The sequence below is a fragment of the Lysinibacillus sp. BPa_S21 genome, from assembly GCF_023337795.1.
In the GTDB taxonomy this organism is placed as follows: domain Bacteria; phylum Bacillota; class Bacilli; order Bacillales_A; family Planococcaceae; genus Lysinibacillus.
Map to the genome: position 1 here is coordinate 57672 of NZ_JALIRS010000011.1, position 57671 is coordinate 115342.

General features: G+C 37.3%; 58 protein-coding genes and 1 riboswitch (2 of these 59 cut by a window edge). Of the genes, 38 read left to right on the forward strand and 20 right to left on the reverse strand.

The window, feature by feature from the left end; translation table 11 throughout:
* From MOK21_RS18805 to MOK21_RS18815, 3 genes are all read right to left on the reverse strand, one after another.
* Positions 1–785, reverse strand: partial view of a methyl-accepting chemotaxis protein gene (locus MOK21_RS18805; RefSeq protein ID WP_249075487.1) — the 5' portion only. 910 nt of this gene lie to the left of the window's left edge; the window shows 785 of its 1695 coding nt (coding positions 1–785); its start codon is at positions 783–785; its stop codon lies beyond the left edge, outside the window.
* Between the two features lie 265 nt (positions 786–1050).
* Positions 1051–2046 (reverse strand): M23 family metallopeptidase, encoded by a 996-nt coding sequence (locus MOK21_RS18810; RefSeq protein WP_249075488.1) that lies wholly within the window; start codon positions 2044–2046, stop codon positions 1051–1053.
* Positions 2043–2294 carry a hypothetical protein gene (locus MOK21_RS18815; protein WP_249075489.1) on the reverse strand — a complete coding sequence of 84 codons (252 nt, stop codon included), beginning with the start codon at positions 2292–2294 and terminating at the stop codon, positions 2043–2045. The genes MOK21_RS18810 and MOK21_RS18815 overlap by 4 nt, the downstream gene beginning before the upstream one ends.
* Positions 2295–2775: 481 nt before the next feature.
* Between MOK21_RS18815 and MOK21_RS18820 the strand changes: the two genes are divergently transcribed.
* The 3 genes from MOK21_RS18820 to MOK21_RS18830 all read left to right on the forward strand — a co-directional run bounded on the left by MOK21_RS18820 (position 2776) and on the right by MOK21_RS18830 (position 7500).
* Complete coding sequence (locus tag MOK21_RS18820) at positions 2776–4671, forward strand: PrkA family serine protein kinase (RefSeq protein WP_249075548.1); 1896 nt, start codon at positions 2776–2778, stop codon at positions 4669–4671.
* 240 nt (positions 4672–4911) lie between these two features.
* On the forward strand, positions 4912–6069 hold the full coding sequence (gene yhbH / locus MOK21_RS18825; protein ID WP_249075490.1) for a sporulation protein YhbH: 1158 nt from the start codon (positions 4912–4914) through the stop codon (positions 6067–6069).
* A gap of 33 nt (positions 6070–6102) precedes the next feature.
* On the forward strand, positions 6103–7500 hold the full coding sequence (locus MOK21_RS18830) for a SpoVR family protein (protein ID WP_249075549.1): 1398 nt from the start codon (positions 6103–6105) through the stop codon (positions 7498–7500).
* 204 nt (positions 7501–7704) lie between these two features.
* On the opposite strand, the gene MOK21_RS18835 is transcribed toward MOK21_RS18830, so the two are convergent.
* Entirely contained in the window at positions 7705–8031 is a 327-nt protein-coding gene (locus tag MOK21_RS18835; protein WP_249075491.1) for a hypothetical protein, read from the reverse strand.
* A 187-nt stretch (positions 8032–8218) separates the two neighbouring features.
* On the opposite strand from MOK21_RS18835, the gene MOK21_RS18840 reads away from it, so the two are divergent.
* Complete coding sequence (locus MOK21_RS18840; RefSeq protein WP_249075492.1) at positions 8219–9094, forward strand: radical SAM/SPASM domain-containing protein; 876 nt, start codon at positions 8219–8221, stop codon at positions 9092–9094.
* A 76-nt stretch (positions 9095–9170) separates the two neighbouring features.
* Here the strand turns inward: MOK21_RS18840 and MOK21_RS18845 are convergent, their stop codons facing one another.
* The gene (locus MOK21_RS18845; protein WP_249075493.1) at positions 9171–9560 is read right to left on the reverse strand and encodes a helix-turn-helix domain-containing protein; all 390 of its coding nucleotides are present in this window, start codon (positions 9558–9560) and stop codon (positions 9171–9173) included.
* Between the two features lie 201 nt (positions 9561–9761).
* Here MOK21_RS18845 and MOK21_RS18850 point away from each other — a divergent pair, with 201 nt between their 5' ends.
* Positions 9762–10397 carry a restriction endonuclease subunit S gene (locus MOK21_RS18850; protein ID WP_249075494.1) on the forward strand — a complete coding sequence of 212 codons (636 nt, stop codon included), beginning with the start codon at positions 9762–9764 and terminating at the stop codon, positions 10395–10397.
* Positions 10398–10442: 45 nt separating this feature from the next.
* On the opposite strand, the gene MOK21_RS18855 is transcribed toward MOK21_RS18850, so the two are convergent.
* A complete protein-coding gene (locus tag MOK21_RS18855) occupies positions 10443–12116 on the reverse strand; it encodes a ribonuclease J (RefSeq protein ID WP_249075495.1) in 1674 nt (557 codons plus the stop codon).
* Positions 12117–12376: 260 nt separating this feature from the next.
* Here MOK21_RS18855 and MOK21_RS18860 point away from each other — a divergent pair, with 260 nt between their 5' ends.
* Positions 12377–13141 (forward strand): DUF2935 domain-containing protein, encoded by a 765-nt coding sequence (locus MOK21_RS18860; RefSeq protein WP_249075496.1) that lies wholly within the window; start codon positions 12377–12379, stop codon positions 13139–13141.
* Between the two features lie 140 nt (positions 13142–13281).
* Here MOK21_RS18860 and MOK21_RS18865 read toward each other — a convergent pair whose 3' ends face one another.
* The gene (locus MOK21_RS18865; RefSeq protein WP_249075497.1) at positions 13282–13776 is read right to left on the reverse strand and encodes a L,D-transpeptidase family protein; all 495 of its coding nucleotides are present in this window, start codon (positions 13774–13776) and stop codon (positions 13282–13284) included.
* 298 nt (positions 13777–14074) lie between these two features.
* Between MOK21_RS18865 and MOK21_RS18870 the strand changes: the two genes are divergently transcribed.
* The 5 genes from MOK21_RS18870 to MOK21_RS18890 all read left to right on the forward strand — a co-directional run bounded on the left by MOK21_RS18870 (position 14075) and on the right by MOK21_RS18890 (position 15728).
* Positions 14075–14308 carry a hypothetical protein gene (locus tag MOK21_RS18870; protein ID WP_249075498.1) on the forward strand — a complete coding sequence of 78 codons (234 nt, stop codon included), beginning with the start codon at positions 14075–14077 and terminating at the stop codon, positions 14306–14308.
* Between the two features lie 41 nt (positions 14309–14349).
* Positions 14350–14562, forward strand: a complete 213-nt coding sequence (locus MOK21_RS18875) for a hypothetical protein (RefSeq protein WP_249075499.1) — start codon at positions 14350–14352, stop codon at positions 14560–14562.
* Positions 14563–14577: 15 nt separating this feature from the next.
* Positions 14578–14775, forward strand: coding sequence for a gamma-type small acid-soluble spore protein (locus MOK21_RS18880; RefSeq protein WP_249075500.1), 198 nt, complete (start codon positions 14578–14580; stop codon positions 14773–14775).
* Between the two features lie 82 nt (positions 14776–14857).
* Positions 14858–15028, forward strand: a complete 171-nt coding sequence (locus MOK21_RS18885) for a cysteine-rich CWC family protein (protein WP_249075501.1) — start codon at positions 14858–14860, stop codon at positions 15026–15028.
* 118 nt (positions 15029–15146) lie between these two features.
* Positions 15147–15728 carry a DUF305 domain-containing protein gene (locus tag MOK21_RS18890; RefSeq protein ID WP_249075502.1) on the forward strand — a complete coding sequence of 194 codons (582 nt, stop codon included), beginning with the start codon at positions 15147–15149 and terminating at the stop codon, positions 15726–15728.
* Positions 15729–15812: 84 nt separating this feature from the next.
* Here MOK21_RS18890 and MOK21_RS18895 read toward each other — a convergent pair whose 3' ends face one another.
* Positions 15813–16409, reverse strand: a complete 597-nt coding sequence (locus MOK21_RS18895) for a metallophosphoesterase family protein (RefSeq protein ID WP_249075550.1) — start codon at positions 16407–16409, stop codon at positions 15813–15815.
* A gap of 424 nt (positions 16410–16833) precedes the next feature.
* Here MOK21_RS18895 and MOK21_RS18900 point away from each other — a divergent pair, with 424 nt between their 5' ends.
* The 9 genes from MOK21_RS18900 (at position 16834) to MOK21_RS18940 (ending at position 29719) form a co-directional block, all read left to right on the forward strand.
* On the forward strand, positions 16834–18330 hold the full coding sequence (locus MOK21_RS18900) for a class I adenylate-forming enzyme family protein (protein ID WP_249075503.1): 1497 nt from the start codon (positions 16834–16836) through the stop codon (positions 18328–18330).
* 250 nt (positions 18331–18580) lie between these two features.
* Positions 18581–19567 carry a C39 family peptidase gene (locus MOK21_RS18905; RefSeq protein WP_249075504.1) on the forward strand — a complete coding sequence of 329 codons (987 nt, stop codon included), beginning with the start codon at positions 18581–18583 and terminating at the stop codon, positions 19565–19567.
* A 126-nt stretch (positions 19568–19693) separates the two neighbouring features.
* Positions 19694–20923: a carboxylate--amine ligase gene (locus MOK21_RS18910; protein ID WP_249075505.1), complete on the forward strand. Its 1230-nt coding sequence runs from the start codon at positions 19694–19696 to the stop codon at positions 20921–20923.
* A complete protein-coding gene (gene cuyB, locus MOK21_RS18915) occupies positions 20923–21621 on the forward strand; it encodes a cysteate racemase (protein WP_249075506.1) in 699 nt (232 codons plus the stop codon). Before MOK21_RS18910 ends, cuyB begins: the two co-directional genes overlap by 1 nt.
* A 273-nt stretch (positions 21622–21894) precedes the next feature.
* Positions 21895–23043: a DEAD/DEAH box helicase gene (locus MOK21_RS18920; RefSeq protein ID WP_249075507.1), complete on the forward strand. Its 1149-nt coding sequence runs from the start codon at positions 21895–21897 to the stop codon at positions 23041–23043.
* 1 nt (position 23044) lies between these two features.
* A complete protein-coding gene (locus tag MOK21_RS18925) occupies positions 23045–24274 on the forward strand; it encodes an aminopeptidase (RefSeq protein WP_249075508.1) in 1230 nt (409 codons plus the stop codon).
* Positions 24275–24301: 27 nt separating this feature from the next.
* Positions 24302–25225 carry an SGNH/GDSL hydrolase family protein gene (locus tag MOK21_RS18930; RefSeq protein ID WP_249075509.1) on the forward strand — a complete coding sequence of 308 codons (924 nt, stop codon included), beginning with the start codon at positions 24302–24304 and terminating at the stop codon, positions 25223–25225.
* A gap of 259 nt (positions 25226–25484) precedes the next feature.
* Positions 25485–26642, forward strand: coding sequence for an exonuclease SbcCD subunit D (locus MOK21_RS18935; protein WP_249075510.1), 1158 nt, complete (start codon positions 25485–25487; stop codon positions 26640–26642).
* Positions 26639–29719 (forward strand): AAA family ATPase, encoded by a 3081-nt coding sequence (locus tag MOK21_RS18940; RefSeq protein ID WP_249075511.1) that lies wholly within the window; start codon positions 26639–26641, stop codon positions 29717–29719. Before MOK21_RS18935 ends, MOK21_RS18940 begins: the two co-directional genes overlap by 4 nt.
* 210 nt (positions 29720–29929) lie before the next feature.
* Here the strand turns inward: MOK21_RS18940 and MOK21_RS18945 are convergent, their stop codons facing one another.
* Positions 29930–30262 (reverse strand): magnetosome magnetite crystal formation protein family, encoded by a 333-nt coding sequence (locus tag MOK21_RS18945; protein ID WP_249075512.1) that lies wholly within the window; start codon positions 30260–30262, stop codon positions 29930–29932.
* Between the two features lie 124 nt (positions 30263–30386).
* A riboswitch (TPP riboswitch) is annotated at positions 30387–30494 on the forward strand.
* A gap of 130 nt (positions 30495–30624) precedes the next feature.
* On the opposite strand from MOK21_RS18945, the gene thiT reads away from it, so the two are divergent.
* The 3 genes from thiT to map all read left to right on the forward strand — a co-directional run bounded on the left by thiT (position 30625) and on the right by map (position 32418).
* Positions 30625–31185 carry an energy-coupled thiamine transporter ThiT gene (thiT, locus tag MOK21_RS18950; RefSeq protein WP_249075513.1) on the forward strand — a complete coding sequence of 187 codons (561 nt, stop codon included), beginning with the start codon at positions 30625–30627 and terminating at the stop codon, positions 31183–31185.
* 252 nt (positions 31186–31437) lie between these two features.
* Positions 31438–31590: a hypothetical protein gene (locus MOK21_RS18955; RefSeq protein WP_249075514.1), complete on the forward strand. Its 153-nt coding sequence runs from the start codon at positions 31438–31440 to the stop codon at positions 31588–31590.
* A 72-nt stretch (positions 31591–31662) separates the two neighbouring features.
* The gene (map, locus tag MOK21_RS18960) at positions 31663–32418 is read left to right on the forward strand and encodes a type I methionyl aminopeptidase (protein ID WP_249075551.1); all 756 of its coding nucleotides are present in this window, start codon (positions 31663–31665) and stop codon (positions 32416–32418) included.
* Positions 32419–32443: 25 nt separating this feature from the next.
* Here the strand turns inward: map and MOK21_RS18965 are convergent, their stop codons facing one another.
* Positions 32444–33157: a hypothetical protein gene (locus MOK21_RS18965; protein ID WP_249075515.1), complete on the reverse strand. Its 714-nt coding sequence runs from the start codon at positions 33155–33157 to the stop codon at positions 32444–32446.
* Between the two features lie 202 nt (positions 33158–33359).
* Here MOK21_RS18965 and MOK21_RS18970 point away from each other — a divergent pair, with 202 nt between their 5' ends.
* The gene (locus MOK21_RS18970) at positions 33360–34202 is read left to right on the forward strand and encodes a polyphosphate kinase 2 family protein (protein ID WP_249075516.1); all 843 of its coding nucleotides are present in this window, start codon (positions 33360–33362) and stop codon (positions 34200–34202) included.
* A 662-nt stretch (positions 34203–34864) separates the two neighbouring features.
* On the forward strand, positions 34865–35452 hold the full coding sequence (locus MOK21_RS18975) for a GNAT family N-acetyltransferase (RefSeq protein ID WP_249075517.1): 588 nt from the start codon (positions 34865–34867) through the stop codon (positions 35450–35452).
* A gap of 50 nt (positions 35453–35502) precedes the next feature.
* On the opposite strand, the gene MOK21_RS18980 is transcribed toward MOK21_RS18975, so the two are convergent.
* Positions 35503–36066: a beta-class carbonic anhydrase gene (locus MOK21_RS18980; protein WP_249075518.1), complete on the reverse strand. Its 564-nt coding sequence runs from the start codon at positions 36064–36066 to the stop codon at positions 35503–35505.
* Between the two features lie 327 nt (positions 36067–36393).
* The gene (locus MOK21_RS23825; RefSeq protein ID WP_283164800.1) at positions 36394–36528 is read right to left on the reverse strand and encodes a hypothetical protein; all 135 of its coding nucleotides are present in this window, start codon (positions 36526–36528) and stop codon (positions 36394–36396) included.
* A gap of 979 nt (positions 36529–37507) precedes the next feature.
* Between MOK21_RS23825 and motA the strand changes: the two genes are divergently transcribed.
* Together motA and motB are read left to right on the forward strand one after the other, a co-directional pair.
* Positions 37508–38311 (forward strand): flagellar motor stator protein MotA, encoded by an 804-nt coding sequence (gene motA, locus MOK21_RS18985; RefSeq protein WP_249075519.1) that lies wholly within the window; start codon positions 37508–37510, stop codon positions 38309–38311.
* Entirely contained in the window at positions 38295–39065 is a 771-nt protein-coding gene (gene motB, locus MOK21_RS18990; RefSeq protein ID WP_249075520.1) for a flagellar motor protein MotB, read from the forward strand. Before motA ends, motB begins: the two co-directional genes overlap by 17 nt.
* A gap of 67 nt (positions 39066–39132) precedes the next feature.
* Here the strand turns inward: motB and MOK21_RS18995 are convergent, their stop codons facing one another.
* Complete coding sequence (locus MOK21_RS18995; RefSeq protein ID WP_249075521.1) at positions 39133–39354, reverse strand: DUF1128 domain-containing protein; 222 nt, start codon at positions 39352–39354, stop codon at positions 39133–39135.
* A 318-nt stretch (positions 39355–39672) separates the two neighbouring features.
* Between MOK21_RS18995 and MOK21_RS19000 the strand changes: the two genes are divergently transcribed.
* Together MOK21_RS19000 and MOK21_RS19005 are read left to right on the forward strand one after the other, a co-directional pair.
* Positions 39673–39999, forward strand: a complete 327-nt coding sequence (locus tag MOK21_RS19000) for a YtxH domain-containing protein (RefSeq protein WP_249075522.1) — start codon at positions 39673–39675, stop codon at positions 39997–39999.
* A gap of 23 nt (positions 40000–40022) precedes the next feature.
* Positions 40023–40949, forward strand: a complete 927-nt coding sequence (locus tag MOK21_RS19005) for a YihY/virulence factor BrkB family protein (RefSeq protein ID WP_249075523.1) — start codon at positions 40023–40025, stop codon at positions 40947–40949.
* Positions 40950–41015: 66 nt separating this feature from the next.
* Here the strand turns inward: MOK21_RS19005 and MOK21_RS19010 are convergent, their stop codons facing one another.
* Together MOK21_RS19010 and MOK21_RS19015 are read right to left on the reverse strand one after the other, a co-directional pair.
* Positions 41016–42920 (reverse strand): heavy metal translocating P-type ATPase, encoded by a 1905-nt coding sequence (locus MOK21_RS19010; protein WP_249075524.1) that lies wholly within the window; start codon positions 42918–42920, stop codon positions 41016–41018.
* A 396-nt stretch (positions 42921–43316) separates the two neighbouring features.
* Positions 43317–44855 (reverse strand): fumarate hydratase, encoded by a 1539-nt coding sequence (locus tag MOK21_RS19015; RefSeq protein ID WP_283164802.1) that lies wholly within the window; start codon positions 44853–44855, stop codon positions 43317–43319.
* 509 nt (positions 44856–45364) lie between these two features.
* On the opposite strand from MOK21_RS19015, the gene MOK21_RS19020 reads away from it, so the two are divergent.
* Positions 45365–46156 carry a YwqG family protein gene (locus MOK21_RS19020; RefSeq protein ID WP_249075525.1) on the forward strand — a complete coding sequence of 264 codons (792 nt, stop codon included), beginning with the start codon at positions 45365–45367 and terminating at the stop codon, positions 46154–46156.
* Positions 46157–46210: 54 nt separating this feature from the next.
* Here the strand turns inward: MOK21_RS19020 and MOK21_RS19025 are convergent, their stop codons facing one another.
* Complete coding sequence (locus MOK21_RS19025) at positions 46211–46396, reverse strand: SE1561 family protein (protein ID WP_049668848.1); 186 nt, start codon at positions 46394–46396, stop codon at positions 46211–46213.
* Between the two features lie 368 nt (positions 46397–46764).
* Between MOK21_RS19025 and MOK21_RS19030 the strand changes: the two genes are divergently transcribed.
* The 4 genes from MOK21_RS19030 to MOK21_RS19045 all read left to right on the forward strand — a co-directional run bounded on the left by MOK21_RS19030 (position 46765) and on the right by MOK21_RS19045 (position 50991).
* Positions 46765–47943 (forward strand): MFS transporter, encoded by a 1179-nt coding sequence (locus tag MOK21_RS19030; RefSeq protein WP_249075526.1) that lies wholly within the window; start codon positions 46765–46767, stop codon positions 47941–47943.
* A gap of 361 nt (positions 47944–48304) precedes the next feature.
* Positions 48305–48940, forward strand: a complete 636-nt coding sequence (locus MOK21_RS19035; protein WP_249075527.1) for a hypothetical protein — start codon at positions 48305–48307, stop codon at positions 48938–48940.
* 889 nt (positions 48941–49829) lie between these two features.
* Positions 49830–50114 (forward strand): DUF3221 domain-containing protein, encoded by a 285-nt coding sequence (locus tag MOK21_RS19040; protein ID WP_249075528.1) that lies wholly within the window; start codon positions 49830–49832, stop codon positions 50112–50114.
* Between the two features lie 487 nt (positions 50115–50601).
* Complete coding sequence (locus MOK21_RS19045) at positions 50602–50991, forward strand: RidA family protein (protein ID WP_249075529.1); 390 nt, start codon at positions 50602–50604, stop codon at positions 50989–50991.
* 279 nt (positions 50992–51270) lie between these two features.
* On the opposite strand, the gene MOK21_RS19050 is transcribed toward MOK21_RS19045, so the two are convergent.
* The 3 genes from MOK21_RS19050 to MOK21_RS19060 form a co-directional block, all read right to left on the reverse strand.
* The gene (locus tag MOK21_RS19050) at positions 51271–51699 is read right to left on the reverse strand and encodes a HEAT repeat domain-containing protein (protein WP_249075530.1); all 429 of its coding nucleotides are present in this window, start codon (positions 51697–51699) and stop codon (positions 51271–51273) included.
* A gap of 209 nt (positions 51700–51908) precedes the next feature.
* The gene (gene rlmD / locus MOK21_RS19055) at positions 51909–53291 is read right to left on the reverse strand and encodes a 23S rRNA (uracil(1939)-C(5))-methyltransferase RlmD (RefSeq protein ID WP_249075531.1); all 1383 of its coding nucleotides are present in this window, start codon (positions 53289–53291) and stop codon (positions 51909–51911) included.
* Between the two features lie 44 nt (positions 53292–53335).
* Positions 53336–54154, reverse strand: coding sequence for a polysaccharide deacetylase family protein (locus MOK21_RS19060; protein WP_249075532.1), 819 nt, complete (start codon positions 54152–54154; stop codon positions 53336–53338).
* A 284-nt stretch (positions 54155–54438) separates the two neighbouring features.
* On the opposite strand from MOK21_RS19060, the gene recX reads away from it, so the two are divergent.
* From recX to MOK21_RS19075, 3 genes are read left to right on the forward strand one after another with little or no spacing between them, the layout of a single operon-like run.
* On the forward strand, positions 54439–55242 hold the full coding sequence (recX, locus tag MOK21_RS19065) for a recombination regulator RecX (protein WP_249075533.1): 804 nt from the start codon (positions 54439–54441) through the stop codon (positions 55240–55242).
* On the forward strand, positions 55239–55568 hold the full coding sequence (locus tag MOK21_RS19070; protein ID WP_249075534.1) for a YfhH family protein: 330 nt from the start codon (positions 55239–55241) through the stop codon (positions 55566–55568). The genes recX and MOK21_RS19070 overlap by 4 nt, the downstream gene beginning before the upstream one ends.
* Entirely contained in the window at positions 55569–55838 is a 270-nt protein-coding gene (locus MOK21_RS19075) for a YfhJ family protein (RefSeq protein WP_249075535.1), read from the forward strand.
* Positions 55839–55878: 40 nt separating this feature from the next.
* Here MOK21_RS19075 and MOK21_RS19080 read toward each other — a convergent pair whose 3' ends face one another.
* Positions 55879–56865, reverse strand: a complete 987-nt coding sequence (locus MOK21_RS19080) for a metal-dependent hydrolase (RefSeq protein ID WP_249075536.1) — start codon at positions 56863–56865, stop codon at positions 55879–55881.
* Positions 56866–57073: 208 nt separating this feature from the next.
* Here MOK21_RS19080 and mutY point away from each other — a divergent pair, with 208 nt between their 5' ends.
* Positions 57074–57671: the 5' portion of an A/G-specific adenine glycosylase gene (gene mutY / locus MOK21_RS19085; protein WP_249075537.1), read on the forward strand. It continues 437 nt past the right edge of the window; 598 of the gene's 1035 nt are visible here — the first part of the coding sequence; it begins with the start codon at positions 57074–57076; its stop codon lies off the right edge, out of view.

Sequence of the window (57671 nt, forward strand, 5' to 3'; positions counted from 1 at the left end):
TGGATGGAGCTTATGGTTTGCTTTAATTTTTCATTCATTTCATTGGCGGAACGCATTAATTGACCAATCTCATCACGATGAGTTATTGGAAGTAGTTCATGTTGCAAATTACCGTCCGCTAATTCATTCATACGCGTTGAAACGATGGTAATAGGCTTAGAAATATCTCTAGCAGTGACAATAGCGATTAAGACACCTGCGATTGTCAATACAATGCTAACAATCAGTCCAACTATTTTATTGTTTAAACTTGTTGATACTACGTCATCTCCTACTTGAGTAATGGCATCTGAGCGTTTATTGGCTAATTCTTCATAACCAACACGCACGTCGGTTACAAGATTATTGATAGCTGTTAAATTTTTTAATGCTAATTGTTTATCCCCTTTTTTATAAACATCGAATACTTCGGTATTCACGCGATTACTCCATGTGCGTGCCATTTCTACTAGCGCCGCACGCTCAGGTGTATTTTCGTATTTCTCCACAATACTATTGTTTTCCTCAGCAACTTGACGATATTCATTAAACGTTTCTATGTATTTTTCTTCACCAGATACGACATAACTTAAAGCTGCAGAGAGACGAACACTCATTGACATAGCTAAATTTTTACTAGCAGTTAAGACAAGTAAATCTTCTTGCACTAAACTTTCTGCTTGTTTTTCCATCTTATTATTAGAAATGTAAGTAAAGGTTGTAAAACAAACAACTAATACTAATAAAAGAATAAATGCACTTAATATTCGAGCTTTAAGTGTTTTAAACTGAAAAAAACCTTTCATCTTTTCCCACCCTTTGCTAAATGGTTTTTGCAAAATAAATTGTTATAGTACAAATATTATTTTATAACTAAATCTTTATATAAATAAGCCCTTTTAATGGAAAAATGAAAAATGGTTTTTTTTAGTACAATAACATTTTCGTGTTCATGAGATAGGTAGTTAAAAATATATGTCTACAGTGTAATTATGGAGTTTTTTTAATACATTTATGTATTTTTTCCTACTTAATGAGAAAAAGCACTTGCTGCACCAAGCGCTCCGAATTTTATTTTTTTTCTTTTTTAGCTATTCGCTCCCATTGTAGTAATGATGGATATGGATCAAATGCCCATTCTGTACGTCCATTGAACTTGTATATTCCATAGTGAAGATGAGGTGGGAATTTTCCTGACGTTCCTTCTTTTCCGTAGCCAGAGCTACCAACATAACCGAGAACAGTTCCAGGTTCGACAAGGTCTCCTACTTTAATCTTCTTATTATAACTACCAAGATGGGCATAATAATGATATGAGTTATGGTTATCTCGAATTCCTATGCGCCAACCACCAAATTGGTTCCAGCCCTTTATTTCGACTATTCCGTAAGAAGTAGAAAGTACTGGAGTACCATAGCTAGCGAAAATATCTGTCCCTTCGTGAATACGGCGTCCACCCCAGCCCCGATTGTCACCCCATGTGCTCCGATAACTGTAATCGTAATTAGTAGGGATTGGGAATGTGTGATTATCGAGCTCAGTTGTTTTGAAATGACTATACATTTTGGAAATGGTGAAGATTTGATTTACGGCTTGTTCACTCCCGTAATACTCCCATAAAGCTAATTTAAAGTCCTCATCTGTCGTTCCAAATTTACTTAAAAAAGTAGCCATGGAGAATATGGTATCGGCATCATCCTTTGGGCTGGCAACTCCATCACCATTGCCGTCTAGTCCCATTCCGCCAAAGTAACTAATTGTTTCTGGGCGGGTATCATCTCGTACAGGATTTAAAGCACCTGACCAATATTCATCAGAAAATTGAATGGCGATAATACCATCCCTTTTCGGAATATCTTTACGAACTGATTGTAAATTGCGTTCATATTGGTCAATGGCTGCTAAGAAATGCCATGGAATGAGTAATTCGTCAAATTGTACGTAATAGGCCATACGTTGCTGCACAATTTCTTCTTGATTGGGTTCTTCTTTTGCAAAAGCAAAAGTGGGGAGAGTAAAACTCCAAAATAGCATCCATGAGAAAAGGAATAAAAAATGGCGATTCAATAATGGACCTCCTTTCTAACGTTAGAATAACCGAATTTTTTATCTTCATTCAGTACTTTTTGTGGGAATACAAAGATGTAGAAATGAGCAATTTTTGTAAAAAAACCTGGCTCATAGCGTGTGGTTGATTTCCGTTCCGGCTGGGCGCTTTGCCGCTGACGCTTCGCTTTCGCGCAGATAAAACATTGTAGCTGACGCTTCGCTTTCGCTACAGATAAAACATTGTAGCTGACGCTTCGCTTTCGCACAGAGCAAAGCTTCCTGGGGGCGTCCGATGAGCCGCTTGGGCCAACAGATGTTTTTTGCGCGAAAGCGTAGTGTTAACGCAGCGGCAGCAGAGGGTTTTGTTTGTGCGAAAGCGTAGCGACAGCAACAGCGGGATGTTGGTCACGAAGGCGTTATCACAGGATGTGATGCTCTTAGCCTTCGTTCCTCTATGTGCTCGCTCCAGGGTCTCATCTGTGACGCTAATCCCCGAAGAGTCGCCCATCCTCCACTCCAATCAACTTATATACATAGCAAATGTTTTAATAAATGTCATCCCAAACTTTTGGTGATGTGCCAATAAAATGCCAGTCGAAATGAATAATGTTTCAATTCATTCTTTCGTTCAGCAAAAAAAATATAGGCAATATAAGAAGAAACTTTGACAAAGAAAAAGTAATGGGTATCATAATGTCTTTTCCTTCATACTATGTTATAAATCAAGCCCTGAATGGAGGGAAGGCTATCAACATTTTAGATAAAGTGAAAAGCTATCGCGAAGAAGAAAATCGGCTGAAGTGGGAAGGAACATTTGCAGATTATTTAAACATCATCAAGGAAAGACCTGAAGTTGCTCAAACAGCCCATTCACGCGTCTACAATATGGTAAAAAGTGCTGGTGTAGAGGAACGCGATGGGCAAAAAATGTATAAATTTTTCGGTCAGGAAATTTTTGGGCTTGAAACAGCAATTGAAAGACTGGTGGAGGAATATTTCCATCCAGCAGCGCGAAGATTGGATGTTAGAAAACGTATTTTGTTATTAATGGGACCAGTAAGTGGTGGTAAATCAACAATAGTGACCTTGTTGAAACGTGGACTCGAGCAATTTTCGAGAACAGATGAAGGCGCAGTTTTCGCCATTAAGGGATGTCCAATGCATGAGGATCCCTTACATTTAATTCCGCATCATTTACGTAATGAATTTTATGAGGAGTATGGTATACGAATTGAAGGAAGCTTATCGCCTTTAAATACGATGCGTCTTGAAAAGGAGTACGACGGACGTATCGAAAATGTAATGATTGAACGTATTACTTTTTCTGAAGACAAACGTGTGGGTATAGGAACATTTACGCCATCAGATCCAAAATCGCAGGATATTGCTGACTTAACAGGTAGTATTGATTTCTCAACAATTGGAGAATTTGGTTCTGAATCTGACCCTCGTGCTTATCGTTTTGACGGTGAACTAAATAAGGCAAATAGGGGTATGATGGAATTCCAAGAAATGTTAAAGCTCGATGAGAAATTCTTGTGGAATTTATTATCTTTAACGCAGGAAGGAAATTTTAAAGCAGGTAGGTTTGCATTAATTAGTGCAGATGAGTTAATTGTTGCGCATACGAACGAAACAGAGTATCGTTCATTTATTTCAAATAAAAAGAATGAGGCGTTACATTCACGAATTATTGTCATGCCGATTCCGTATAACTTAAAAGTAAGTCAGGAAGAATTGATTTACGAAAAAATGATTAAAGAAAGCGATATGTCACATGTTCATATTGCGCCGCATGCATTGAAGGCCGCAGCAATCTTTTCGGTTCTAACAAGACTTGAAGTACCGAAAAAACAAGGTGTGGATCTTATTAAAAAAATGAGACTGTACGACGGAGAAAATGTGGAGGGATTTAATTCCGTTGACTTAGAGGAGCTTAAAAAAGAGTTTCCGAACGAAGGCATGAACGGTATTGATCCACGGTATATTATTAATCGTATTTCTTCTGCTATTATCCGAAAAGAGGTACCATCTATCAATGCGTTAGATGTTCTGCGTGCACTTAAGGATGGGCTTGACCAGCACGCTTCCATTTCTCAGGAAGATCGAGAAAAATATATGAACTATATTGCAGTTGCTCGAAGAGAGTATGATGAAATTGCCAAAAATGAAGTGCAAAAAGCATTCGTTTATTCGTATGAAGAGTCTGCAAAAACATTGATGAATAATTATCTTGATAATGTAGAAGCGTTTTGTAATAAAAATAAAATCTTCGATCCATTGACTGGTGAGGAAATGAATCCTGATGAAAAATTAATGCGCTCTATTGAGGAGCAAATTGGCATTTCGGAAAATGCGAAAAAAGCATTCCGAGAGGAGATATTAATTCGTATCTCTGCTTATGCTCGAAAAGGGAAGCGTTTTGATTATAATTCTCATGAAAGATTACGAGAAGCCATACAGAAGAAACTATTTGCGGATCTTAAGGATGTCGTAAAAATTACAACATCCTCAAAAATGCCGGATGAGTCACAGCTTAAGAAGATTAATGAGGTTGTGGCGAGACTTGTTGATGAGCATGGCTATAATACAACTTCTGCTAATGAGTTATTGCAGTATGTAGGTAGTCTGTTAAATCGTTAATGACTTTGACTGACCTATTCAGTGGAAACTATAAGACTATTGATAGGAATGAATAGGAGTGTCCCATTTTAGGGCACTCCTTTTATCTTCATTTTAACTTTTTTGCAAGTAACATCACGTTGGCCTAAAGCCTCCGGCGGATGTTACGGAATGATGCTGAGGCATAATTGATAGTTCATGAAAGTGAATCACCAGCATAGTATAGAAAAAAGCGAATTTGATAGATGGGTGAGGATAAAAATGACTGAAAACGAAAATAAACGCTTTGCCATTTCTCAGGAAAATTGGTCCCTCCATCGTAAAGGGCACCAAGATCAGCAACGGCATATGGAAAAAGTAAAAGATGCTATTAAGAATAATTTACCTGATTTAGTTAGTGAAGAAAGTATTGTCATGTCCAATGGTCGCGAGGTAATTAAAATACCTATTCGTTCACTTGATGAATATAAAATTCGATATAACTATGATAATTCCAAGCATGTTGGCCAAGGTCAAGGAGACAGTAATGTAGGTGATGTAGTTGCGCGCGATGCCAGCAAAGGCAATCAGGCTAATGGTAAAGGAAAAGAAGCTGGTGACAAGCCAGGTCATGATTATTATGAAGCTGAAGTAAGCATCGAAGAGGTTCAAAATGTGTTATTTAACGAGCTTGAGCTTCCAAACTTACAGCAAAAAGAAAAAGCGGATATTAAGACGGAAAAAATTGAGTTTAACGATATTCGGAAAAAAGGTTTAATGGGAAATGTGGATAAAAAGCGCACAATTCTCAATGCGCTAAAGCGTAACGCTATGCAAGGAAAAGCAGAAATTACGCCAATTCATAATGATGATCTACGTTTTAAAACGTGGGATGAAGTAGAAAAACCGGAGTCGAAGGCAGTGGTCCTTGCCATGATGGATACAAGTGGCTCGATGGGCTCCTTCGAAAAATATTGCGCAAGGAGCTTCTTCTTTTGGATGACTAAATTTTTGCGCTCTAAGTATGAAACAGTGGAAATTGAGTTTATTGCGCATCATACCGAGGCAAAGGTAGTGACAGAAGAGGAGTTTTTCACGAAGGGAGAAAGTGGTGGAACGATTTGTTCATCTGCTTATAAAAAGGCATTGGAACTAGTTCACGAAAAGTATAATCCTGCTCGCTATAATATTTATCCTGTACATTTTTCAGATGGTGAAAATATATCAATGGATAATGAAAAGTGCTTGAAGCTAGTGGCAGAGTTAATGGAAGTATCGAGCATGTTTGGATACGGTGAGGTCAATCAGCATAACCGCTTCTCTACACTTATGTACACTTACAAAAAAATAGATGACCCTAAATTTAGATATCATATTTTGAGAAAAAAAGGTGATGTGTACGATGCCTTAAAGAGCTTTTTCAAAAAAAGTGAAACGTAAATCATGTTCAAGGGAGGGGACGGAAAAGTGGAGATGAACGAGCTTGAACGAGCGATTGATGAAATTACAGAAATTGCCTCAAGCTTTGGCTTAGATTTTTTTCCAATGCGCTATGAAATATGTCCGGCAGATATTATTTATACATTTGGCGCATATGGTATGCCTACTCGATTTTCACATTGGAGCTTCGGTAAACAATTTCACAAAATGAAGCTTCAATATGATTTAGGGTTAAGTCAAATCTATGAGCTAGTGATAAACTCAAACCCGTGCTATGCATTTTTACTTGATACAAATACGTTAACACAAAATAAATTAATTATTGCGCATGTATTGGCGCACTGTGATTTCTTTAAAAATAATGTACGCTTCTCCAATACTAGGAGAGATATGGTGGAGAGTATGACTGCAACAGCTGAACGGATTGCTGGCTATGAAAGAGAATATGGAAAGGATGAGGTCGAACAGTTTTTAGATGCGGTTTTAGCGATTCAGGAGCATATCGATCCATCTCTTTTACGGCCTAAATTGTCTTGGAATACGGAGGATGAACATGAAGAAGATATGCCTCAAGCAAGATCACCGTATGATGATCTATGGAGATTAGATGATAAGGAAACGGAGTATAAATCGGTAAGGCGAAAAATAAAGAACTTCCCGCCAAAGCCCGAAAAAGATTTGCTGCTATTTTTAGAGGAACATAGTCGCGAGCTGGAGGACTGGCAGCGAGATATTTTAACAATGATGCGTGAGGAAATGCTTTATTTTTGGCCACAACTAGAGACAAAAATTATGAATGAGGGTTGGGCTTCCTTTTGGCATCAACGCATTATGCGTGAGCTTAAGTTAACGACAGCGGAAACAATTGAATACGCGAAATTAAATGCAGGTGTTGTGCAGCCTTCAAAGACAACTATTAATCCTTATTACCTTGGTGTGAAAATTTTCGAGGATATAGAAAACCGCTATAATCATCCGACAGAGGAGATGAGGAAGCTAGGTGTTCAACCGAACTCAGGTCGAGAGAAAATGTTCGAGGTAAGGGAGATTGAGTCGGATATATCCTTTATCCGTAACTATTTAACGAAGGATTTAGCAAAACGAGAGGACCTTTATTTATTCCAGAAAAAGGGAAATGAATACCGTATTACAGACAAGGAGCATGAAATGGTACGAGATCAGCTCGTATCAATGCGCGTAAACGGAGGTTTCCCATATATCGTCGTTAAAAATGGAGATTACCTTCGTAACGGAGAGCTTTATTTAGTTCATGGATATGAAGGGATGGAGCTTGATCCGCACTATTTAGAAAATGTTTTGCCATATATTTATCAGCTATGGGGTCGTCCTGTTCATTTAGAAACATATGTGGATGGAAAACCAATGCTTTATTCATATGATGGTACCAAAAATTATAAACGGAATATGTGAGGCGTGATTCCTAGGTGGATAATCCAAATCAAAAAAACTTCTATCTGTTGGGTTGAAATATTCCAGCAGATAGAAGTTTTAATTTTTGATAGTATTACATAAAGGTTCATCGCCATAATGTGGGGGTGATTTCCGTTCAGGCTGGGCGTTTTGCTGTCGCTTCGCTTTCGCTACAGATATTATGATGCTGCGCCCAAATAAACTTTATGCGTTTTCTTCATCTAACAATGGAGAGAACTCATTTTCATCTTCACTACTTTCACTATGATTCGAAGATAAAGGGGTGTCACTGTCTCTTACTTTTATTCCTTGTTGTCCGCCAACTTCGTCATTATTGTCACCTGTAATACCGCTTCTCCCGTTTATGGCATTTTGGCCTCCTTCGTTGGCATTAGTACCTACATCTTTATTTATTTGCCCTTTACCTCCAGCCCTTTGTTCAAAGTGGATTTCTTTATTGCCAATATTAAAAGTAAGATTGATAATAAAATGATTTTTAGATGGTTCCTTTGAGGGTTCTTTATCAGGCATCGTTTTCACCTCCTTCATTTCAGCAATACTACTAAGTTATTAATTTTTCTCTAGCTTACTTGTTTATGTAGCCCTAAAATGTATAAATAATTTGAAGGGAAGGAGACTGAAAAAATGTTCCTTATCGCAAAATTTGTTAAAATGAATAGGATTTGAATATAAGAAGAACTGGAACGGTGAATCAACGTTGAGAACATTTAAAAAGGTTTATATAGAAATAACGAGTGTTTGTAATTTAGCATGTAGTTTTTGTCCGCCAACTGCTCGTGCAAAGGGACTTATTAAAGTAGAACAGTTTAATAAAATATTGGATGAAATACGTCCTCATACGAAATATATTTATTTGCATGTTAAAGGGGAGCCACTATTACACCCACGTATTGATCAGCTGCTTGACGCGGCTCATGAGAAAGGCTTTAAAGTTAACATTACAACGAACGGTACACTGATTAAAAAGAATCGTGACAAGATACTAGGGAAACCGGCATTACGCCAAATCAATTTTTCTTTGCACAGTTTCGATGGTCATGAGGGATCGGAAAATCGTGAGAAATATTTAGGGGATATATTAGACTTTGTGCGTGATTCAAAAGAATATAATACAATTATTTCCTATCGTTTATGGAATTTACAAAAGGATCATGTGACAGATATTGCGGCACGAAGAAATCGTGAAACGCTTGAAATTCTAGAAAATGAATATAATCTTGATTATCGCATCGAAGAAAAAGTGCAGCCTGGTAAAGGTGTAAAGATCGCTAATAATGTTTATTTAAATCAGGATCATGAATTCAAATGGCCAAGCTTACTGGAACCTGAGGATGAAGGCAAAGGCTTTTGCCATGCACTGAGAAGCCAAGCCGCTATTTTAGTGGACGGTACAGTAGTGCCATGCTGTCTTGATGGCGAGGGCGTTATAAATTTAGGGAATGTGAACGAGACATCCTTCACAGATATTGTTCAAGGAGAACGTGCAAATAATATTGTCGACGGATTTTCACGTAGAGAAGCAGTCGAAGAGCTATGTAGAAAATGTGGTTATCGTCAAAAATTTGGCATGTAATAGAAAGATCCATTTGGTTATAGACTAAATGGATTTTTTATATGTTTGTAGCTAATCATCAAAAACAGCGCCAACGTTACTGACCATTGGAGCTGTTTTTCTTTGATTGTGAATCAATAGTATTTAAAAAATCATTCGTAATGCGTACTACGTATTTCACCTCGTCTAAATTGCGCTCCCTTAATACTGATCGATGTATGTCAAGCATAAGGTTCTTTTCTTCAATATCAGTAACACCAGATAATTTTTGAAAATTAAAAAGCTCCTCGGGTGCAATATCTAATGCTTTCATCAGAGTTTCTAGAGTGCTTAATGTAATATTAGATTGCCCGTGTTCAATGTTTGAGATTCGTCCTTTACTAAAACCTAGCTTCCCCGTTTTTTCTGCTACTTCTTCCTGACTAAGCCCCTTGGAAACCCTAATAATACGGAGTTGTTCGCCTACTAGCTTTAAAAAGTCTGACATATAATTCACCTCTATGTAAAAAACTAGTGAAAAACATTGAAAATGCCTATACCATTATAGTGGTATAATAGAGATAAAGTTACGGTAAAATGGTACAATGTTTGGTAGAGAGTTTATTAAGAGAAAAGACTTATGTAAAAAAGCGTTGATGATTCTTCAGTAAGGTATAGCTAATTAAGTTAAGGATTGGAGGATTCAGGCATGGTAAAGCGTTATCGATTAGATGAGGTTGCTAAAATAGAAGAGGGGAAAATAGTACCGAAGAAAAAGTATTTTACAAACGTCGGAGTACCCCTAATTACAGCAGAAAATTTAAAAAAGCTAATGCTAAATGGTGATATTGAACAATTACCAAAAGTTAATATTACATTTAAAAAACATTTTAAGTGTGCACCAGTACCGGCTAAAACCATCATTCTTACGAAAGCTAATTTGAAGGAAACAAATAAATATATCTATCAATGCGAAACTGAAGTATGTATTGCAAATGATGTCATCGCTATTATTCCGGATGAAACAATTATTTTTAGTGATTATTTATTGCACTTCCTTAGATGGTATCAAACAAATAAAGAATGGCATCATTTGTACCATATATCCATGGATCTTCCGATGATTGATATCCAACATCATGTGGCGCAAGTTTTAAATACGATTCAGCTCTTATTAAAAAAGAGAGCGTCTTTGATGACAGCAGTAGAGGGGTTACCGCAGCATTTTGAAAATCTCTCGAATCAAATAGACAATCACTCGGAAAGTTTACAAAATGGGTTTAGTCAGGCTCAGTATCTTTACAATGATCTGTTACATAAAATTTTCAAGATTAATGCAGGGTAAAATAATGTAGTCGGTGTAAAGGTAACCCCTAGTACACCGACTTTTTTAAATTTCGATAATGATTGGTAAAATCATTGGTTTTCGTTTTGTTTGTGTAAATAGGTATTGACCAACAGCCCTTTTTATTTCTCTTTTTAAGACATGGATTGGCTGCTTACTCTCTTCCTGAAGTTCATGTACCGTCTCTTTGACTAGAATATTTACTTTAGTTAAAAGGTCCTCAAAGTCTTTGGCATAAACAAAGCCTCGGGAAATAGTATCTGGCTCTGAAATAAAAGCACCATCTATTTTATTAAGTGTGATAACGATAACAAGCATACCGTCTTCTGACAGCTGTTTGCGATCTCGTAAGACAATTCCTTCGACTTCTCCGATACCGATACCGTCGACATAAGTATCACCTGAAGGGATTTTACGTGTTTGTCTAGCCATTGAATTTTCAATATCAACAACATCCCCATTTTTCATAATAAACGTATGCCCTCGTTTAACACCAACGGACTCAGCTAGCAAACGATGCTGATGTAACATACGGAATTCACCGTGAATCGGAATGAAAAATTTAGGCTTCATTAGCGTTAGCATTAGTTTTAAATCTTCTTGGTAGCCATGACCTGAAACGTGCATACCTGTATGACTAGCCGAGCCATATATAACCTTTGCACCTAGCTGGAACAAATTATCAACAATCCGTGATACACCCTTTTCATTCCCTGGAATAGGGGATGAAGCTAAAATAACTGTGTCATCTGGTAAAATTTTGACTTCGCGATGATTTCCATTTGCCAAGCGAGAGAGTGCAGCTAATGGCTCACCCTGACTACCGGTACAAAGTACAACCACGTCTTCTGGTGGAAGATATTTTACTTCACGTGCATCTATTAACATATCCTCTGGAATATTTAAATAGCCTCGTTCAAGTGCAACATCTACAACATTCACCATACTACGGCCAAGTAAAGCAAGCTTTCTATTTGTAGTAATCGCTGCATTTACAATTTGCTGTATGCGATTAACATTAGAAGCAAATGTAGAGATAACGATTTTACGCTCGGCATGTAAAAATGCATCTTCGATATGATTACCTACAAGCTTCTCAGAAGGAGTTAACCCTGGTCGTTCGGCATTCGTACTTTCAGAAATAAGTAATAGCACACCTTCTGATCCTATATCAGCCATCTTATGAATATCTGCAAACTGATTATTGACAGGTGTTAAATCAAATTTAAAATCTCCTGTGTGGACAACATTTCCTTCAGGTGTATTTATAACGATTCCTAAGCAATCAGGTATACTATGGTTTGTTCTAAAGAAACTAACATCTACCTGTCCGAAATTTAAAGATGAATCAGAATGAATTTCTTTTAATTCGGTTTCTCTTAAAAGTTTATGTTCTTTTAGCTTTAGCTCGATTAATCCAAGGGTAAAACGTGTTGCATAAATAGGGACATTTATTTTTTTTAACAGATAAGGGATACCGCCAATATGATCCTCATGACCATGTGTCACAATTAATGCTTTGATTTTTTCTTTATTTTCCAGTAGATACGTAATATCAGGGATTATTAAATCGATACCTAGTAAGCTTTCGTCTGGGAACTTAGCCCCGCAGTCGATAATTAAAATTTCATTGCCATACTGTACTCCATACATATTTTTGCCAATCTCATTAATGCCACCTAAGGCGAAAATCGATAATGTATTGTCTTTTGTGGACAAGCCTTTTCCCTCCTGATTTTAGGTAAATTTGGTTTCGTTCCTTCAGCATTATGTAGTATAGCTTTAAGCGTTTCATCCTATACGAAAAGACAATGTAACTTCTTGCAGCAAATGTTTTTAGTAGCGAAAGCAAAGCGACAGCTACAAATGTTTTTAGTAGCGAAAGCAAAGCGACAGGCATATTTGATGGTTAAGTATTAATATTAGGTTTTCAATAAGAATAGAATAGAGGAACGTATAGATAAAGGGGATGTTGCGGGTTGTCGAATTACTTACAACATGCGGTGTTTGAACATAAGTTTTGGTTAAGGATACTGAAAGACCATTCTCAATTTATTCATGATTCATTGTATCCATCAGAAACAGAGGATATTAAAAGAGCGAATTCATTTATTCTTCAATTTTCTCAGCTTCTTGCCTATGTTAATTCGATAGATGCCAATAATGCGGTTTCCTTTTCACTTACAGTTGATGAAGCTGTAGAACAACTAAAGCAATTTAAATTTTATCTCCTTAGAAAGCAATTAACGGGAAATATTAATATTCATCTATCACCTACCTTTATTAATCATATGGTGAATGAATTAGAGGAGTATCAGAATGTACTTAGTTATCTGAAGAAGGGGGAAGTCCCACCAATCTTTCATGAGCTACATCATCACTTACTCTGGTTGTTAGATGCATCAGGACATGCAGGTATCATTCATGACGATTTAGATGGTGTAGAAAGAAGATTGAGGCAGAAAAGTACTACCTTTGCTCAACACTTTGAACAATTTTATTTAAAAGCAGTTGAGCTAACAGGATATTTGCGTTCAAATATAAGCTCATTCCCCGCATTAACTCGTTTTAATCGTGATGTGGATATAGAAATGGGGTTATTCAAAATTTTTTTACGTGAGTTAGAGGAGATGGAGCTAAGTGCAGAGGTATTAGGCACTTTTACAGCCCTAATGGCAGATCATATGCTGAGAGAGGAACAATACTACTTATCGAAGCTTGCCCAATCTAGAGGCGAAGGTTAAAAGGGATTCTTAGCAAAAAGTGAAGGCAATCTGAGGTTTTCAGGTTGCCTTATTCCGATAAAACTAGAAAACATTCCGATAAATCTTATATTGTTCCGATAAACTAAAAAACTTTAGTCAGAATTATGGGATGTTGATTTTTAGGGATGAATAAAAACACCAGTGCCAATTGGGATAATGCTTGCAAGCTCTTCGACATCCTTATTGTGCATACGGATACAGCCACGTGAAACGGCATGACCAATAGAGCTAGGATTATTAGTTCCGTGAATACCATAGTGCTCTTTAGATAAACTCATCCACATTGTCCCAAACGGACCACCGGGATTTGGATCCTTATTAATAATTATAAAATTACCAGTGGGTGTACCATGTAACATCCTACCAACTGCAATAGGGTATTGCTTTTGAAGAATATTATCTTTATATAACCGTAGCCATCGATTTTCAGTAGAAATATCTATTCTATAAGGAATCGTATTTGGATTAGGAAATCCAGGTATAACAATTTGTTGTCCAATATAAATTACATTCGGATCTAACCCGGGATTCGCAGCCATTATAGACGATAATGGCGTACGATAATTTCTTGCTATTTGGGCCAATGCTTCTCCCGCTTTAACTGTATGGATCACATTTTTTACCTCCTATAAAATAAGAACCACCACCAAAATTGAATAACAGATGCCTTTACATAAGTGATTAGCGTGAAGACTGGATGTCCTCTGGAAAGTGCCCCAACCTCATTTTATGGTGATGCCTAAAATAATTGCTTTAATACAGGTTATGCCGTAGATGTAGAAAATACCTTTAACTTCTTCAGTGTGTCTAAACGCCACGTCCTTTGGCAATTTTGTCGAGACATAATTGATTTTTGGTTAGTTGGATATGATAAGCAATAACCAATCAAATCCAGTAATCGAGGAGCTTTTTATGAAAGAATTTAAAATTACTTATTTTTTTGATGAAATGCATTATATAAGGAGATTTATCCATATCGAATCACAGGATAAGGCCGAGGCATTAGTTCGAAGCGAACGGGATCAGTATATATCTTTTACAGATAGTAGAGGGATGTATCATGAACTGCATACAAGAAATGTTCGGGTCATTCAAATATCTGAACATCATCGCATCGATAAAAGTTCGAAAACGAAAGGTGCATGAATTGTCCAACATTGCACATACTATAGGTAAAGGAGTGAGCAATGATGGACATAGAAAACATACCACATGAGAAAAAAATATTTATGAACTTAGCCAGTAAAGATAAGCCAGACATGGTTGAATCAGATACTATAAGTCTTTTTGATTTGCATGAAGATATGCAAACAGTTGATGCTATACCAGTTAGAGAGCTCAATAAAAGAGTTGAGCGTGAGGGCGATGAATTGATCGAATTGCAGCCGGATGAATTATAGAAGGTAGGTATTTGCATGACAGACCATAACGAAAATCAGTATACTTCTGCTGGAACAAATATTAATGAAGTAAAAAGGCAAAATGCAGAAAGTGGTTTATCTTACAATGAGGTGAAAAAGTTGCTAGCCCAAAGAGGTGGGGTTGGTACGGAAATATATAGTGATACAGATGTCGAAGAAGTAAAGCAACAGATTCATGGAAAAAATCAATAAGCTATTTGAGGGGAGTATGAAATGAAGTACTCCTCTTTTTATTTATTAAGATGTAAAGTACATGTAAGGAGGTGTACGAATTTTGAAGGAGAAATGTTGTCCATTATGTGGGGAAGAAAATCATTGCGGTGTAGTAAATGGAAAAAAAGATTGCTGGTGTATGACAGAAAGTTTTCCTAAAGAAATTCTTGAAGCGGTAACTAAAGAGCAATGTATTTGTCAAAAATGCTTGGATACATATCAAAAAGATTAATCGTTTTGCCTTGAAAATACCTTCTTTCGCTGTTACGGAACAATAGAAATCAGTTGGTACAATTGTCTACCGCATAACAACCTATCAGGCATATATTACTCTGAAAGGAGTGTGTCTAATGACTAAAACAATTGTACTTAGTAATGTTACAAAGGCTTATTTAGAGGATAACCAAAGGATTATCGATAAAATGATGCAAGGCATGACCTATGTGACAATTACATGTAGTATTTCAGAAAATTTTATCAAGCAAATATTGCCGCATCAAGTAGCTGCTATTAGATTGTCGGAAAATGTTTTGCGATACACCACTAATATACCTGTACAAAATCTTGCATTAGAAATAATAGCAACAACTACAGAGACTGTAGAATGCCTCGAAGCGATACAAAATAGGTGTTGTATCGTACAAAATTCGGAATGTGAATTGTACGAATATATGTGTGCCTATAAAGAAATCACTGGGGCTATGTTCCAAGCAATGAGTTTACCGCCAGTTTCCAATAATATTAATATAAACTTTTTACGAGCAATGATTGTTCACCATCAGGCAGGGGTTCGACTAGCGCAAAATGTGTTAAGGTTCTGCATTTGCCAAGAATTAATACCAATCCTTCGAAATATGATTCAAACGATGTGCGATCGTATTTGCGATATGGAAAAATTACTAGATGCATTAAAGGATTGCGAGAATTGTTAGTTTGACAAACTATAAAGGAAAAAACGCTAGAATCGAAATCGATTTTAGCGTTTTTTTGACTCGGAGTATTTTTAGCAACGTTAATTAAACATTCTCAACAGAAGGAGCACACATAAATGTTATTGTTCGTTTATTACTATCGTAAAGACACCACTCGCGGTGATTAACAACGGATCCAACATTGATGCCATATTGTTTTTCTTGTAATGCGATTGGTTGGCCAAAGCGAATACGAATAGGTAACTTTTTATTGCGATGATAAAGACCTGATTCATGGCTATGTCCAAAGAAAAGGAGCGATTTTTTGAATGGCGGAAATGTAGGCTTCCACGTCACACTCCATTTAAATTGATGCCCATGCATCAGTGTTGCTCCATCAATCTCCATTGTTTCAGGTAGCTCTGTAAAACGTTTGATACCAGTTACACGTGTAATGCGTTCTTCCTGATTGCCACGAATAGAGGGGAATGTTAGTAAATTTTCAAAATCATTTTCTATTATCGCAGCTTTTTGTAGTGGTATACCCGATATTGTTTGAGCCTTTTTCTTACTTACAGTACATTCATATAAATCGCCTAATCCCAATACCTTTGCATCTTTCGCAGATTGCTGAATATGGGCTAGAACGGCCTTAGTATCTTCTATATTAGAATGTAAATCTCCTAAAAGTGCATACAGCATTATAATCAGGCCTTTCTTAAAATCAATTATCCTCGGCATCATTGTAGCTGCCGCTCCGCTTTCGCTACACAAACCATTTGTAGCTGCCGCTCTGCTTTCGCTACACAAAACAATTGTAGCTGCCGCTGCGCTTTCATTTGCTGAAAGAAGTTATATAAATATCATACACCTAACAGAAATTGTTAGAAAAGTAAAATGTATAAGTTTATTTGGTTATAGTTCATTTCATCATCAATATGTGGAGTTGATTTCCGTTCCAACTGAGTGTTTTCTAGGCTTGCGCTTTCGGTTGCGTACTTTTAGTGTAGAAAAAAATTGCCAACATTTTCATAGATTGATAAAATAAAATTGTAATTTTCTGAATTTTTGGAGTAATTACACATGGTGTGATGGTAATGAATATGAAAGATTTGGGGGGCTTATGATGACGATGTTAATGACTGACATTCTACAAAACTATGCTATGCAGCAACCAAATGGGATTGCAACGGTATACGATGGGACAAAGCTAAACTATAGCGAGTTTTACAAAAGTGCAGAAAAATTCGCAGCGTACTTACAAGAGCAAGGTTTTGAAAAAGATGATGTAATTGCACTTTATACACTCAATTCGGATCTATTTTTAATCGCTTATATAGGTGTTCAGTTAGCGGGCTATGTTGTCATGCCTATTAATACAAAACTAGCTGCTCCAGAGGTCGAATTTATTTTTAATCATTCCGAAGCTAAGGGACTTATTTATGATGAAAGGTTAGAGGATATACTTGCAACTATTACATTCTCATTTCAACATATTGTAGGGCTCAAAGAAATGAAAGACATCATTACAAACTATCCAGGTCAAAGAAAAGCTGTCAAATTGGACCCTCATGATACAGCCGTTGTTATGTATACTTCTGGAACGACTGGAAAACCAAAAGGAGTAATGCTAACACATAAAAATGTTGTATCAACTGCAAAAATATGGTCGTCATCAATGGGAATGACCAATGAGGATAGAATGTTTGTTTGTACGCCATTATTTCATTGTGCAGGTCTTCATGTATTTGCAATGCCGATGTTTTATAAAGGCGGTACGATCATTATAGAAGAGGCTTTTTCTTCGACCAAGACATTAGAGCAGCTTGCTGCTACAGCCGCCACAATTTTCTTTGGCGTTCCATCAATGTATACAATTATTTTAAACACACCTAACTTTAAGGAACATACATTTAAAAATTTACGTTTATTATGTTACGGGGCGGCACCGATGCCTTATGAGCTTGTTAAGCAAGTGAAAGAGGTATTCCCTAATGTGAAAGTACAAAACCTGTATGGACAAACTGAAAATTCTCCTGCGGCCACCTCTCTTTTAGATGCTGATGCATTGACAAAAATTGGATCTGTAGGAAAGCCACTAGCACAAACAGACGTCCGTGTGGTTGATAGCTTTGGTGAAACGGTGCCAGCAGGCGAAGTCGGAGAAATTTGTGTCAAAGGACCCCAAGTCATGAAAGGTTATTTACGTAATCCTGAAGAAACAGCTAGAACAATAAAAGATGGCTGGCTCTACTCAGGAGATTTAGGACGATTTGACGAAGAAGGATACCTCTATATTGTAGATCGTAAAAAAGATATGATCATTCGAGGTGGCGAAAATATTTATCCTATCGAGATTGAAGAAGTTTTATATCAACTGCCGGAAGTTTTAGAGGCAGCCGTTGTAGGTTTACCTCATGAAGTGTATGGCGAAGTCCCTAAAGCATTTGTCGTATTGAAGGAAAGCCAGTCTTTCGATGAAGAGGCGATTCTGGCTTATTGTCGAACGCAGCTTGCCAAATATAAAGTGCCACATGAAATTGAATTTTTAACGGAATTGCCACGTAATGCTTCGGGTAAAGTTTTGAAGCATACATTACGTCCAAAAGTTAGTACGTCATAACCTAAAATGAGTAAAACGGTTTGATGAAACTCGAAAGTAGCAAATGTAGTAAACCTTAAATCGGATGTGCACCGTGTGTGATTTTTTGGTTGCATACCTGAGGTCCTCTATTTAGTTAGATGTTTGGACAATCGCGGCAAGAAGTTAAAATAGGAACGTCTATGAAATTAGCGTATAATAGAGTCTGCGTTAAATTGAAATAATAGAATTGAAGTTATTGTCTTCAAACAAGATAGGAGCGGAATTTGTCTTGTGGACGAGGTATAAACGCCTTTTACTAATAGGTATGATGATAGTCATGCTACTTTCGAGTTGTAATCCGTTTTCTCAGCAGGATACGCAAAAAAATGGATTAACTGTACTAACGGTAGAGTTTAATAGTGGTGCACCCATACCTAATCTTTTTATAACTGCTACAGATGTAGAGAAAGGTGAGATAGTGGAGGATGCGATTGGCTCTGAAGAGGGTGAAGCAACATTTTCGAAACTTATAGAGGGACGCAAATATGCGATCGCTGCAACTACGCTTGAAAATAGTACAAAGAACGATGGTTATACGACAATCGAAAATTTTACATATGATGCGACAAAACCGTATTATCGATTAGAGACACATTTTTCAAGGGACGACCAAGAGCTGGATGTACCAGTGGTTATGCAAAATCCTGAATTACCACATGGCTGTGAAATAACATCATTAACAGCTGTATTAAATTATTATGGGTTAAATGTTACGAAGCTAGAAATGGCTGATAACTATTTACCGAAGCAAAAAATTAGAGCTGAAGGTGGACAACGCTATGGCCCAAATCCGAATCAGGCTTTTGCAGGTAATCCTCGTGATAAATCCCACGGTATGTATGTCTTTGCGGCTCCTATTGTCAAAGCAGCACAGGCAGTACTAGCAGATAAAAAGGCAGACTTACGAGTGACAAATAAGAGTGGTGCCACGCAGGACGAAATTTTACAGCTTGTTCGGGAGGGAGTCCCAGTTGTGACATGGGTTACATTGGATTTATCAAAGCCCAAAAAAAGTCCAAAAAAGGGTTGGATTTATGAAGGTGAAACAGTACAGCATGAAGCGTTTATGAACTTACATGCTGTTGTTTTAACAGGACATTTAGGTGATAAAGTTGTTGTCATGGACCCATTAAAAGGCTTTGTCACTTATAATGTGGATCAGTTTTTTAAAAGCTATAGAGAGTTAGGTAAACAAGCTGTAGCCGTTCATAAATGATTCAAAGAGAGTTATAAGGAGTACAAGGAAGGTATGTTACACTTATAAAAAGGTTTTTCACTAACATTTTAGGATGAAACCTTGTTATGATGAAAGTCTAAAAAAAGCTAAAGTGAGTTGAGTAGAATGGCTATTGAGCACGCTTTTTTACCGGTTTTATTAGGAGATGAAATGAATGCTTACGGCATGGCTAGAGCATTTTACGAGTCCTATGGCGTTAAACCACTTGCATTAAATCATACGAATATGGAGAAAATACATCAGAGTGATTTATTAATATTTCGTGAAGTTCCAAGACTCCATATTGAAGAACGTTTTGTCGTTGCGTTACAGGCAATTGTAGAGGAATTTGCAGGTAAAAAATTGCTTTTATTAGCCTGCGATGAATTTTACGTAAAAAAAATTGTACAACATAAAGAGGAATTAGCGCAGTATTTTTTAGTTCCTTATGTGGATGCAAATCTTGCTGACGAGCTATTAACGCGTGAGAGCATGTATGCACTCTGTGAGAAGTTCGGCTTTCATTATCCGGCAATGCATGTTTGTACCGTCAATGACTATGAGGAATTTGACATTCCTTTTGAATACCCAGTAGTCATTAAACCTATGAATATGACAAAGTATGCTACATGTATTTTTCCAGGTAAGAAGAAAGTGTATATCGCAAAAGATAACGATGAAAAGGATGCTATTTTCCATGCCATTTATAAGGAATCGGCGTACCGAGATGACTTAATGGTTCAGCAATATATTCCTGGCGAAGATGCTCATATGCGCGTCGTCAATGCCTATGTTGGGCAAGATAGAAAGGTAAAACTGCTATCTGTAGGTAACCCAATTTTAGAAGAGCATTCTCCCGAGGGGATTGGTCGCTATGTAGCCATCATGACAGCATACGATAAAGACTTAATGGACCGCGTGAAATTGTTTTTGGAGGAAATAAGCTTCCAAGGCTTTGCCGCGTTTGATATGAAGTATGATGAACGTGACGGTCAATATAAGTTATTGAGTATTGAATTACATAATGAACTTTCAAATTATTATGTGACAGCTAGTGGCTATAATTTAATGCAATATGTTGCGGATGATTTTATCCGTGGAAGCAAACAACAGTTAACGTATGTTAAGAACAAGCATCTTTGGACAATTGTGCCGAATGGTGTACTCTTTAAATATGTGCAAAATGAACAGCTTGTGATGGAAGCAAAGAGCCTTATTCGCCAAGGAATGGCTACGGATTCCATCTTTAATTATAAGGATATGAATGCGAAGCGTTGGTTAAATATAACGCTAGATAATTTAAGTTTTTATCGCCAATATAAGAAATATTTTAACAACAAAGGTCTGTCAAACTAATGAAAAAACAAACTTTAGGTATAATTGGTGGCGTTGGTCCACTTGCAACGATGTTTATCGGTGAAATGATTGTAAGACGTACGAAGGCAACGAAGGATCAGGAGCATTTACATACAATCATTGATAATGATACAAATATTCCTGATCGTACGGCCTTTATTTTAGATAGTACAAAGGAAAACCCTGTACCCGTGATAGTCGCAGATGCTAAAAAGCTTGCTTCTGTTGGAGCAGACATAATTGCTATTCCATGTAATACGGCACATACCTTTTATGATGAGATTGTTGAAGGTTCCCCAGTTCCTGTGTTACATATGATCAGAGAAACAGCAAAGCGTGCCTCTGACTTAGGGGCAAAGCGTGTAGGGATTTTAGCGACAACGGGTACATTAACCTCAGGTATGTATCAAGATGCTTTAGAGGAATTTGGTATAACACCAGTTGTTCCAGACGATATGACGAAAGAAAAAGTCATGTCTATTATTTACGATTATGTAAAGGCTGGAAAAGATGTCTCACAGAAGGATTGGCAGCCGATAGAAGAGGCGATGCTTGCCCTTAATTGTGATCGTATCGTGTTAGGATGTACAGAATTATCCATCGTCAATCGAGATTTAAAATTAAGTGACAAATATCTCGACTCATTAATCGTTTTAGCAGAACGTGCTATTTTAGCATGTGGTTATGAAATTAATTAACATTGAATGAACGAAATAAAAATCTGTTCGCTTTTCGCAGGTAAGTTGTCAGCCTTCCAAGAAGCTCATGAGGGCTTAAAGACTGACACCCCCCCTTGCATTAGTCGTGCAGTTTTTTTTATCCGCAAAGACGGAGGGCAGGAAGATGCTCATCTCTAAAAATTGAAAAAGCTTCATTATTGAAACGTTTATATAAGGGTTTACGTACATATGAAGTAGGAACGTGATTAGTGTGTTAAACTAGTGTCAAGCAGATAGAAGGTGGGAAATTACATGTCAGTAATAAATTTATTAAATGAAGATTTACAAGCAAAATGGAAATTTGAAGAGCCGATGAAAATTCAAGAAGAAATGGTTCCAGCAATGCTTGAGGGCAAAGATATTGTGGCCGAATCGCCAACGGGATCGGGGAAGACTTTAGCATACGTACTTCCTTTACTGAATAAAGTAAACGGTTCAAAAAAACAAACACAAGGACTTATCGTAGCACCGTCTCAGGAGCTAGCAATGCAAATTGTAGAGGTTATCCGTGAATGGACAGCAGGTTCAGATATTACGGTTCAACAACTAATTGGTGGCGCAAACTCTGCACGTCAAATCGAGAAGTTAAAGAAAAAACCGACGATTGTTGTAGGAACACCAGGCCGTTTAAATGAATTAGCACGCGCTGGAAAATTAAAGCTAAAAGAAATTGAAACGGTTATTTTGGATGAGTGTGATCAGTTACTTAGTCGTGAATATCGTGTCGTAGTAAAATCTTTTATCGAAGGTTCAGCTTATGGGCGACAAGTAGTTGTTGTATCGGCAACAATTACCGAGGAAATTGAATTAGTGGCAAGTCGCATGATGTTTGAGCCAGTACGCTTCAAAATTAAACCGGAGGATATGTTGAAGGTTGGTAAAGTTGTACACTCTTTCGTGAAAGTCGAGGAGCGAGATAAAACTGATTTCCTACGCCGACTATCACATACGGAAGGTTTACGTGGATTGGCTTTCGTCAACAATATAGACCAATTGCTAATGAAGGAAACGAAATTACAATATCGTACGGCGCCGATTGTGACATTACATTCTGACATGAAGAAGGAAGAACGTAAAAAGGCTTTAGATGCTTTCCGTAAAGGAGAGGCGCGTATTTTAATTGCTACAGATATTGCTGCGCGTGGTTTAGATATTGCAGGTTTAACACATGTTATTCATGTCGATGTCCCAAGAACAATTGAACAGTATTTGCATCGTTCTGGTCGTACAGGTCGTGCTGGGGCGGATGGTGAAGTATTAACGTTATTATCTTATCGTGATGAAAAAACGTATAAAAAATGGACAAGAGAAATTTCTGGGAAACCAGTACAGAAAGTTTGGCATGAAGGTAAGTTAGTGGAGGGAAATTCAAAAACAATTGGACAAAAGCGAGGTAAATAATATGACGTTTGAAGAAAAATTACAAGCATATGCAGAACTTGCGGTAAAAGTCGGTGTCAATATTCAACCAGGGCAATACTTATTAGTGAATACATCCTTGGATGCATTAGATTTCGCCCGTTTAGTCGTAAAAGAGGCTTATAAAGCTGGGGCAGGACGTGTTCATGTTAATTTTTCAGATGATGAAATAGATCGAGCTTATTTTGAGTATGCCTCAGATGAGGAATTTAATCGTTTCCCAGAATGGGTAGTTAAAATGCGTGATGAGGTAATCGAACGTAAAGGAGCCCTATTATGGATTGATGCTGCGGACCCTGATAAATTAACAGGGATTTCGGCAGACCGTCTAGCTACCCATCAAAAGGTATCGGGAGCTGCTCTGAAAAACTATCGCAACGCTGTAATGAAAGATTTAATCGCTTGGTCAATCGTTGCGGTCCCTTCGCCAAAGTGGGCATCGAAAGTATTCCCGAACTTAGCAGCTGAGGAACAAGTACCAGCATTATGGGAAGCTATTTTTAAAACTGTTCGTATCGGTGAAGGCAATGCTGTTGAAAACTGGCGTGATCACGTAGTGAATTTAGAATCTCGTGCGGACCTATTGAACAAGAAAAAATATGCGAAACTTCACTACACAGCACCAGGTACTGATTTAACAATTGCCTTAGCACCACAACATAAATGGCTTACTGGGGGTAGTAAAACGCCAGATGATACTATCTTTATTGCTAATATGCCGACAGAAGAGGTTTATACATTACCGATGAAACAAGGTGTTAATGGCTATGTAAGCAATACAAAACCATTAGTTTATCAAGGCAATATTATCGATGGCTTTAAATTAACATTTGAAGAAGGAAAAATTGTTAAAGCTGAAGCACAGGTAGGACATGATTTATTACAGGAGCTTATTTATGTGGATGAAGGCTCTTGCTATTTAGGTGAGGTAGCACTTGTACCGCATGAATCACCAATTTCCGCATCGGGAATTTTATATTTTAATACTTTGTTTGATGAAAATGCATCGAACCATCTAGCAATTGGCGAAGCTTATCCAACTTGCTTAGAAGGCGGAAGAGATTTAGAAAACGGTCAGCTTGAAGCGTTAGGTGCAAATATTTCAGTAACACATGAGGACTTTATGATTGGTAGCGGTGAGATGGACATTGACGGGATCTTACCTGATGGAACTGTCGAGCCAATTTTCCGTAAAGGTAGCTGGGCATTTTAAGCTCTCAATAAGAAAGGAGTAGGGCAGATGAAACGATTACTCGGCTTGATTGGTACAGTTATACTCATGATGGCGTTTAGTGTTTCATCTGCTTTTGCTCAGACTGAAAACTATTTGTCAATTGGAGATTCCTTGGCCGCTGGGCAAACACCTTATCAACAGATTGATACAGGCTACAGTGATTTAATCGCCATGAAATTGGGGATGACAGGGCAACTGAGTTCCTATACGAAGGAGCTCGCTTTCCCAGGCTTTACAACAGCTGATGTCTTAAAACGAGTACAATCAGAGGAAGCAAATGACTTACTAGCGAATGCCACACTTATTACCGTTTCGGCAGGTGCTAACGATTTACTGCGGCTAGTCCAGGTCAATCCTGCTGCCGGTACATTATCCTTTTCGCAGCTCCAAACGGATTTCGCATTAAACGTTGCCAGAAAAAATATGGTGGAGATTTTAGAGGAGTTAAAAGTGCGAGCGCCTAAAGCAAAGGTCTATGTAATGGGCTATTATTTTGCTTATCCAAACGCTCACGCTACGCAAAAGGTAGGCACAGATGCACAACTTGTAAAGCTAAATAAGATTTTACAGCTACAGGCAGAGCATGCTGGGGCAGTTTATGTAGACGTCTATGATGCTTTTGGGTTAAACGCTGCAAACCTTTTACCCAATACTTCTGACGTTCATCCAAATTTTGAAGGCTATCGTCAAATGGCCAATGCATTTTTGCGAGAATACACTGGCAATAAAGCTTTAGCCATTTCTTCAAACGAATTGCCTAAGCCGAACCCTATTTCATTTGAACAGATTTTAGAGCAGCAGAAACAAGAAGAACAAGAAGTAGAAAAAGAACAGTCAACTCCAACTGCACGCGTCATTCAAGGTTTTATTGGCTATACTTCTTTTCTAGAGAAGGCGAGAGCTATTAAAGAACATTTTAAATATTTGTAACAGGGCATCGGCGATGATGCTCTTTTTTATATTGAATATCTATAAAAATATAAGCGACGGATAGAATTGTCGGAGTGACGGAAAGGAATCCGGAGCAACGGATAGAATTGCCGAAGCGACGGAAAGAACCCTCAGAGCGACGGATAGCCCGCCCCGTCAGTTCCCCACGTTGGGATGAGGAACCTTTATCAAACTAATAAAAGGAAAAACAATCAATCCATCAGCCATGATAAAATGAAATAGACAGGAGGCGCAAAGAATGAAAATATTTCATACAGCAGATTGGCATTTAGGAAAGCTTGTACAAGGCGTCTATATGACCGAGGATCAACATTATATTTTACAGCAGTTTATGCTAGCCATTGATGAGGAAAAACCAGATGTTATCGTTATCGCAGGTGATTTATATGACCGTTCGATGCCCCCGATTGAGGCAGTGAATTTACTAAATGATATTTTGGCGGAAATAGTGCTCGATAAAAAAATCCCTGTGTTAGCGGTTGCAGGGAACCACGATAGTGCAGGTCGATTGAATTTTGGCAGTAGTTTAATGAGTGATAGTGGTTTACATATTAAAGGCCAATTTACGAAAGAACATGCACCGGTAGTTTTACATGATAAGTATGGAGAAGTACATTTTCATCTTGTACCTTATGCAGAACCGGCTTCAGTACGGACAATTTTAGAGGATGATTCCATTCGTTCTCATCAAGATGCGATGGAAAGAATTATTGAGCATATTGGGCAAAGTATAGATACTACAAAGCGTAATGTTTTTATTGGACATGCCTTTGTGACGAAGTATGGAGAAGAGGAAGCGAATACGAGTGATTCTGAGCGACCTTTATCAATAGGCGGCTCGGATTGCATAAATGCAGCGTTATTTAAGCCTTTTAATTACACAGCGCTTGGACATTTGCATAAAGCGCATTTTGTGTTGAATGAAACGATACGATACGCTGGCTCTCCATTGAAGTATTCATTATCTGAGCACTTACATGAGAAGGGTTTTTTAATAGTTGAACTAGATGAGCAGGGAGAAGTTAACGTCACAAAGCGAAAGCTTATAGCAAGACGGGATTTACGTGTGGTGGAGGGCTTAATGGATGATATATTGCAGCTGCCGCCAAGTGATGATTATGTATTTGTACGCTTAACAGATACAACGTCAGTAACTTCGCCGATGGAACGTATTCGTACAGTGTTTCCTCATGCGATGCATGTTGAGCGTAAAGTAATACGCCAAGAGGTACCGCATGAAATTCAGGCGCTTGAGACAGAGAAGGTAGAAGACATCGATTTATTTAGATCATTTTTTACAGATATCATTGGCGTACAGCCAGATCAAGATACAGAGCGTCTATTTACAGAGATGCTACAAGAATTATTAGATGAGGAGCGGGAGACAGTAAAATGAAGCCTTTAAAGTTAACAATTACTGCATTCGGTCCATATAAAAATACAGAGGTTATTGATTTTCAACAGCTTGGTGAACATCGCCTATTTGCGATTTCCGGAAAAACAGGTGCCGGGAAAACGACGATTTTTGATGCTATATGCTATGCACTTTACGGATCCGGTAGCGGTGAAGATCGTCAGGATACTGCTATGCTTCGAAGTGGGTTTGCGGACGATGATGTGTATACGGCTGTAGAGCTCGTTTTTGAAATGCATGATAGAGTCTATCAAATTTTACGTCAGCCAGGTCATATTAAAGCAAAAAACAAAAGTGTTACGGGTAAGAAAATTGAGCTGGCTGAAATCAAAGGAGACACGCTTGATTATAGTATTGTAGAAAAGCAGCAAACGCTAGAGGTAGATAAAAAGCTTCAGGACATAATAGGCCTTACAAAGGATCAGTTTAGTCAAATTGTTATGCTACCACAAGGAGAATTTCGTAAGCTACTAACCTCAGATTCTACGAATAAAGAAGTGATTTTGCGCAAAATTTTTAAAACAGACCGCTTTGGTGCCATGACTAAAAGACTTGATGCAAAACGAAAAGAAGCGGAAAGTGATTTATTGCGTGCTAAACAATTAAAGGAGCATCTCCTTGGCCAAATTGCTGGGGCTTTACCACAGCGTTCATCATCTTTATTTACTTGCATTACGAATAATACTGAAAATATGCATCAGTTGAAGAAGGCTTTGGAAGAGGAGCAAACTTATTATACGGAATGTATACAATTGGAGCAGCAGCGCTATAAAGAAGCTTATGCGCATCATCAAAAAGAGCAAGAATTTTATAGTATAGCAAAAACATTAAATGAACAATTTGATGAGCAAGCTAATCGTCAGAAACGCCTACAAGCATTGCTGGAAGAACAAGCTTTATATAGCGCAAAAGAACGTGAAATTGCTTTAGCAGAGAAAGCACAACGACTTGTCGCACTTGAGCAACAATGCATCGATTTACGTGCCGAGCAAAATCGTAAAGAACAATCCTATCAGCAAGCTATCACAGAGCAACAAAACGCAGAAGCTCAGTTAAAAATAGCACAAGAAAAGTTTAATGTTGAAGAGGCGAAAGAACCTGAACGTCAGCAAATTCTACAACATGAAATACAGTTGCAAGCATTATTACCAACATTCGAGGCATATGAAAATAATTTGCAGCAAATGCGAATAGCTGAACAATATGTTGCAACTGCAAATCTAGCAGTAGAAGATAATCGTAAAATCGTAGAAGCTGGACAAAAGCAAGTTCAGCAACTAACAAAAACAATTGAACAGTATGAAAAACAACTGGAGCCATATGAAAGTTATTTAGAACAGCTACCAAAGCTTAAAGAGCAAGTATCATTATTAGCGCAAGTTGAGAAATATACTAGAGCAGTTGAAACAGCGGAGCAGGAAGTAGTCACTACTAATGTCCATTATCAAGAAAGTAGGCAAGCTCTTCAAAAGTTGGAGCAGCAATGGATTGCGAGTCAGGCAAGTATTTTAGCACAGCAACTGAAGGACGGAGATCCTTGCCCAGTATGCGGTAGTACAACACATCTCGAAACACATCGTGAACAATTAGAGATGATCGAATTAGCGCAAGTAGAAGATTTACGAGGACAGGCAAGTACTGATGAGCGCAAGTTTATAGAGAAAGAAGCTTTATTAAATTCTACAAAGCATCTTCTACAAGAAGCACTCGGACAGTTAAAAATGAATGAGATTGAACAATCCAATCAAGCACAAATTGTAGCTTCCTTGCAAAACGTAGAACAACAAATAACAATCTTAAAAGTAGTGAACAATCAATTGTCTGATGTACGTATGCAACAAAAGGATCATCGTGCACGAATGGAACAACAACAAGAAAAGCAAATAAAACTAGAGCAATATTTAGCTGAGAAGACGAAGGAATTAACGAAACAACAAGCAATTGTGGAAGAGCAGCAAAAGCATATCCCAGAAAACCTTACGACGTTACAAGCATTAAAGCAGGAAATTGCGAATATAGGTTCACAAAAGATTGCCTTACAAACTGCCTGGAATCTCAGTCAACAAAACTTACAATCTGCCAAGGAAGCGGCGAATAATGCTAGAATGACCGTAGAAATAGCAAAACAAGCTTTTGAGGAATTAAAGCTGAAAATGGATGAAAAGCGCGAGCAATTTTCAGTAAGTATGGCCGAAGCAGGCTTTGAAAGCTATGAAGAATTTGCTACTGGGAAGCGAAGCGTGTTGCAAATAGAAGCTTTAAGGAAGGCTTGCAATGAGTATGCACTACAAATCCATACATTACAGGTACAAATTACTGAGGGAGAGAAGCATCTAAAAGGCCAAGAGAAACAAGATTTAATGGCAATGGAAGAAAAGTTAGAGATGCTTCGTGTAACCTATGAAGAAGCCTTTAAAGTATTGCAACAAATGGAAAGATTTGCGAAGGCTTGTGCGGACTTTATCGAAAAAGTTGAGGAGACCGAACAGGAGATTCGTTTACTTGAAAAAGAGGCGGGACAAGTTAAGGAACTGTATGCAATGCTAAATGGGCAAAATGTGAAAAAACTATCCTTTGAGCGTTATATTCAAATCAATTATTTAGATAAAATTACAGAGGCAGCAAATGTCCGGCTTTATCATTTATCTAACGGTCAATTTGAGCTACGGCGTTCAGATCGCTTAGAAAAGCATGCTAAGCAAAGTGGGCTTGGACTAGATGTGTATGATGCCTATACGGATCAATTACGAGATGTTAAAACATTATCAGGGGGAGAGAAGTTTAATGCATCATTAAGTCTTGCCCTTGGGATGGCAGATGTCATTCAAAGTTTTCAAGGTAATATTCGCATTGAAACGATGTTTATTGATGAGGGCTTTGGTTCTCTTGATGAAGAAGCGTTAAATAAGGCGATTGATACGCTTATTGATTTACAAGATTCCGGACGTATGATTGGAGTCATCTCACACGTTGCGGAATTAAAAGCTACAATGCCTGCTGTGTTGCATGTTGAAAAAGCAATGAACGGTCATAGTCAAACATATTTTGAAGTGAAATAACAAAGAGGCGTGTTTCCATTGTGTGGAAAAACGCCTCTTTATCATTTTTTAGTTACGTTAGGATTAGTTCTTTTCTTTGCAGCGATTACTTTTTTTACAATTGGGATAGCGATAGGTGCTAATTTTACGGCGACTTTAACAACTTTAGATACTTTCACAAAATAACAGCTCCTTTAGTACTTTCCGTTCAAGGTGAGATTGGAATGAAACTTATCGGACAACGCGAACAGCTTGTATAATGTTCCAGATGACAACTCCTATTGAAACAAGAAAGTAAATTCCGAATGAAACTAACCAAATGATAAGAAACTTATTACTACCTAAATCAGGGTCAAGATTGTTGAATGTTAAAGTTGAGAAGATAAAGACGGCAAATAAAATAATTCCGAAAGCGACTGGGATTAAATGTGATATTAGTGCTCGAATAGAGTGACTCTTTACATCGCTATCTTTTGCAACAAAGTAAACGATTAATGGCACAATAAACGGTGCGAATAAAATACTGAGATAACTAAAGGCAGATAAAATTTTTTGGTTCTCCATAGTAGTACCTCCTTTTTTAATATTTACGCATGAAAAACAGTAAAGTTTCAAAAAATTTTGTGGAAGAGGTTGTAATCATAACAGTGTTTGCGTACAATGAGGTTGTTCAACTAAATTAAGATGTAACGACCACAAGGGGAGCTGATGATGTCAGCTGAGACTGGGCACGTGATGCCTTGACTCTTTGAACCTGTAAGTTAACGCTTGCGTAGGGATGTGGATAGAAACCGACACTATTACGATGTGAGGCTCTGTCCTGGCATCGTTTTTTTATCTTTATTGATGCCAGATAGGGACATATTTGCCAACTGATTTCTATTCCTGCTCTTGTATCCTACATCGGAACAAAGGAGAGAATATTTTTGGACAGTAAAAAACTTTTAATGCTAGTGGAGATTGCGATATTCGCAGCGATTGGTCTTGTGCTAGATCAGGTTTCCTTTAAAGTATGGGCACAAGGAGGCTCTGTTAGTCTAGTGATGGTGCCAATAATTTTAATAGCATTCCGATGGGGCCTTATTCCAGGCATGACAACGGGTTTACTCATTGGTGTAATGCAAACAATGTTTGGTGCTACAATAGTGCATTGGCTTCAAGGAACGCTAGATTATGGCATTGCCTTTACAGTAGTAGGCTTAGCGGCCGTTGTGCGTCGACCGGTGCTTGAGGCTGCAAAAGATTTAAACAAAAAGAAAATGGCGCTTTATATTATTTTAGGGACTGTATTAGCAGGCTTTTTACGTTATGCAGCACATACTATTGGAGGCGCTGTATTTTTCAAAGAGTATGCTGGTGATCAAAATGCGTGGATTTATTCAATTATCTATAATGGAACATATATGCTACCAGCAACGATTTTAACAGCAGTTGTCGGCGTCCTGTTATTTACAGCAGCACCTCAATTAATGCAACGAAAATCATAACTATTTTGCCCTTCACATGAGTGGAGGGCTTTATTTTTATTGAATTGAATGAAAGATTGTTGCTTTTTTAGCTAGTTAGGACTTGCATATATTAAAATGTATGTCATGTAAATAAGTTGATTGGAGTGGAGGCTGGGCGACTCCTTGGGGATTAGCGATATAGAGGAACGAAGGCTAAAAGCATCACGTCCTGTGATAACGCCTTCGTGACCAACATCCTGTTGCCCCGACGCCCCCAGGAAGCCCTGCTCTGTGCGAAAGCGAAGCGACAGCAACAATGTTTTATCTGTAGCGAAAGCGAAGCGTCAGCTACAAAGCGCCCAGCCGGAACGGAAATCAACTCCACGTTATGGAGATAAGCCTGTTTTCAGCACTTTACAATTTATGACGGCATATAATATTTAAAGCGTTTAGCGTTTTATGTATAAAAAGTTATGTTATATTAAATAGAGATATTAGATGAAAGGGACGTTAAAAATGATTGTAAAAACGCAAGAAGAGATTGAAGCCTTTAAAAAAATTGGCCGTATTTGTGCTGAAATTCGTGAGGCAATGAAGGCTGCTACAAAACCAGGTGTAACAACTCTTGAATTAGATGAAATCGCTGGCCGAATGTTTGCTGAGGCAGGAGCGGTTTCTGGACCTAAAGGAGAGTATGATTTCCCAGGATACACTTGCATTAGTGTTAATGAGGAAGTTGCACATGGTATTCCTGGTCAACGAGTGATTAAAGAAGGAGATATCGTCAATATTGACGTATCTGGTTCATTAAATGGCTACTTTGCTGATACGGGAATTTCATTTGTAGTAGGTGAAGGCTATGAGGATAAAGAAAAGCTATGTCGCGTAGCCAAAAGTGCTTTCGACCGTGCGATGACAAAAGTAAAAGCCGGATCAAAATTAAACCAAATCGGTAAAGCTGTTGAACGTGAAGCATATGCAAATGATTTAACAGTGATTATGAATCTAACAGGTCATGGTTTAGGTCGTTCATTACACGATGAGCCAAACCACATTTTAAACTATTATGATGCATGGGATTCTACAATTATGAAAGAGGGCATGGTGCTTGCAGTCGAGCCATTTATCTCAGCGAAAGCGGAGCATATTGTAGAAGCTGGTGACGGATGGACATTCGTTACGCCTGACAAATCATTCGTTGCTCAAATTGAGCATTCAATCATCGTTACGAAAGACAAACCAATTGTTTTAACTTCACTTGAAGAACAATAAAAAAGTTAAAATCCTGCTAACCAATTTATTTTTGGTAGGCAGGATTTTTTTTAATAAATAATATACCGACAAGAAGAACTCCACATAAAAATAAGGCTGCTGTTGTGACAAGTAGCTCATCAAAACCATTATGTAAAGCGACCCCAATATAGGACCAGATAAATACACTTGGAAAGATAATATCAAAATAATGGAATCGAATATGTAGCGCGATTGCTACCCCAATTGTTAGTAAAATAACTGCCCAAAGTGGATTACTAAGGCCAAAACCATTCCATTGATAAGATGTTAGCATAAAGCTTACATTTGTCATCAGACTAAATGTAACCCATCCGAAGTAAATCGAAAAGGGTAAACGACCTATGGGTGAATTATTGCTAAGAGGATACGTCTTGTACAACTTAAACAAATACAGTACTAAAATAAACGAACTGACAATGGATACGATAAATAGTTCGTGATGCCAAACCACAATTGCTAACGCCTGCATGATACATATGCTACTAAAGAGAACAGTCTGTTTCATAGATGTCTTTTTTAGATTCATTACTAACCAATAACCAAGTAACACGTAAACTACAATCCAAATCACATAACTAACATTAAAAGGTGCAAATATTACTGGAAAACGATTTGAAATTTCTAAAGAAGTTTGACCGTTTATTTTCATGAAATAGGATGAAAAGGTTAGGATGAGTGAGACAATATAAGTGATTGTCATCAAAAAAAATCGAGGCATGTTTTCCTCTCCCTTCGTGTTAAATTGTATAGGGAAAAGACAAATAAGTATAGGACTGTCACATTATATTTTCATTATAACGGAAATTTCCAACAATGTATCGTGTTGTTTCGCTAAAATTATCTACAATTTACCATTTGGATATGCACTTATATGTTTCTTTAGTACAATAGGATTATTAAAAGTAAGGAGTGAAGTTTTAATGACTCAAAATTTAAATGATCTAGATTTATCAGTTAAACTGGATAAGAAGATGTATAAAAAGAAATTAAAAGTACTCCAATATGAAATGTTAAATGCTCAACAGTTTTTATTAAACAATAAGATTGGGCTAATTCTAGTATTTGAAGGTATGGATGCTGCTGGCAAGGGTGGCGCTATTAAGCGTCTCATTGAACGTGCTGATCCACGTGGCTATATTGTACACCCAATCTCAGCACCTCAGCCTCATGAATTGCGCTACAATTATTTACAACGCTTTTGGAGAAAGCTGCCACAGCATGGACAAATCGCTATTTTTGACCGCTCGTGGTATGGTCGTGTATTAGTTGAGCGTATTGAAGGATTTGCAACAAAAGAAGAGTGGTCTCGTGCATACGAAGAAATAAATAATTTCGAAAAGATTTTAACAGCAGGAGATTATATTGTTATTAAGTTTTGGCTTCAAGTATCTGATGAGGAACAGCTTAAACGTTTTAAAGAACGCGAGGAAGATCCATATAAGTCTTGGAAGCTAACAGACGAAGACTGGCGAAATCGTGAAAAAACACCTCAGTATATAGAAGCTGCGAATGACATGTTTGAGAAGACTGATAAGAAAAATGCGCCATGGGTTCTAATACCAGGAGACGATAAACAATATGCCCGTGTACAAGTGCTAAAAGAAACACTAGCTCATATCGAACGCGAGGCACAAAAACGAGGCCTTCATTTAACGAATGTATTAGGCAAAGCCCATTTAGAAGATGCTGAATCGTCTAGCCTTGAATTGTTAGAAGAGAAACCTAAAAAACAAAAATCAAAACAAAAACAAAAAATGAAATAATGTTAGGGATGCTGTAACAACAAGACGATATGTTTTAGTTGTAGCAGCATCTTTTTTTACATACAATAAAGTAAAACTTCAATCAGTGGGCGTTTTACCCGCTGATTGTTAGTTGAACCAATCGGGCTTTTACGGTCAGTTAATCACATTTTTGTTTACTGACCGTTAAAGCGGGATAAAGTAAAACTTCAATCAGTGGGCGTTTTACCCGCTGATTGTTAGTTGAACCAATCGGGCTTTTACGGTCAGTTAATCACATTTTTGTTTACTGACCGTTAAAGCGGGATAAAGTAAAACTTCAATCAGTGGGCGTTTTACCCGCTGATTGTTAGTTGAACCAATCGGGCTTTTACGGTCAGTTAATCGACGACTATGTCAACTGAATCCCGTTTTAACGGGGAAGACATTTTTGTTTACTGACCGTTAAAGCGGGGTAAAGTAAAACTTCAATTCAGTGGTGGTTTCCCTATAAATTGGGTTAATCAACAGAAGTTGCGGATGACTTTTGTTAAAACGTCTACTATAAGCCCGTTCAGACTGGCGACTCCAGGAAAGCGCCCGGTCGGAACGGAAATCAACCACACGTTTTGGTGATGATCCACAAATTGAATGAACGCAGGCATTAAAATGTATTGATAATTATCGGAAGGTTAGTGTGGAAAATGGTGCTTAAAATTTGGAGATTATTGAGGAAAAAGGGTGAAAATGTGGTATCAATTCAAGGTGGGAAATGCTACATTCGCACATTTTATGAAAAAGATGCACAAAGTTTAACCGATCTCGTAAGTCGCAATAAATACTTTTGGTCTACATATGAACCGTTACAACGACCGGAATATTATACAATTAATGCTCAATATAAAAAAATTCAAGACAGCTTATATTTAATGGACTCAAAAAGGGAATTTACTTTCGGTATCTTTGAGCCAGGTACAAATAATCTAATAGGACATATAGCTATTTATGCAGTAAAACGTTTACCGTATTCCAGTGCGTTTGTGGGCTATGCGATGGATGAAATTTATGTTGGAAAAGGGATCGTGACAGAGGCGGTTAATATGGTCGTACAATTTGCATTCGAGCAAGTAGGCTTACATCGAGTGGAGGCTTATGTTTCAACACAAAATAATGCTTCTATCCGAGTCTTAGAAAAGGCTGGGTTTCAGCGTGAAGGTCTTTTGAGAAAGCTGCTGTATATTAACGGTAAATGGGTGGATCATTATATTTATGCACGTTTAGAGGGCCAATAAAAAGAAGCGTCTAACTTTCAAAGAGATGAAAGTTAGACGCTTCTTTTTTACTATTGTTTATTACCATCTACAATTAAATCAAGGCGACCTGTATTAGGATCAATCACTAATCCATGAACAGGCACATCTTTAACCATTAACGGGTGATTACGAATTGTATCGATGCTTTTCTTTACACTTGTTGATACGTCGCCAAAGCCACGTAAAAACTCTTTCAAATCAAGACCTGAGTATTCTATCGTATTGATAGTTTCAGGGGTAATCCCTCTGGCAACCATTTTGCTTAGCATTGCTTCTGGGTCAACTGCACTCATACCGCAGTCATAATGTCCAACAACATATACCTCATCTGCTTGTAGTTCATAAACAGCTACAAGTAAACTACGCATAATTGCACCAAAAGGGTGACTAACTAATGCACCAGCACTTTTAACGATCTTAACGTCGCCATTACGCAAATTCATAGCTTTAGGTAACAGCTCTACAAGTCGAGTATCCATACAAGATAAAACAACAATACGTTTATCAGGATACTTTGTAGTAATAAAAGGCTCATATTTTTTTTCTTGAACGAAATCTTCATTAAACTTTAGAATATCTTGTAACATTGTCATGAAAGATTGCTCCCTTCCCTAATAAAATATTTTAGAGCAAAATGATGAATATGCAAATAATAATGACAATATTCGCGCAATTTTTTGAAAAAAAAAGAAGTTTGATAATTTATTTAGTAAATCAAAATAATTAAAAATCAGTGACAACTGCTAGACGATAAAAAAAGAGGCTGATACAAAAAGAAAAAATGTTAGACCGAGATGCACACGGCCTAACATTTTTTTGATTTAGGAAGGAATATTTAACTCAGTGAAGTGAAAAAGTTATTACCCATTATCGCTATTTTTCAATATAACCGAGTTCTGTCCCAGCCTCTTTCAACGAAATTAAAATTTTTCATTTGGTTTTGGATCTACAGTTACTGAAGACTTAGTATCTAAACCGACTTGTAGGTAGTGGATGAAGAATCCCAATGAAATTAGTAAAACGGCTGAAAAGCCTAGTACAGTCGTAATGAACATAATAAAAGCTCCCCTCTACTAAAATAATCTACAATATTATCTAAAGTAATTATACAATAGGTTACTAGGAAAATCTAAGGAGAATTTATGACATCCATAACATACCTAGTCTAGACTATTATTAGTAGGGATAAATTGCTTGAATTGTCCAGTTTTTAATGTTAAAAACAGATTCTTTATACCTGTAATCGACAAAGGTTTATATATTAATTTGCCTATTAATGATTATAAAATTATGTGCCAAACTTCTGTTGAACTCAATCTTCAATAACTCTTCAAAGAACGTTTCCTGCCCACCCTCTATACCACTATGAAATTGGTGATTGGTGTGGTACTACTGTTTTTTTCAAAACAATTTCTAGTCTTTTCCCAGCATTAGCGCAACAATTTGCCTATTATATAATTTAACTTCATTTAGTAATTGTTTTATCACAAAAGAGAAGCGTCACATTAGTCTCGGTCTTTAGTTGGTGAAAGGAGTTCTTTGTGCAAGCATAAAGCCGAATCTAGGCGCAATTATGCCGGGGTAAAATTGATTAAATATGTGGAGAAATTAAATGAGTCTTTCGGTGCGTTTTCATAGCGAGTGTGAAAATGTTTTTTGTTTGATAAATCGACATTAAACTGTTTTTTCATTATTTTTATATGATATTTTAGTAATTATCTGAACTCGTTTTTAATCATCAGTCGAATTACTTAAATGGAAGTGTGGATTTTTTTGATTATTTACTCCTATTTTACAGACAATCTCAACATATTTTAGTAATTTTGTGTCGAAGGATAATAACAAATTCTTAACTTTTTTCAAATAAAGACAATTTAGTGTATTATTCTTAATTCAATATAATCAAAAATGGTCGAAAAGTGAATAAAAAGTAATTATTACATCGAAAAAAATGTGAAATACATTTATACTATATTTAAAATATGGAAAATTAGACGAAAATAACATTGTGATAGTAGATTTGGAGGTTTGAAAATGGATTTGTCGTCGGTAGTAGGGATAATTTTAGCGTTTATCGCGCTATTAACAGGAATGGTGCTGAAGGGTGTAAACTTAAGTGCGTTTTATAACCCAGCAGCTATTCTAATTATCATCTTCGGTACAATTTCCGCAGTAACAATTGCCTTCCCTATGAAGGAGTTAAAGCGTGTACCAAAGCTATTTAAAATTCTTTTTAAAGAAACAAAATTAGCAGGTGATATTGAAATTATTAAGATGTTTTCACAATGGGCAGATTTGGCTCGTCGTGAAGGTCTCTTAGCGCTTGAGAGTAAAGCTTCAGAAGTAGAAGACCCGTTTTTAAAAAATGGACTTACACTAGCAATTGATGGTCAAAATGCTGACTATATTCGTGATGTCTTGACAGAAGAAGTCGAAGCGATGGAAGAACGTCATGCTAGTGGTGCTGCAATCTTCACGCAAGCAGGTACATATGCCCCGACTTTAGGGGTACTAGGTGCGGTAGTAGGGTTAATTGCCGCATTAGCAGATATGAACGATATAGATAAATTAGGGCATGCCATTTCAGCAGCCTTCATGGCAACATTATTAGGTATTTTTACAGGTTACGTATTATGGCATCCATTTGCCAATAAATTAAAACGTAAATCTGCTGTAGAAGTAAAACAAAAACGCATGATGATCGAAGGTATCCTTTCAGTTTTAGAAGGGGAGGCACCTCGTGTTATCGAACAAAAACTATCTTCTTATTTAACGATGGAAGAACGTCGTCAAATTTCGAATGAAAGCGGGGCGGACGGCCTTGGCAAGGAAAGCTAAGAAAAAAAAGCATGAAGAGCATGTTGATGAGTCTTGGTTAGTGCCATATGCGGATATTTTAACGCTGTTACTAGCATTGTTTATTGTACTGTTTGCCTCTAGTTCAGTAGACCAAGAGAAGCTAGATAGAATGTCGGCGGTGTTTAATCAGGTGTTTGATGGTGGTACAAGCTTTTTAGAGCAGCCTGCACCGTTAGAAAGTCCGAATGCAGAAAGTGACCAAACACCAAAAACGCAGCAAAATTCGGCTTACTTAAAGGATCAGCAGGAGTTAGCTCAAATTAAAGATAGTGTAGATAATTTCATCGCTGTTCATGAAATGGAAGGTCAATTCGCAACAGAGATGACTGATGAGGGTTTACTTGTTACAATTCGTGATAGTATCCTGTTCGATCCAGGGAAAGCTGAGATTAAACCAGAATATAGGCAAATAGCTAAAGAGCTTGCAGATGTATTGGTATCTAATCCACCACGAAATATTATTATTACTGGTCATACGGATAATGTTCCAGCAGGTCCAAACTTTTCTTCTAATTTCCAACTATCAGCGATGCGTGCAGTGAACTTCGCGGAAATTTTATTGCAGAGTAACTCGAATTTAGATGATCGAAACTTTAGTACACAAGGTTTCGGTGAGAATCGTGCCGTTGCGCCAAATGATACTAAAGAAGGACGTGCGAAAAATCGTCGTGTAGAAGTGTTGATACAACCACTTGTCACTGAGGATGGTTCTGCCGTAAAAAATACTAAATAGAAAAAAGCTATTAGCAAACGGCTTTGGTGCCTGCATTGCTAATAGCTTTTTATTTACAAAACCCTATTTATTTACGTAAAGATCCTAATTCAGCAACGATTGCTTGCATCTCGCTTGGGCTAAATGTATCGCGCTTCATGATCATTTCGTATAAATAGACTAGGTCTTCGTAGTTAGCTTCATCGAAATTTTCCGATTTCATCGCATCAACATTAACCATGCGAAGCTTATCTTTCATTTGATCAACCATATAAATAACGTTTTCTTTTGACGGTACCGATAAATCCATTATTTAAACCTACCTTTCGTAATCCTCGAAAATATCATTTCATTGAATAAAAAAAATGTCAACACGTATTTGGGCATTGCTTTAAAAATAGACTGTTATTGGGTAGAATAAGGGCAGTAACAGTTTAATTATGGTTCATCACCATAGCTGTGGTTGATTTCTGTTTGGACGATGCGCATCGGGGCTGTACGAAAGCGTAAGTCGCTCAGTCTTCACTCCACTTATATATAAAGGCATACGTAAATCATACTTAACTTTTGGTGATGAGTCTTAATTATCCTTAAGGAATATACGCTTATCAAGCAGGAGGTATTTAATATGGGACGAAGTAAATTATTAGCATCCATCGTAGTTGGTGCCACAGTAGGTGCTGCATTAAGCATGTTAGACCGTTCAACGCGTGAAAAAACAATTGCTTCAACGAAAAAAATGAAAGAAGCAATATCGTATTATGCAGCTAATCGAGAGGAATTACAAGTACTGGTTGAGGAAAAGGTGCTGGCTGCTAAAGTGATGTGTGAAAATGTTTCAGAAAATGTCAACTCGATCATTGATAAAGTTGATGAATTTAAAGAATTACCTTCCACAATCGAAGGCATGATTAATGATACGAAATCAGCCTTTGCTTTACCTAATAAAGAATAGTTGTCGTTCGGGAGGGGATTTGAATGGAGAAGAAAAAAGCATCGATACATTCAGCAGTTGGTGTGGTGAAATCATTTGTCTCACCAGAAGAAGACACTGTAGATGTGATGACATCAAGAGGCTTTATGCAAGATTTAGTGCTACGCTTACGGCGAGTGGAAATATCAGCTCTTGCGGCGCAATTGGCTTATTTCTTTTTACTGTCTTTTTTCCCGCTATTAATTTTTCTAGTTACACTACTACCGTATTTGAATTTGAAGACGACGCAAGTGTATTCATTTCTAGTGAACATAATGCCGGACGAGGTATATAGGCTTGTTGAAAATACGTTAAATGAAATTTTAACAAATAGAAATAGTGGTTTATTATCCGTAGGGGTGCTTGGAACAATTTGGTCTGCGTCCAAGGGGATTAATGCATTAATTAGAGCCTTGAATAAGGCCTATGATACAGAAACTAGGGCTACTCTATTGGATCGAGGATTATCCCTAGTTTTCACCTTAGCATTTGTCGTTGTGATTGCTGTCGCTCTACTTTTACCGATTTTTGGGCAACATGTAGGGCATTTCTTATTTTCGATAGTTGGCATTGAGGAGCAATTTGAAATCATCTGGTATAGAATGCGTTGGTCAATACCACCGCTGCTTATTTTTATTGTTTTAATGGGGGTATATAGATTTGTTCCAAATACAAATCCTCGATTGAAGATAATGGGCGTTTGGCCAGGGGCATTGTTTTCAACTCTTGCCTGGGTGACAGTAACATTTGCTTTCTCTTTTTATATTAATAATTTCGCTAATTTTTCCTCTACATATGGCAGTATTGGAGGCGTAATTATTTTAATGCTTTGGCTATATTTCACGGGGATTATTTTAATTTTTGGTGGAATTTTAAATGCGACGATGCAGAAAAAAGTATTGCAAAAGGAACTCATGAAGCAGAAGACGTGAACGAAAAGTTAGGAATATCGAAAAGAACAGCCTCGTATCACGCTTTGTGATACGAGGCTGTTTGTTTTAGATGTTTTTATTAAGCATACGTAAGCCGTTTAAAATTACTAAAATGGTGCTTCCTTCATGTCCGATTACTCCTAGAGGTAAATCGACAATTTGTAAAAAGTTTGAGGCAATTAATAAAACGATAACGCCGATTGAGAAGAAAATGTTTTGTTTAACGATGCGTTGCATTTTACGTGATAAACGTACTGCATAGGCAATTTTTGATAAGTCGTTTTTCATTAAAACGACATCTGCTGTTTCTAAAGCTACATCTGTTCCTTCTCCCATAGCAATTCCGGTAGTTGCAGTTGCTAATGCGGGTGCATCATTAATACCATCACCGACCATCCCTACAAATTTATGTTGAGAAAGAAGTCGTTTCATCTCAGTCACTTTTGTTTCAGGAAGACATTCAGCAACATACTCTGTCACGCCTGCTTCTTTGGCAATAACCTTTGCTGTCTTCTCGTTGTCTCCTGTTAACATGACTACATTAATACCAAGCTCTTTTAATAATGACACTGCTTTTTTTGCTTCACTACGAACGGTATCTTTTAAGGCTGCTAATGCAACGATACCATCTTTGTCACGCATGAAAATAACACTTTTTCCTTCTGAGGCAAGGCTTTCTGCTACGCTATTTGCGAATTCATTTGCCTCGTCTAATCCAACAAAGTCTGGTTTACCAACAAGATACTCTATTTCATTAACGTAACCTTTAATACCCCAACCTGGGATATCTTCAATAGTGGTTTGTGGAAACTTTGTGATACCCTCTTTTCTTGCGAATAAAGTAATTGCTTGAGCAAGAGGGTGGTTTGATTGTGCTTCAATACCTGCAAGGATTGCCAGTGTGTTTTCTCGGTCTAATCCTTCTCGAACGATAAAATCAGTAACAGTTGGTTTACCTTGTGTTAAAGTACCTGTTTTATCTACTGCTAGTGCACGTAATGCGCCTAGATGCTCTAAATGTAAGCCTCCTTTGAATAGCACACCGTGTTTTGCGCCATTTGAAATGGCTGCAAGTGTTGCGGGCATTATGGAGGCAACAAGTGCGCATGGAGAAGCAACTACTAGAAGGACCATTGCGCGATAGAAAGTTGTTGTCCAGTCCCAGCCGAGTACGAAGTGGGGTAAAAACATCATTAGCGCAACAGCGAGTAGTGCAAATTTTACGTAAGTACCTTCAAATTTTTCGATAAACTGTTGAGAAGGTGATTTTTCACTCTGAGCACTTTGTACAAGTTGGATAATTTTTTGGAATAGTGTTTCAGAGTTTGGTTTTGTCATTTCCATCGTAATGGCACCATTTAAGTTCACTGTACCTGCAAATAACTCGTCGCCTTCATGTTTTGCCACTGGCAGAGGCTCGCCGCTTATCGCAGATTCGTCGATAGAAGACTGTCCTTTAAAGATTATTCCGTCTGCTGGTACACGTTCACCAGGTTTTATGAGTAGGTGATCTCCGATTTGTAATGTAGAGACAGAAACTTTCATTGGTTCAAAATTACCGCGAACAAGCCAAGCCTCTTCGGGTTGTAAATTCATGAGTGCAGAAATTTCACGATGACTTTTATTCATTGCGTATGTTTCAAGAGCGCCACTTACAGCGAAAATGAAAATTAGAATAGCGCCCTCTGTCCAATAACCGATTGCTGCAGAACCGATTGCAGCTAATACCATTAATAACTCAACGTTAAGCTCCTTATTTTCAATGGTTTCTTCAATACCTTCTTTAGCTTTAGCGAACCCACCAACACAAAATGCAACAATATATAAAATAATAGAAGCTGTTGTTTGCCCGTTCGTATCTAAACGCCATGCAAGCAAAATAAACAAACCTGCTATAAGGGCAGCGATTAATTCAGCATGTTCCTTGATTTTCTCAATTAAGCTTATATTTTCTCGATTAATCTTTTCCACTTGTATCCCTCCTGATAATGAAAATCAATATCAAAACCTATATAAATCAATGTGTATACACTGCTTCTAATTGAAAATAGATTTCAATCAATCCCTTCTTAATTTAGAATTATTATAACAAAGGAATTTAAAAAAAGAAAGTAAGAAATTTGAAGGGATTTTTAATAAAAGGGGATAGAAGTAGTCCAAGAATATTGATATGGGGGTTAATTGATGTATTTTGAAATAATTTTGAACATAAGAAAAAGCACAGTTATTCATAGGAATATTCTGTGCTTTTTAAATTTGTGCAGTGAAAATGCCTTTCTTAAGGAATGCTTGCATTCCTTGCTATCGCCATAGCTTAAAAACATTACTACTTATCAATGTAACGTTTTATAAAAGAAATTTTCCCGATTAGAAAACACGTTCTGCATGTAGTGCAAGTTTTTCTAGGGATGATTTATCTACGTCTGCATGTAGTGAGTTACCGTGTGAGTCCATTGTTACAACAGCTGTGAACTTCTCAACGTTTAGGTGCCACATCGCTTCTGGAATACCGAATTCCATTAGGTCAACACCTTCAACGCCTTTGATGCAGTCTGCGTAGTACTGTGCAGCACCACCGATTGCATTTAAGTAAACGCCACCGTGCTCTTCTAATGCAGCAAGTGTTTTTGGTCCCATACCGCCTTTACCAATTACAGCGCGGATACCGAATTTTTTCATGATGTCACCTTGGTATGGCTCCTCACGAATAGAAGTAGTTGGACCAGCTGCTTTTACTGTCCAGTTGCCTTCTTCGTCTTTTGCCATTACAGGGCCGCAGTGATAAATAACTTGTCCATTAAGATCAACTGGAGCATCATGGCTCATTAAGTGATGGTGGATGGCGTCACGGCCAGTATACATACGACCAGTAATTGAAACAACGTCACCCACTTTTAGAGAGCGAATTTGTTCTTCAGTAATTGGTGCAGTTAGTTCCACTACATCTGTAGAAGTATCTTCTGTTGTTGCTGCAACTTCATCTTCTTTAAATGTGATTTTTTCGCCTTCTTGGTAATGCCAATTAATAATTTCACCAGTTTGAGGGTTGATGTCCACTGCCATACGACGGTAAGCCCAGCAGTTATAAGCTACTGATACATAGAATGATGCAGGGATACGGTGCATAACACCAATTTTACAGCCAAGTAATGTTGCTTCACCACCGAAGCCCATTGTACCGATACCAAATGTGTTAGCAGTTTTTACTACATAGTCTTCTAATTTAGCAAGATCAGGATTTGGATTTGTATCTTCCACATGACGGAATAATTGTTCTTTCGCTAAGTCGTAACCAGAAGAGCGGTCTCCACCGATACCTACACCGATGAAGCCAGCTGAACAGCCTTGTCCTTGTGCTTGGTATACTGAGTGAATAATACATTTACGGATACCATCTAAATCACGACCAGCGCGGCCAAGACCTTCAAGCTCGCAAGGTAGGCTATACTGAATGTTTTTGTTTTCACAGCCGCCACCTTTAAGGATTAATTTGATTGTAATATAGTCTTTTTCCCATTGTTCGAATTTCATAACAGGAAGACCGTCACCAAGGTTATTACCGCTGTTTGCGCCTGTTAAAGAATCAACCGCATTTGGACGTAATTTTGCATCTGCTGTAGTATCGTTAATAGCTTTTTTAATAGCTTCTTTAATTTCTAATTGGTTTACACCAACAGGAGTATAAATTTTGAATGTTGGTAGACCAGTATCTTGACAGATTGGTGATACATTATCTTCTGCCATAATAATATTATTTGAGATTGTGTCTAAGCTCATTGCAGCACGAGTACCAGCATTCTCAGCTTCTTTAGCTTTCTTAATTGCACGACGTACGTCTTTTGGTAGATTAGTAGATGTTTCAGTAATTAAATCGTAAAGACTTTTCTCCAAAGTTTGGATATTCATTTAGTATTGCCCCCCATAGAAAATTTGATTATTTCCACGTTACATTATACTCTTTTCAACTAATGAAAAAAAGAGTTCAACTCATTGCGGTCGGAATTAAAGGTCTATTCTTAAAAAGAGGTCATTTTAATGTGAAATTATGTAAACCGATCTATTGTTAAGGTTTTAATAAGGTAATGGAAGCAGGGGAATAAATAATATCTTAAGACGAATATAGTAGGAATCGAATACATTTTCTCGGGAGGCTGGTCATTAAGAGTTCAGCCAATCGAATCGTCCAGAAGGTAAATAGTTTTGGGAGGCCAAGCCGATCAGTTTTGAAGCGAAGCCGATCAAATCAAGAACCGGCTAGATCAAACTACGAAAAGCACTTGATTTATGCTCTTGCTTGATCATCTTTACCGTTTAACGTAGGTTTCCTGCCTTATTCAAGTTTCATAGGAATAAAGATTGTCAGAAAAGAACATTTGTTCTATAATAAATGTAAAATTTCTTTAAGGGGGGTCAGTATGAAGTTACTTAATTTACCTGAAGCATTTGAACAATATAGGGCAGTAATCGAGGAAACGATACAGCCTACCGTATTTGTTGAAACGGAAGAACGAAAAACTTCTTTATTTGAAAGTAAGTTTGAAGGCAATCCATATTTTCCGCTAGCAATGGAGTACCCGAAAAATCCAGAAGGGCGACCATTAAAATTATTGGCTCAAATTAATTTTGCAGATGTACCGAAGCATTTACCAAACTTTCCTGAAGAGGGAATCTTGCAGTTTTATATTGATGGCTACGACGATGTATTAGGGATGGATTTTGACAATGGTCAAAATCAGGAGGGCTTCCGCGTTGTTTTCCACGAACATATTGTTAGTGATGAATCACAGTTAATACAAGATTTCTCATTTGTTGAAGCGAAAGAAGAAGAATTATACTTTCCAGTGGAAAAAGAAATGGCATTGTCCTTTGGAGCAGGCTATGAACCATTATCAGCAAATGACTTCAGAAGTGAAAAACGATATGCGAAGATTCTTGCTAATATAGAAGAAGATGATCATTTAGTAGACTCATTTTATGAAACATTAAATAGTACAGGTCATAAAATCGGGGGATACCCATTCTTTACGCAAGAAGATCCAAGAGCTTATGGTGATTATACAGATTCAACAATTTTGTTGCTGCAAATTGACAGTGTAGGCGATCATATTCTGTGGGGGGATGTCGGGGTCGGCAATTTTTTCATCACAGAGGATGAGTTGAAACGTAAAGATTTTAGTAAAGTTCTATATAATTGGGACTGTTACTAACAAAAAAGCAAGTGGATGATTAGAGCCTCCACTTGCTTTTATCTTCATTAGTAATTATTGTTCACGAGCATTAAATTGCTCCATTTTGTCTTCTAGATCATCCATCATTTGAATTAAACGATCAATATCCTCTAATTCAGTTGTTTCAGGATCAATGGCATCTAAAACTTCTAAAAACATTTCAAGACGTTCTTTTAAGTAATTCATTTGCTGTTTTTTATCAGTGATTGGATTTGACATACATACACCTCATTTCATCCCCTCCATCTTAGCTGATTTGGGACTAAATTTCAATGTTTAGGTAAACGCCTAGGACTTAGCGATTATTTTGCAAAAATCAATAGACAGAATATTTACAATATTAAACGTGTGTGTTAAATTAATATTAAGAAAAAGTAAAGGAGCTGATTTAAAAGGTCAAAAAACTCTAACTCGAAAAGGAGGGAGTTTAAACAAGTACTCGGCCAATAAAAAAGCCGAAATTCGTGTTTATACAATTAAATGGAGATAAGTGTTAGTTAGGCCTTAGCGTAAAATCACATGTGGTGAGCGCTAAGGCTTTTTGATATGCTGTTATTTGGAAGATTGATTTGATGTTGGAGGAAAAGATGACATACTTCTCAGATTACAGCAAAAAAAGATTTGCCATTTTAGTGTTAATTGTATCTATTTCAGGCTTTTCACAAGGGATGCTTTTACCGCTAATTTCAATTATTTTCGAACATGATGGAGTTTCCTCTGCGTTGAATGGATTGAATGCAACAGGTCTATACATAGGAACTTTATTAATCTCACCGTTTATCGAGCAGCCATTACGAAAATGGGGCTACAAACCTATTATTTTAATTGGCGGGGCGCTTGTCTTCGTTTCGCTGTTAGCTTTTCCTTTATGGAAGAGTGTGACCTTTTGGTTTATCCTCCGCTTAGTTATTGGTGTGGGGGACCATGCATTACACTTTGCAACACAAACGTGGATTACAAGCACCACAGATCATAGAAGCTTAGGAAAGAGTATGGCTATTTATGGCTTGTCCTTTAGTACAGGCTTCGCAGTCGGACCTTTGATGGTGAAACTTATACAAGTTTCAGAGGCATTACCGTTTATTATTTCTTCAATTATGTGCTTATTTGCATGGGCTTTTGTATTCCTTTTACAAAATGAAAAGCCAGAGCGTTTAACGGGAGACCTACATGCGAGGGGCTGGCATCGTTATAAAATGGCCATTGTATTTGGATGGATTGCATTTTTAGGGCCATTTGTTTATGGCTTTTTAGAGTCTTCATTAAATGCTTTGTTCCCTGTATATGCTTTGCGTAAAGGCTTTGACGTGAATATGATTCCTATTATTTTATCAGTCTTTACATTTGGTGGAATTGTAACGCAAGTGCCGCTTGGTGCAATAGCTGATAAAATAGGACGACGCTATGTCTTGATGATCGGCTCGTTTGGAGGGGCTGCTATTTTTGGGATTGCCAGTTTTTTAGAGCATTCACAAATGGCAGTAGCGGTCGCGTTTTTCTTTACAGGAACATTAGTCGGATCGATGTTTTCATTAGGCATTACTTATATGGCTGATTTAACACCAAAGGAGCTACTACCAACAGGAAATCTTCTTTGCGGCATTGCCCTTAGCATTGGTAGCCTAACAGGGCCATTTTTAGGAGGCGTTTATTTAGAATATGTAAATTACAGCTTTCTTTTATTAATGGCGTTGCTTTTGCTAGCTATAGCCATTGTTTTGCTAGTATTTGGGCGGAATAAAAATAAGGGACCAATGACGATGTAAATATTATCCTTAAAGCAGGGTCGCTCGGGTAAGCAGAAGAAATGAAGAGCTAGACGATGTAATTGCTCGGCTCGGAAGTTTTTGCGCAATGTCTAATTTTGGGCAAAATAAAAGAGCGGGGCTCATCTTCCCGCTCATAAAACAAAAAACGCCCAGCAAATCCGTGCTGTTATGGCGTTTTTTGCGTGACAAGGATGTTCCGTCCAAGTCACATAGGTTTGGCACCTAGAATGATATTATACAGACAAGCAAACATAAAATCAAATACTATTTGAGATAGCAATATTTGGACTTTGGATTTTTATCTATATATAATAGAAGAACACTAGCTAGGATTACTAATTTATGAGGAGATTATCACATGCCAGAGTATAAAAAATTATCGATTCATCGTGCATTAACAGAATTAAAGATGCTAAATCACCGTATCGAAGCAGCAACGAATGAAGTGAGTTCAGTGTTAGCTAATCGTAAAAGCAATAGCAAAATTAATGGTGTAGAGATTCAAGAATATGAAAAGCAAATGCAAGCCTCATTCGATAAAGTAGTTAGCTTAATTGATTATCGCAATCAAATTAAGGCACTAGTTGTAGAATCCAATGCTAAAACAAAAGTAATAGTAGGAAAAGAAGAAATGACTGTAGCAGAAGCAATTGAACGCAAACAGTCCATTCAATATGAAAAGGAACTGTTAGAAGTCATGCAACAGCAGTATCGTTCAGCGATAAATACGGTTGCTAAAGAAAATGATGCGCTTCCAGCAAAGCTAGAAACATATTTAGTTAATATATTAGGAAATAAAGATAAACAATCTCCAGAGGAAGTCAAATTACATACAGACACTTTTATGAAAAGAAACGAGTATGAATTAATTGATCCGATGAATGTTAAAAAGAAAATAGAGACGTTAAGTAATCGAATTGAAGAATTCGAGTCAGAGGTTGACGCTGTATTATCGGAATCAAACGCGACGACATTTATTGAAGTGAAAGCTTAGTTAAATATGCATGGCCTAGCGAAAACGGAAAACGAAAAGTCGCTCGCGCTTCAAGACATGTGTGCGAGTTAAAACCTGAAACATGTCTTACTACAAAATGGATAGTTTAATAATCTGAGGTAAAAGCTCAAAGATTAAAGATAAAAGTCCAAAGTTTACGTTTCAAAGATCTTTCGTATTAAAGTTAAAAACTTAACGTTTAAAAATCTTTTAAATCCTGGATTACTGGTTAAGGTGTTGATTTTTCTGGACCGTCCGTCATCCACCAGGCAGCTGGAGCTGTGCATTACATAGAAAAATAATATACAAAACAGGCGTCTCTTAGTTTTAGGAGACGCCTTTTTATACTTTTATATTCGGTTTAAAGCACTATTATATAATCCGCTTATGCAAAACAAAATAAATTTCAAAGAATATTAAATTATATGAAGAAAGATTGGAGGTGCGCAACAATTCTGATATTTATAAATTTTTGTTCAAGTTTCAAAAAAAGTGATTTTGAAACTTTTATAGTCAATAGTACAGGATATTTACGTATAGAGTATACACTCAAATTTTTAAGACCATTGAATCAGTCGCTTTTTAATTAATAAATTAAACTTTATATTTGTTTATTTAACTAAATCATGTCAATTACTTGTCCCTTTAATCAGATTAGTTCAACAATGATGCTTAACTTGTGTCCAACAATCGGGCCAGATTGTTGAATAACAACTTTTTGTGAAAGATTACCAAACGACGCTTTGGGAGCTTTATTTATTATAAATTCTAACTTAAACTATTTAAAAAACGTCTAATTCAATAGGAGGGGAGATTTACGAAAAAACTACTTGCTTTAGCAATTGCACTGAGTTTCCTAATAGCTGGTTGTGGACAAGAGGATACAAATTTGGAACATCAGGAAGGCGTTATTGTAGATATAAAAGAACTTTCAGATGGGATAAACCAAATTTTGGTTATACCAAATATACTTCCTGAAGATATTTCTAATAAGAAGCTGGACGAATTAATAAAGCTTGCTCAAGAAAAGGGGGGAGCATATTATAGTTTTGAAATAGGTAAATATGTGGATTTCCAAGTTGGAACCCATGTAATTGTATATTGGGACGGTTCCCAATTAGATTCTAATCCCCCTCAACGTGGGTTGGATAAGGTAGATATAATCTCAAAATAACCAACACCTCTATTTTTATTAAATTTAAAAGCACCTTAGCTCGCTTAAGATTATATAGTATGCAAATAAATTTTAAATAACGTTCTCAAATCAAAGTTTGGTAATACTTTCAAAAGCCACGAATGCTGTTAAATCAGTGTTTTGTGGCTTTTTGTATGAATATTATCTTTACAAATTTTTATTCAAAGGTATATGAACATAGTCACAATAAGACTTTTCAAGATTTTGCGGAAAACGCTGCGGGTGTGCTGTCCGAATAAAAACGAGTATAAATAGACAATTTATTAACGCTGTAAATCTGCATTTTTCAACCGGCTACTCAACTTCAACTCCCATGAAAGAACTTAATCATCTTTCATTTTCTGGGGTGAAGTGTTGATTTTTGGCGCTTCGACGCTATGTTTTTTGTGTATATTTACTCAAAAGAGAAAGTGATGTTAAAATATTATGAATAATTGGGAAATAAAAAACAAAGGGGAGATAAAGGTTGAAAATATCAAGAAATCCAGAAACTGTACATACACCAGTAGCACCGTACATACACCAAATAGAGGTTACAGGCCCTAGTAAGTGGCTCACATTGTCGGGTCAATTAGGAATGGAAGTGGACGGAACAGTACCAGAGAATCCCTTAGAGCAATTGCAGGTAGCTTTGGACAACATAAAAAGAAATCTGGAATCTGCTAATATGCAAGTTAGTGATTTGACGAAAATGGTTTTTTATTTAGTGGGTGATTTTGAAGCAGAGAGAAGAAGAACTATTATAGCGGATTTTTTAGGTGAACATCTCACTTGCACGACAATGATATATGTAGTTGCTTTAGCTGCGCCAGTATATAAAGTAGAAATTGATGCTTGGGCTTGTAAAGATATTTAAAAAATATTGAGTCTTAAATTTAGAGTAATTTAATTAAAGTTTAGTGAGATTTACTTAAATACTAAGAATTGAGATTAACTCTTTTTTTGTAGCTATAGGGCAGTTAAGTTGATTAATAAGGTGTTTGTTTTATCATTAAACAATAAAGATAAATGATCAAAGAAAAGAAGTAATACAATTTAATATTTGTTTCGATAAACCGCAGCGTAAGATAAGAAAAAGCCATTCCCTCCACAAGCGGAGAGAATGACTTTCCTTCATAAATCGCAAAACTACTGATTACAGTTTCGCCCAACGTTCCTCTAACCAGTTCATAAATTGTACACCTTTGTCGCCTTCATACGCATCAAAGACATCTAAACGCATACGTTTTAGTTTATCTGCAAAGTCTGCCACTGTATGGTCCTTCGGCAAGCTCTTTTTAACCCGCAGGAAAATTTTGTCTGTTCCTTTGATAATATCAAAACGTGCAGGTAATGGCTTCTCTACGTCCTCGCCAAGCGCCACAAGTGCTTCATAGGCTGCTAATTGCACCTTGTTGACAGTATCATGCTGCATACGATTTTTTAATAAATCTATGATTTTGTCATGTTGATAAGCCGATAACTTTTCGACTGCGTCTAAACGCTCTCGCCAGCTAGACGTATAATTGGCCTGTTTCTTTAATGTTTCATACTGCTCAGGTAATGCTGTTTCAAACTGTTTCAAGTAATTGCACCTCTTTTTTTAACTAGAGGAAAAATGAATTCTTCTTCTGCTTCTCTTATTATACGTTGTCTTGGTGAAAATAGCGAAGAATCGCTGGTAAGGATATATATAGAAAATGGTGAATTGCGATTTCATATAACTTTGAAAATTCACTGCAAATAAAGAAAGAAGGCAACAACCTGGAAGGGTAGTTGCCTTCTTTTAAAGGATTAATGTACTTTTTTTAATATAAGTTGAGCAACGCATTCTACCTGCGCCGTCTGTGCAAACATATCCACTGGCTGAATATACTCTACATCATAAAACTTCGACAATTCATTTAAATCCTTTGCTAAAGTTGATGGGTTGCAAGACGTATAAACAAAGCGCTTCGGTTTTAGCTTCAACACAGTGCGGATGAATTCTGGCGCTAGACCTGTGCGGGGTGGATCTACTGTAATAACATCTGGTGTAAATCCTTCCTTGCGCCATTTTGCTAGGACACTTTCGGCTGTGCCGACTGCGTATTTTGTATGCTTGAAGCCATGATTTCTGGCATTTTTACGTGCATCCTGAATGCTTTCTGGAATAACATCCATCCCACGAACTTCTTTTGCTTTGTCAGCTAGCCATAAACCAATTGTCCCAACACCGCAGTAAGCATCTACAACTGTTTCTTTGCCTGTTAATGCTGCTGCTTTTTTAATTTCATCATAGAGATGAACGGTTTGTGTTGGATTCAGTTGGAAAAAGGCGCGAGCTGATAAATCAAAGGCTAATTCGCCAAGCTCCTCGTGAATTGTTTCTTTGCCATCAAGGACAATCGTTTCATCGCCAAAGATTAACGATGTTTTCTCACGGTTTATATTTTGGGCGATCGATACGATGCTTGGGTCGATTTTCTTTATACGTGCAATGAGTTCAGCTAGATGTGGAATTTCTTTGCGTGTTGTCACAAGCACGACCTGCGTTTCACCTGTACGAACCCCTGTACGTACAACAATCGTACGCACTAGGCCATCAAGCGTACGACCATCGTAAATAGTAATATTCAGTTTTTGTAAAATTTTACGTGTGGCCACTGTAATTTTTGACGTAATTGGATGTTGCACAAGGCAATCATTGATGTTCAGTAACTTGTTGCTACCTTCTGCAAAAAGCCCTGCATAGACACGCTTACCTTCTTTACGTACTTGATATTGACTTTTGTTACGATAATTCCATGGATTATCCATCCCTAGCGTTTTGTGAACTTTAACTGTATTCGCTAAAGGCTTAGCATAGCGTTCTAGTGCTTGAATTACGATATCACGCTTTTCAATTAGCTGTTTTTCATATGTCATATGTTGAAGCTGACAGCCGCCACATTCATTGTAAACTGGGCAAGGTGCTTCCTGACGATATTTTGAAGCTTTGCGAATAGTGATTATTTCTGCTTCGGCAAAGTTTCGTTGTGTTTTAGTCACTTGTGCTGTAATTTCTTCACCAGGAATAGCGCCTTTTACGAATACAACATTACGCTTATAAAAGCCTACACCTTCACCGTTAATACCAAGTCTTTTTATTGTTAGAGGAAATTTTTGTCCTACTTCCATTGTTGTTTGCTGCGTCAAGCGTTCCACGTCCCTGTTCTTTTAATATCATCTCCCCATTATAACTAAGGAGCAGACGATTGCAAAGCGACAGGGAAATCTTCGTATTCTAAAACTAAATCGTCAAGGGATAAAAATGTGTAGCCTTGTTTTTTCGCTTCGGCAATAAACTTTGGAAGAGCTTCTGCATTATCTTGTGCAACTGTATGCATTAAAATAACAGCACCAGGGTGTAGCTGTTCCATTAATGCATTGTATGCGTAATCTGCGCCGCGACGGACATCCCTTTCCCAATCCTTAAAGGCAACAGACCAGAAAATATGACGATAGCCTTCAGCATTGCCTACCTCTAATAATTTCGCATTAAATGTACCTTCAGGTGGTCGAGCATATGATGTACGTTTAATACCTGTTAATTCACGTAACTTATCATCGAGTTTCTTCCATTCACTACGCATACCATCTGGCGTAAGCCTCGCCATATTTGGGTGCCCCCATGAATGGTTGCCGATCGTATGGCCATCCTTAACCATACGTTTTACTAAATCGGGGGCACTATCTAAATAATGACCAGTTAAAAAGAAGGTAGCTGGTGCGTGTTCCTTCTTCAATGTGTCCAAAATGCTTTCTGTAAACCCATTTTCATATCCATTATCAAAGGTTAAATAAGCAACTTTTTTATCAGGCTTTCCTTTATAAATTGCACCATACTTCTCAACTAGCTGATCAAGCTGTGCACCAGCCTCTGCTTGTTCACCGTTTTTCGCGCGTTTAAAGCCCCAATTGTGTTCATCAGAACCGGAGGCCGAAAATGGATTATAACTAATTGCCGCGGCAATAATAAAAGTAGCGATGACCGATCCTATAATATGCTGTTTCCACATAAAAACGCATCCTTTCTTTTTCATTAGAATGCGTTATTTTTAAAGAATTATCCTTGTTGATTTTATTCAAAAATTGCTTCTTTTAAATGAAGGAATTAAAGCCACTGAATGAAAATATGCCGACGCAACGCATAATTTTTTTAAAACAGTAGGTTGTACATGTTGATCTTCTAATATTAAAAAGGACAAAACCGCGCGAAATGAAAAATACCGGCGAACACCGAAATACCTAAAAAGCAATACCCACGAAAGATGTTATAATGGTACATAGTGAGGTGTTACGAATGCGTATTATTACGAAAATTGCACGTCAAAAAAACAATCCAGAACGTTATAATATATATTTGAATGAAGAATACGCTTTTCCTGTAGATGAGGCAATTCTCCTTCAATTTGGATTAACGAAGGGAAAAGCTCTTGAGGAATTTGATATTCAGGAAATTGCCTATGAGGATGAGATTCGAAAAGCTTTTAACAAAGGTTTAAATTTTTTGTCTTATCAAATGCGCAGTGAGCATGAGGTTAAGAAAAAGCTTCTTGCGTTAGAGTTTGGCGAAGCAGTTATTTTAGAAGCGATACAAAAGCTTAAATCATACGGTTTTTTAAATGATGAAACTTATTCCAAGGCGTTACTCGATTCGAAAAAAGCTACGATGAAAAAGGGACCAAAGGCAATTCGGCAAGACCTTATGAAAAAAGGGATTGATAAAAGCTTACAGGATGAGGTACTTGCTACATATAGTCATGCGGAACAGGTGAAGCTTGCGACACAATTGGCTGAGAAAGTCATTCGATCAGAAAAAAAGAAAACTCCAACACAAATAAAAGCTAAAATTCAAGATTTTTTAATGCGAAAAGGTTATTCTTTTAGTGTTGTTGATGAGGTGCTTGGTCAAATAGAGATCGAGCAAGCTGAAGATGAATGGCAACAGCTTCTGGATGTACAAGGCGAAAAAGTTTGGAAAAAGTATTCATCGAAGTATACTGGTTATGAACTGAAAATGAAAATAAAGCAGGCACTCTATCAAAAGGGGTTTCCTATAGAGGTTATAGATCGTTTTATAGAAGAGAAGGAGAATGAGGAATGAACGAAAAAAATTATGCTGCAATGTCAGAGCACGAATTACGTGAGGAAATAGCCATGTTAAAGGAAAAGGCACGTAAGGCGGAACAGCTAGGTATTATTAATGAATTCGCTGTATACGAGCGTAAGTCTTTAATGGCTGCAGCTTATTTAGTGGATTTGGATACAATAATTCCTGGAGAAATGTATCGTATTGACGGTTCTGCAAATGAATTTTTCCAAGTGGATTATTTAAAAGGACGCTTTGCCTGGGGACATCGCTTAGGGGGCGAAAAATACCAAGAGGCGTTACCTGTTTCAATGCTATCTCCTGTAAAGGCGGGCAAATAAATGGAAGAAATAATCGAGAAACTAACGGCTGAGTTACTTGCAAAAAACCCGCAAATGTCAGTAGGACGTGCACGAGTTTGGATTGAGCTATTATGGAGTGATTTTGAATCAACTTCTGCAAAAGCTGGCTATGCTTACCGTGGTGCTGATTACACTGAAAATTTAGTGCGTCAATTAATTACCAGCTATGGTGATAAACTGCATGCATTTGCAGGACGTAATCCAAAATACGCACATTTACTTGATGCTAGTGATGATATAATGCAATAACAAAACCCTGACCATACATTTGGTCAGGGTTTGCTGATGTTTAATTACTTGCACCAACCTGTAATTTTTTCTGAAGTTTATCTTCTGTAAAAATCCAGCCAGTGTATGAAGTGATAATCTCATTGTCATCGTTTAAATGAGCGACAGCAACGAAAGGATAGCGATTATCACTACGGTAACGCAGATCAATTAATCTTACTTCTGTTAAGCCATTATCAAGTTCCGAAATTTCCCAACGGTACAATGGTGAGAATGACACGAAAGCAGCAAGATTCGGATCTTTCAAAGCTATATCAATAAGGGGCGTTTTCGGTAAAGGTTTTATTTCGAATTTATCGTAAATATTAACAGTTCGCCCATATGCACGGCCCACGTAATAATGTGTTTTTGATTTTGCTGCAATTCGCCAGTGGAAGAATCGCATTGTAGGGGCTACAATCACATACTCTTCATCTTGAATGGTATTATGCACAGCATTTTTCACGGCCTTTTGGACTGCAAAACGTAAAATGTAATAAACGATAATAATAAGATACATGATACTAAATGTCCAAACGGGATTTACACCAAATGCCCAAAGTAAAATGCCGAGACAATGTAATGTAAAAATAATAGGATCAAAGGTATTAATGACACCCAGTGCAACCCATCTTCTAGAGAATGGTCGAAGGGCTTGTGTACCGTAAGCATTGAAGATATCAACAAAGACGTGAAGTGCTACAGCTAAAAATGTCCAAAGCCATAAATGAAACACATTTGCGTCTTGAATAATAATGGCTAAAACCGCTGTAATTAAGATAGGCCAAATAGCTACTGCAGGGAGTGAATGTGTAATTCCGCGATGATGTCGAATATAAATTGCGTTGTTGCGCAGTTTTAAAACTGTATCTACATCAGGTGCCTGTGAGCCGATAATCGTACCTGCCATTACTGCGGTAAAGGTTAAAGAATGATTTGCTACAACGGGGTCAGCTAATGCAAGACCACCGAGAGCTATACCCATAACGAAATGTGTGCCTGAATCCAAAAATATCCACTCCTTGTATGCATCAAAATAGAGTACAATTTGCATACATGTATATTTCAATAATCGTAATACTGATATTTCTCTATTTAGACTGTCGTCTAAATTTTAAACCTAGAAAAAATGATGGCGCTTTTTGTCGTTTATGATCTTTTCTTAATTGTATACTCTTTTTACCATAAATAAAATTGTAAAGACGCAGGAGGTCACTGTGAATTATCCATATGTAACAGAATTTCGACAATCTTTAGTCGAATGGTTTAATGTTGAGAAACGTGATTTACCTTGGAGGCATACTACTGATCCTTATAAAATCTGGGTATCAGAAGTGATGCTACAGCAAACACGTGTCGACACAGTTATTCCGTATTACAATCGTTTCATGGAAAGCTTTCCAACAATAGAATTACTCGCGGAAGCACCACAAGAATACTTATTGAAGCATTGGGAAGGCCTCGGCTATTATTCCCGTGCACGTAACTTACAAGCGGGTGTTCGTGAGGTATTAGAAAACTATGGTGGGGTAGTACCCGATAATCGCCATGAGATTTCAAAATTAAAAGGCGTAGGTCCCTATACTGCTGGAGCTATTTTAAGTATTGCCTATAATAAGCCCGAACATGCGGTTGATGGCAATGTTATGCGCGTTTTAAGTCGTGTACTTACTATTCATGATGATATTGCAGCTCCAAAGACTAAAAAGATTTTTGAAGCGGCAGTTGAGGAACTGATAGATCCTGAAAATGCATCGTCCTTCAATCAAGGCCTAATGGAACTTGGTGCGCTTATTTGTACGCCAACTTCACCAA

What these genes read in the sequence shown, in the direction of transcription:
- MOK21_RS18875 (WP_249075499.1), top strand. Translation starts at nt 14,350, where the DNA reads ATGATGGACATAGAAAACATACCACATGAGAAAAAAATATTTATGAAC.
- MOK21_RS18970 (WP_249075516.1), top strand. Translation starts at nt 33,360, where the DNA reads ATGACTCAAAATTTAAATGATCTAGATTTATCAGTTAAACTGGATAAG.
- MOK21_RS18890 (WP_249075502.1), top strand. Translation starts at nt 15,147, where the DNA reads ATGACTAAAACAATTGTACTTAGTAATGTTACAAAGGCTTATTTAGAG.
- MOK21_RS19075 (WP_249075535.1), top strand. Translation starts at nt 55,569, where the DNA reads ATGGAAGAAATAATCGAGAAACTAACGGCTGAGTTACTTGCAAAAAAC.
- MOK21_RS18920 (WP_249075507.1), top strand. Translation starts at nt 21,895, where the DNA reads ATGTCAGTAATAAATTTATTAAATGAAGATTTACAAGCAAAATGGAAA.
- MOK21_RS18850 (WP_249075494.1), top strand. Translation starts at nt 9,762, where the DNA reads ATGGTAAAGCGTTATCGATTAGATGAGGTTGCTAAAATAGAAGAGGGG.
- yhbH (WP_249075490.1), top strand. Translation starts at nt 4,912, where the DNA reads ATGACTGAAAACGAAAATAAACGCTTTGCCATTTCTCAGGAAAATTGG.
- MOK21_RS19060 (WP_249075532.1), bottom strand. Translation starts at nt 54,154, where the DNA reads ATGTGGAAACAGCATATTATAGGATCGGTCATCGCTACTTTTATTATT.
- MOK21_RS19020 (WP_249075525.1), top strand. Translation starts at nt 45,365, where the DNA reads ATGAAGTTACTTAATTTACCTGAAGCATTTGAACAATATAGGGCAGTA.
- MOK21_RS18900 (WP_249075503.1), top strand. Translation starts at nt 16,834, where the DNA reads ATGACGATGTTAATGACTGACATTCTACAAAACTATGCTATGCAGCAA.
- recX (WP_249075533.1), top strand. Translation starts at nt 54,439, where the DNA reads ATGCGTATTATTACGAAAATTGCACGTCAAAAAAACAATCCAGAACGT.
- MOK21_RS18830 (WP_249075549.1), top strand. Translation starts at nt 6,103, where the DNA reads ATGAACGAGCTTGAACGAGCGATTGATGAAATTACAGAAATTGCCTCA.
- MOK21_RS18975 (WP_249075517.1), top strand. Translation starts at nt 34,865, where the DNA reads ATGGTGCTTAAAATTTGGAGATTATTGAGGAAAAAGGGTGAAAATGTG.
- MOK21_RS18930 (WP_249075509.1), top strand. Translation starts at nt 24,302, where the DNA reads ATGAAACGATTACTCGGCTTGATTGGTACAGTTATACTCATGATGGCG.
- map (WP_249075551.1), top strand. Translation starts at nt 31,663, where the DNA reads ATGATTGTAAAAACGCAAGAAGAGATTGAAGCCTTTAAAAAAATTGGC.
- MOK21_RS18980 (WP_249075518.1), bottom strand. Translation starts at nt 36,066, where the DNA reads ATGACAATGTTACAAGATATTCTAAAGTTTAATGAAGATTTCGTTCAA.
- MOK21_RS18870 (WP_249075498.1), top strand. Translation starts at nt 14,075, where the DNA reads ATGAAAGAATTTAAAATTACTTATTTTTTTGATGAAATGCATTATATA.
- MOK21_RS19025 (WP_049668848.1), bottom strand. Translation starts at nt 46,396, where the DNA reads ATGTCAAATCCAATCACTGATAAAAAACAGCAAATGAATTACTTAAAA.
- MOK21_RS18895 (WP_249075550.1), bottom strand. Translation starts at nt 16,409, where the DNA reads ATGCTGTATGCACTTTTAGGAGATTTACATTCTAATATAGAAGATACT.
- MOK21_RS19035 (WP_249075527.1), top strand. Translation starts at nt 48,305, where the DNA reads ATGCCAGAGTATAAAAAATTATCGATTCATCGTGCATTAACAGAATTA.
- MOK21_RS18965 (WP_249075515.1), bottom strand. Translation starts at nt 33,157, where the DNA reads ATGCCTCGATTTTTTTTGATGACAATCACTTATATTGTCTCACTCATC.
- MOK21_RS18880 (WP_249075500.1), top strand. Translation starts at nt 14,578, where the DNA reads ATGACAGACCATAACGAAAATCAGTATACTTCTGCTGGAACAAATATT.
- MOK21_RS18845 (WP_249075493.1), bottom strand. Translation starts at nt 9,560, where the DNA reads ATGTCAGACTTTTTAAAGCTAGTAGGCGAACAACTCCGTATTATTAGG.
- MOK21_RS18925 (WP_249075508.1), top strand. Translation starts at nt 23,045, where the DNA reads ATGACGTTTGAAGAAAAATTACAAGCATATGCAGAACTTGCGGTAAAA.
- MOK21_RS18940 (WP_249075511.1), top strand. Translation starts at nt 26,639, where the DNA reads ATGAAGCCTTTAAAGTTAACAATTACTGCATTCGGTCCATATAAAAAT.
- motA (WP_249075519.1), top strand. Translation starts at nt 37,508, where the DNA reads ATGGATTTGTCGTCGGTAGTAGGGATAATTTTAGCGTTTATCGCGCTA.
- cuyB (WP_249075506.1), top strand. Translation starts at nt 20,923, where the DNA reads ATGAAAAAACAAACTTTAGGTATAATTGGTGGCGTTGGTCCACTTGCA.
- MOK21_RS18995 (WP_249075521.1), bottom strand. Translation starts at nt 39,354, where the DNA reads ATGGATTTATCGGTACCGTCAAAAGAAAACGTTATTTATATGGTTGAT.
- MOK21_RS19070 (WP_249075534.1), top strand. Translation starts at nt 55,239, where the DNA reads ATGAACGAAAAAAATTATGCTGCAATGTCAGAGCACGAATTACGTGAG.
- MOK21_RS19015 (WP_283164802.1), bottom strand. Translation starts at nt 44,855, where the DNA reads ATGAATATCCAAACTTTGGAGAAAAGTCTTTACGATTTAATTACTGAA.
- MOK21_RS19005 (WP_249075523.1), top strand. Translation starts at nt 40,023, where the DNA reads ATGGAGAAGAAAAAAGCATCGATACATTCAGCAGTTGGTGTGGTGAAA.
- MOK21_RS18945 (WP_249075512.1), bottom strand. Translation starts at nt 30,262, where the DNA reads ATGGAGAACCAAAAAATTTTATCTGCCTTTAGTTATCTCAGTATTTTA.
- MOK21_RS19030 (WP_249075526.1), top strand. Translation starts at nt 46,765, where the DNA reads ATGACATACTTCTCAGATTACAGCAAAAAAAGATTTGCCATTTTAGTG.
- MOK21_RS18910 (WP_249075505.1), top strand. Translation starts at nt 19,694, where the DNA reads ATGGCTATTGAGCACGCTTTTTTACCGGTTTTATTAGGAGATGAAATG.
- MOK21_RS18835 (WP_249075491.1), bottom strand. Translation starts at nt 8,031, where the DNA reads ATGCCTGATAAAGAACCCTCAAAGGAACCATCTAAAAATCATTTTATT.
- MOK21_RS19000 (WP_249075522.1), top strand. Translation starts at nt 39,673, where the DNA reads ATGGGACGAAGTAAATTATTAGCATCCATCGTAGTTGGTGCCACAGTA.
- MOK21_RS18935 (WP_249075510.1), top strand. Translation starts at nt 25,485, where the DNA reads ATGAAAATATTTCATACAGCAGATTGGCATTTAGGAAAGCTTGTACAA.
- MOK21_RS23825 (WP_283164800.1), bottom strand. Translation starts at nt 36,528, where the DNA reads ATGTTCATTACGACTGTACTAGGCTTTTCAGCCGTTTTACTAATTTCA.